Below are 57,671 nucleotides of genomic sequence, written 5' to 3' on the forward strand. Positions count from 1 at the left end.
TGCCGACCTGAAGTCGGGCCGTCTCGACGCGACGTTCCAGGATTCGGAAGCCGGTTCGAAGGGCTTCCTGACCAAGCCGCAAGGCCAGGGCTTCGCGTTCGCGGGCGGCACGGTCAGCGACACCGAGATCCTCGGCTCGGGCGTCGGCTTCGGCCTGCGCAAGAACGACGCGGCGCTGAAGACCGCGCTCGATCAGGCGCTGAAGGACCTGAAGGCCGACGGCACGATCGACAACCTCGCGAAGAAGTACTTCAGCGTGCCCGTGACGCTCAAATAAGCGTTTCGTTCGATCGCACGATGCAAGCAAACCGGCCGCTCATGCGGCCGGTTTGCGTTCGGGAGGCTGGAAACGACGCGGGCAGGCCGCCGCTGGCCGCGCTACGCGGGAAAGAACCGGCCCAGTTCGCGCGCGAGCTCGTTGAGCACGCTCATCTCCTGCTGCGCGATCTTGCGCGCGGGCTGCGCACCTGCCCAGTCGCCGTACAGCAGCGCGACGGTCGTCGTGCCGACCCGCACGGGCAGCAGCACGAACGCACGCGTGTCGTCGAACGCGTCCAGATACCACGCGGGCAGGCGCTTGAGCATCTTCGGTTCCTGCGCCTGCTCGATGAAGATGCCGACCGAATTCGTGATCGCGAGATGAAACACGTCCGGCTCGAAGCGTTCGTCGAAGCGCAGCCGGTCGAGCGCCGTATCGACGCCGGGGCCGAAGCCGAGGCGCGCGGCGAACGTGCCGTCGACGTGACGCACGAACATCACGGTGCGCGTGAACGCGAGGCCGGCCAGCAGGCTTTCCGACGCGAGCGCGAGCACCGGCGTCAGCACATGCTCGGACGGCAGCGCGCGCAGGTCCGCGAGGCCGGCTTCGAGGCATGCCTCGGGCTCGGCCTGCGCGCGCGCGATCGCATCGGCGTTCGCGCGCAGCTCGACGATCTCGCGCATCACGGTGTCGCTCGCTTCCTCGCGCGCGAGCAGCTCGGCGATCTCGACTAGCGCGTCGGACTCCATGTCGAGCTCCATGCCGTAGTGCTGCGCGAGCGTCGCAATGCGCGCGTCGCGCTGCGGGCTCACGGGCATCACGAGCGCGCTCGCGACCTCGGTCGAGCAGCGGCTCACCGCGCGCAGCCAGCGTACGCGGTCGGCCGGGCCGTCGTCGGCAGCATGGCCCGCGTTGCGGTCGTCGTCGTATTCGTCGTCGAACGCGTCGGCGTGGGCCGCGTGATCGTCGTTGGCCATCCCCGCGCGAATCACGTCGGGCAGCCGCCAGCGCGCGGCCGCTTCGAGCCCGATCTCGTCGAAGCCGACGCCGAGCACGTCGATGCATGCGGCCGCTTCGTCGCCGTTCAGTTCGGCCGTGCGCCGGCGGATCCGGTCCCATTCGCTGTCGAGATAGCAGACCACCAGCAGCTTGCCGACCTGGCGCATCAGCGTGCAGACGACGGCTTCCTCGCCGCCGCGCAGCTCGGCGTGCTCGGTCAGCTTGCGCGCGACGCAGCCGGACAGCAGCGCGCGGTTCAGTTCGAGCTTCGCGTCGATGCGTCGCGGCGTGCTGTGGTGGAAATGGTCGACGAGCTTCAGCCCGACGACGAGATGGCCGACCGCGTCGAGGCCGAGCACCATCAGCGCGCGGGTGACGGTCGTGATGTTGCCGCCGAACGCCATGTACATCGCGGAGTTCGCGAGCCGCAGCACTTTCTGCGTGAGCGCGAAATCCGACAGCACGACGCGCACGAGCGCTGTGAAGTCGAGGTCGTCGTTCTTCATCGCGGCCATCGTCGCGCGCAGCGATTCCGACAGCAGCGGGAAGTCGCCCCGTTCGTTCATCCGGGCCCACAGCTTGTCGAGCAATGCGGTGCGGGGCAGGTATTCGGTGGTTGACATACGGATCTGTCCGGTTCGCCGCGCGTGTCAGGCGGCGGCGTGCAGGTGCAGTTGCTGCGCCTCGAAGCGCCGTGCGAGTTCCTCGGACGGCAGCGCCTGGCAGACGAGCCAGCCCTGGATGTGATTGCAGCCCATCTCCGTCAGCAGTTCGCGCTGCGCCTCGGTCTCGACGCCTTCGGCGACGAGCTCGAGATCGAGCGTCTGCGCGAGCCCGACCACCGCCGACACGATCGCGCGGTCGTTGCGCGACGTCAGCAGGTTCTCGACGAAGCTGCGGTCGATCTTCAGCTTCGCAAGCGGGAAGCGCTGCAGGTACGCGAGGCTCGAATAGCCGGTGCCGAAATCGTCGATCGCGAAACGGATGCCGAGATCGGTCAGCTCCTCGAGCAGCCCCTTCGCGTGCGCGGGGTCGTGCATCAGCAGGCTTTCGGTGATTTCGAGCACGATGCGGCGCGGGTCGATGCCCGTCAGCGCGATCGCCTCGCGCACGCTCTGCGTGAAGCGCGGGTCGCGGAACTGCTGCGGCGACACGTTGACCGCCACGTACTGCAGCGCGAGCCCCTGACGGTCCCACGCAACGAGCTGCATGCACGCGGCCTTGAGCACCCAGTTGCCGAGATAGTTGATCAGGCCGATCGATTCGGCGAGCGGAATGAAGGTCGCCGGCGGCACGAGGCCGTGCACCGGATGGCGCCAGCGGATCAGCGCCTCGACGCCGACCACCGCGCACGACTGGCTGTGCGTGATCGGCTGGAAATGGAGCGAAAACTCGCCGTTGCGCACGCCGTCGTACAGATCGGCTTCGAGCTTCAGCCGTTCGGCGTCGGCCGGATCGTCGACAGGCGCATGGAACGCGAGCGCGTTGCCGCCCGATGCCTTCGCCTGCGCGAGCGCGTGATCGGCGCGGCGCAGCAGCGGGCTGTGGTGCTGCGCGCGATGCGGCGCGGCACGCTCGTCCGGATAGAGCGCGATGCCGATGCTGGCGGACAAATGCACCGTCTGCCCCTGGTACACGTAGGGTTCGCGCACCGCGGCCTGCAGCCGGCGCGCGAGCGCGTCGGCGGCATGGCTCGCCTGCGCGCGGTCCGGCGCGCCGAGCACGATCGCGAACTTGTCGCTTGCGACGCGCGCGAGCCGTTCGTTCGGCGTGACGAGTGCCTTCAGCCGCTGCGCGGTTTCGCGCAGCAGCGTGTCGCCCGCGTCGTAGCCGAGCGCGCGGTTGATCCGCTGGTAGTCGTCGAGGTCGAGCAGCAGCAGCGCCGCGCAGGTGCCGTCCTCGTCGGCGGTCTGCTGCGCGCGCATCAGCGCCGGCACGAGCGCGGACAGGTTGTCGAGCCCCGTCATCGGATCGTGGTGCATTTCGTACGTGAGGCGCGCCTCGAGTGCGCGCCACGACGACACGTCGAACGCCGCGATCGCGAAGCCGTCGACCCCGAGGTGACGGCTCTTGAACGCGCGGATCTCGACGTCGAGCGGATAGGTCAGCGACTTGACGATGCACATCGTCGCCTTCTCGACCTGGCCCGAATGCGCGGCGCGCGCAAGCAGGCCTTCGAGCGCCGCGGTATCCTGTTCGGCGATCAGGTCGCGCAGCGTCAGCGTGTGCAGGTAGTCGCGGTGGTAGCCGATGAAGCGCAGGCTCGCGTCGGACACGTACAGAAAGCGCAGCTCGCGGTCGACATGGGCGAGGAAATCCACCGTGCCGACCGTCTGTTCCAGCCAGTTGCGCACGGAGTCGTCGCGCCGCGGCGCGCCGGCGCGCGCGGGCATCAGCGCGCCGCCCGACCAGGCGAAGCGGCGCAGCGTATGCAAGGCGCTGCGCCAGGAGCCCTTGCGTGACGTCTGTTTCCTGTTGGCTTCCATGTTTCTCGCTGACGTGAAGGGCTGGAACCGGTTGTCCGGAAGGAATAACGGCAGACTGTGCGGAATCTTTAACGGGCCGGGCGCGGATGGCGCTGCCGCTGGACCGGATCATGCACGTGCGTTCGACAGGCGAACGCCAACGTGGCCTACATCGAGGCTGACTTTATAAGAAATGAGGACGCAGATGAAGCGAAAACTGTTGCTGGGCGCCGCGGCGGCGCTGGTGGCCGGCCATGCGCTGATGGCACAGGCGGAACTGAAGCCGGGCGCAGCGGCGCCGGACTTCACGACGCAGGCGTCGCTGGGCGGCAAGACTTACACGTACTCGCTCGCCGATGCGCTGAAGCATGGGCCGGTCGTGCTGTATTTCTACCCGGCCGCGTTCACGAAGGGCTGCACGATCGAGGCGCATGCGTTCGCGGATGCGGTCGACCGTTACAAGGCTTATGGCGCGACGGTGATCGGCGTATCGGCAGACAATATCGACACGCTGACGAAATTCTCGGTGAGCGAGTGCCGGAGCAAGTTCCCGGTCGCGGCCGATCCGGACGCGAAGATCATCCGTGAATACGACGCGAAGCTGCCGGCGCTCGACCGCGCGAACCGCGTGTCCTACGTGATTTCGCCGGAAGGGAAGATTCTGTACGAATACACGAGCCTGTCGCCCGACAAGCACGTCGAGAACACGCTGGCCGCCGTGAAGGCGTGGGCCGACGCGCATCCGAAGCAGTAGGCGGCAGGCCCACGCGTAAGCGGCCCGTCGTGCGGGCCGCGGGCGCGGGAAAACGCGCCGCCTCGCGAGGCGGCGCGCGTGGAGCCGCGTTATGCGCGCAATGCCTGCTCGATCGGCACGCCGCCGCCGACGAAGCCGACGATCTTGCGCGAGATGCCGAGCTTGATCGCCTCGATCGCGGCCCAGGCGACATCCTGGCGCGATACCGGCGGCGCGGGCTCGACGCGCTCCTCGGTCAGCGCGATCTTGCCGACGCCCGGCGTGTCCGTGAGCGGGCCGGGGCGCAGGATCACGTAGTCGACGCCGGATGCGATCACGCGCTCGTCGCCTTCGCGCTTCATCTGCGAATAGTGGCGCAGCGCGTCGGGGCTCTGCTCGGGCCAGTACGCGGACAGCGAGCTGATCACGACGAGCTTCTGCACGTTGTACGCCAGCGCATACTCGGCCGCGCGGGCGACCGCGTCGCGGTCGATCTGCTCCTCTTCGGCCGCGCCTTCCGATTCGGCCGAGCCGGCCGTATAGATCACGTGCGTGATGCCCTGGAATGCGTGCGAGAAATCGTCCGTCAGATCGGCCTCGACGACCTTCGCGCCCGGCAGCGCATAGCCTTGCCGGCGCACCAGCGCCGTCACCTCGAATTCCGGCTGCTTGAGCAGCAGATCCGCGCAGGCCTGGCCGGTGCGGCCGGTCGCGCCAATCAGCAGTACCTTCGTCGTCATGAAACCGCTCCTTGCTCGATGCGTCATCCTCCCAGATAGGGACGGACGACCGATAACTCAAGTGTAATGTCGAATCGCGGCGGCGGCGCACAGGTAATAAGGGGCGTACCGGCGCGGACTGCCGGCGTGGATACGCGGCCCCCGGCGACATGGCGCACGTTCGGGCGGTCATTCATTCACACGGATTCGGGAATGACGCGCCGACCGGCTATCATGTGCGCGATGCATTTTTCGACGCTACGTCCCATAACGCGTCGGCCAACCGGTTGGAGTACACATGGCATTACCCCTGGACAACGTCAGCATGGCCGTGTTCTGCGACTTCGAGAACGTCGCGCTCGGCGTGCGCGACGCGAAGTACGAGAAATTCGACATCCAGCCCGTGCTGGAGCGCTTGCTGCTGAAGGGCAGCATCGTCGTGAAGAAGGCCTATTGCGACTGGGATCGCTACAAGGGCTTCAAGGCGTCGATGCACGAGGCGAGCTTCGAGCTGATCGAGATTCCGCACGTGCGCCAGTCGGGCAAGAATTCGGCCGACATCCGGCTCGTCGTGGACGCGCTCGATCTCTGCTACACGAAGTCGCACGTCGATACGTTCGTGATCATCAGCGGCGACTCGGACTTTTCGCCGCTCGTGTCGAAGCTGCGCGAGAACGCGAAGAAGGTGATCGGCGTCGGCGTGAAGAAATCGACGTCGGACCTGCTGGTCGCGAACTGCGACGAATTCATCTTCTACGACGATCTGGTGCGCGAGCAGCAGCGCACGCTCGCGAAGCGCGAACAACAGCAGCGCGCCGGTAACGGCGGCGCGAAGCGGCCCGACGAGCCGTCGCGCAAGCACGACATGGACGCGCGCAAGGCCGAGGCGATCGCGCTGGCGGTCGAGACGTTCGACGCGCTCGCGTCTGAGCGCGACGACGTCGGCAAGATCTGGGCGTCGGTGCTCAAGAGCGCGATCAAGCGCCGCAAGCCGGATTTCAACGAGTCGTACTACGGGTTCCGCGCGTTCGGCAACCTGCTCGATGAGGCGCAGGCGCGCGGCCTGCTCGAAGTGGGGCGCGACGACAAGTCGGGCGCGTTCGTGTCGCGGGCACGCCAGCCGGCGGCCGCGGAGCACGTCGCGGCGGGCGGTGAAGGCGCCGCCGCGCACCACGGCACGCGCGCGGCGGAGCCGGCGCGGGCCGGGCGCGAATCGCGACGTCGCGGGCAGCGGGCGGAAGCGGTCGTGCACGAAAGCGTGCAGGTCGAAGCGCAGGAGGCGGTCGTTGCCGAAGTCGCCGACGCAGCGGCGGTCGCGCCTGCCGTCACGGCCGACGCGGCCGATGCGCACGGCGACGCGAAGGACGGCCGCAAGCGCGCACGCAAGAGTGCGGCGAAGAAGACCGGCGCGAAGAAAACCGCCGCCGCGAAGAGCGCCGGCCGTCACGAGGCCGGGAAGCCGGACGATGCCGCGCATGGCGCGGCGCAGCACGGTGGCGACAAGCACGCGCACGGCAGGCATGCCGACGACGCACATCGCGATGCGGGGCAGGGCGACGACCGGCACGCCGCGGTGACGCACGCCGAGCCGGCGGCCGGCGATTTCGGCGGCGAGGTTGCCGCGGCGCAGCCGTCGCATGACGCCGCGCCGGTCGAATCGGCTGCCGAAGCACCGGCCGCTGCCAAGCCGAAGAAGCCGGCCCGCAAGGCGGCGCCGCGCGCGCGTCGTCCGCGCAAGACGGCGGCTACCGAGTAAATAAACCGCAGCCGGGCCGGGATCGTCCGAAACAGGACGGCACCCGGCCCGCGCAATACCGGCCGGCGCAACGCCGGCCGGCCTGCCGAGCTAACCGTTCAGCACATACGGCCGCGTCATCACTTCGAGGAAATGGCCGTCCGGATCGTCGAAATACACGCCGCGGCCGCCGTTGTGGCGGTAGATGTCGCCGGGCTGCCGCTTTGCCGGATCGGCCCAGTGCGGCAGCCCGCGCTCGCGAATGCGCGCGAACACGCGGTCGAAGCCGGCTTCGTCGGTCAGGAACGCGTAATGCTGCGCCGCGATCTCCCCCGTCTTTTCGTAAAAATCGAGCGACACGCCGTTGTCGAGCGCGACGACCAGCATCGCGCCGAACGGCGTCGGCGGCGGCAGTTCCAGAAGCTCGGTGAGGAAGCGGCTCGACGCGTGTTTGTCGCGGCACCAGACGATCGTGTGGTTCAACTGGACGTTCATGGCGTGTTCCGGGGAAGGGTGCCGGCGGTGGGCATGGAAACACGATAGCCGATCGCCGCCGGTGTTCAAGCGCGGAAAGCGGCCGCCTGACGGGCAGCCGCTGCCGTCACTCCCCGGCAACCGCCGGCCCGCCCGGATTCCGGCGGTTGCGCCGCTTCTCGGCCCACACGCGCAGCCGGTCCATGTACAGATAGACGACCGGGGTCGTATAGAGCGTCAGCACCTGCGACACGACCAGGCCGCCGGCGATCGCGATCCCGAGCGGCGCGCGCAGCTCGGCGCCGTCGCCGCTGCCGAACGCGAGCGGCAGCGCGCCGAGCAGTGCCGCCATCGTCGTCATCATGATCGGGCGGAAGCGCAGCAGGCACGCCTCGTGGATCGCGTCGAACGACGACTTCCGGTTGTTGCGCGTCTGGTCGATCGCGAAATCGACCATCATGATCGCGTTCTTCTTCACGATGCCGATCAGCAGGATCACGCCGATCAGCGCGATGATGCTGAACTCGGTCTTGAACAGCAGCAGCGCGAGCAGCGCGCCGACGCCGGCCGACGGCAGCGTCGACAGGATCGTGATCGGGTGGATGTAGCTCTCGTACAGGATCCCGAGCACGATATAGACGGCCAGCAGCGCGGCGAGGATCAGGATCGGCTGGTCGTTCAACGACTGCTGGAACGCCTGCGCGGTGCCCTGGAAGCTGCCGACGATCGTCGGCGGGACGCCGACCTGCGCCATCGTCTGGTAGATCACCTGCGTCGCTTGCGACAGCGACACGCCCGGCGGCAGGTTGAACGAGATCGTCGTCGCGACGAACAGCCCCTGGTGGTTGACCGACAGCGGCGTCGTGCTCGGCCCGAACGTCGCGATCGCCGACAGCGGGATCATCGTCGACTTCGACGTCGATACCGATGCGCCCGACGACGCGCTCGACTTGCCGCTGGCCGCGATCGAGTTGAGCGCCTGGTTGCGCGCGGAATCGGATGCGATCGCCGCGGCGCTCTGCGCGGCCGTGCCGGCGCTCGACGTGCCGGCCGACGTCGCGACGTAGGTGCCGGCCGCCGCGTTGGTGGTCTGCGAGCCGTTCGCGCTGCCGCCCGACGTGCTGATCCATACCTGGTTCAGCATCTCGGGGCTCTGCCAGTATTTCGGCGCGACTTCCATCACGACGTGGTACTGGTTCAGCGGGTTGTAGATCGTCGAGACCTGGCGCTGGCCGAACGCGTCGTACAGCGTGTTGTCGATCTGCGCGGGCTTGATGCCGAACCGCGCGGCCGTCGCGCGATCGATCGTCACCATCGCCTCGAGGCCGCCTTGCTGCTGGTCGGAGTTCACGTCGGTCAGCTCGGGGCGCTTTTGCAGCGCCTCGGTCAGGATCGGCCCCCACTTGTACAGGTCGGCGCTCGAATCGCCGAGCAGCGTGAACTGGTACTGCGCGTTGCTTTGCCGGCCGCCGACGCGGATGTCCTGCGCGGCCTGCAGGAACGTGCGCGCGCCCGCGACGTCCGCCAGCGGCGGGCGCAGTTGCTGGATCACCTGGTCGGCCGACAGCTTGCGCTCGGTGCGGTCCTTCAGCGTGACGAACATGAAGCCCGAGTTGGTCTGCGTGCCGCCGGTGAAGCCCGCGACGCTCTTCACGTTCGGGTTGCTCTGCACGATCCGCATCATTTCGGAGAACTTCAGCTTCATCGCCTGGAACGAGGTCGACTGGTCGGCCTGGATGCCGCCGATCATCAGCCCGGTGTCCTGCTGCGGGAAGAAGCCCTTCGGCACGACGATGTACAGGTAGACGTTCAGCCCGATCGTTGCAAACAGGGTCATCAGGATCAGCAGCGGCCGGCGCAGCGCCCACGACAGCGAGCGCTCGTAGCCGCGCTGCATGCGCGTGAAGCCGCGCTCGAGGAAGCGCCCGAAGCGGCCTTCGCTTCGCGGGTCGTGCGACTCGGGCAAGAGGCGCGCGCACATCATCGGCGTGACGGTCAGCGACACCGCGAGCGACACGGCGATCGCGAGCGACAGCGTCAGCGCGAACTCGCGGAACAGGCGCCCGACGATGCCGCCCATCAGCAGGATCGGCAGGAACACGGCGACGAGCGAGATGCTCATCGACAGCACCGTGAAACCGACCTCGCGCGCGCCGTCGAACGCGGCCTGCATCCGCGATTTGCCGTTCTCGATGTGCCGCGAGATGTTCTCGAGCACGACGATCGCATCGTCGACGACGAAGCCGGTCGCGACGATCAGCGCCATCAGCGACAGGTTGTCGATCGAGAAGCCGAGCAGGTACATCGCGCCGAACGTGCCGATGATCGAGATCGGCACCGCGACGCTCGGGATCAGCGTCGCGCGCCAGTTGCGCAGGAACAGGAACACGACCATCACGACGAGGCTGACCGCGATCAGCAGCGTGTGCTCGGTGTCCTTCAGCGACGCGCGGATCGTCGTCGACCGGTCGAGCACGGGCGTGACCGTGATGTCGGCCGGCAGCGACGCGGTGAGCTGCGGCAGCGCCGCGTGCACGCGGTCGATCGTCTCGATGATGTTCGCGCCGGGCGAGCGGTACAGGATCACGAGCACCGCTCGCTTGCCGTTCGCGAGACCCAGGTTGCGCAGGTCCTCGACCGAATCGACGACGTCGGACAGGTCGGACAGCCGCACGGCCGAGCCGTTGCGGTACGCCACGACGAGGTCGCGGTATTGCGACGCGTCGGAGGCCTGGTCGTTGGTATAGAGCTGGTAGCGCTGCGGGCCGAATTCGATCGCGCCCTTCGGTGCGTTCGCGTTCGCGGACGCGAGCGCCGCGCGCACGTCCTCGAGGCCGATCCCGTAGTGGAACAGCGCCTGCGGTTCGAGTTCGACGCGCACGGCCGGGTTGGCGGAACCGCTCACCGACACCTGGCCGATCCCGTCGATCTGCGACAGCGACTGCTGCAGCACCGTCGACGCCGCGTCGTACAGCTTCGCCGGCGACGAGGTTTCGGACGTGAGCGACACGACCATGATCGGCGAATCGGCCGGGTTGACCTTGCGGTAGGTCGGGTTGCTCTTCAGCGAGGCGGGCAGGTCGGCGCGCGCCGCGTTGATCGCGGCCTGCACGTCGCGCGCGGCGCCGTCGATGTCGCGGTTCAGGCCGAACTGCAGGATGATCCGCGCGTTGCCGACCGTGCTCGTCGACGTCATTTCGGACACGTCGGCGATCGAGCCGAGGTGCCGCTCGAGCGGGCTCGTCACGCTGGTCGCGACGGTCTCGGGGCTCGCGCCGGGCAGCGACGCCTGCACCGAGATGGTCGGGAAGTCGACCTGCGGCAGCGGCGACACCGGCAGCTTGATGAACGCGAACAGGCCCGCGAGCGCGACGCCGAGCGCGAGCAGCGTCGTCGCGACGGGGCGGGTGATGAAGGGGCGCGACAGGTTCATGGCTTACGCATCCGTGCGCGTGCCGGCAGCGGGGCCATGGCGTTCGAACCAGCCGCGCACGCGGCGCGCGAGCGAGTCGAAGCCGAGGTAGATCACGGGCGTCGTGAACAGCGTCAGCACCTGCGACACGATCAGGCCGCCGGCGATCGCGATCCCGAGCGGCTGGCGCAGTTCGGAGCCCGCGCCGGAGCCGACGATCAGCGGCACCGCGCCGAGCAGCGCGGCGAGCGTGGTCATCAGGATCGGCCGGAAGCGCAGCAGGCACGCCTGGAAGATCGCCTCGCGAGGCGGCTTGCCTTCGTTGCGTTCGGCGTCGAGCGCGAAGTCGATCATCATGATCGCGTTCTTCTTCACGATGCCGATCAGCAGCACGATGCCGATGATCCCGATGATGTCGAGGTCGTGCCCGGTGATCATCAGCGCGAGCAGCGCGCCGACGCCGGCCGACGGCAGCGTCGACAGGATCGTGATCGGGTGGATGTAGCTTTCGTACAGCACGCCGAGCACGATGTACATCGTGATGATCGCCGCGAGGATCAGGAAAACCTGGTTCGACAGCGATGCCTGGAACGCGAGTGCCGCGCCCTGGAAGCGCGTCTGGAACGACGCGGGCAGCGCGATGTCCTTCTCGGCGGCCTCGATCGCCTTGACGGCCTCGCCGAGCGACGCGCCGGGCGCGAGGTTGAACGAGATCGTCGTCGACGGGAACTGCGACAGATGCGCGACCAGCAGCGGCGACGGCCGCTCGTGGAACGACGCGATCGACGACAGCGGCACCTGGCCGCCGCTGGCCGACGGCAGGTAGATGTCGTTCAGCGATTTCGCGTAGTGCTGCTCCTTCGGTTCGGACTCGAGAATCACGCGGTACTGGTTCGACTGCGTGAAGATGGTCGACACGATGCGCTGGCCGAACGCGTCGTACAGCGCGTTGTCGACGGTCGCCGGCGTGATGCCGAAGCGCGCGGCGCTCGCGCGGTCGATCTCGATGTAGACGGACTGGCCGTTGCTCTGCAGGTCGGTCGCGACGTCGGCGAGCGACGGCTCCTGCTGCAGCCGCGCGACGAGCTTCGGCACCCAGGTCGCGAATTCGTCCGAATTCGGGCTCGTCAGCATGAACTGGTACTGCGTCGGGCTGACGGTCGAGTCGATCGTCAGGTCCTGCACCGACTGCATGAAGAGCGAAATGCCCGTGATGTTCGCGACGCGGTGCTGCAGGTCGCGGATGATCTGCGCCGCCGTCTCGGAGCGCTCGTCGCGCGCCTTCAGGTTGATCAGCATCCGGCCGCTGTTCAGTGTGATGTTGCTGCCGTCGACGCCGATGAACGACGTGAGGCTTTCGACGTTCGGATCCTTCAGGATCTCGGCCGCGAGCGCCTGCTGGCGTTCGGCCATCGCGCCGTACGAAATCGACTGCGGCGCCTGCGTGATCGCCTGGATCACGCCGGTGTCCTGCGCGGGGAAGAAGCCCTTCGGTATGTATACGTAAAGCAGGCCGGTCAGCACGAGCGTCAGCAGCGCGACGACGAGCGTCGAGCGCTGGCGGTTCAGCACCCATTCGAGCGCGACCGCGTAGCGCGCGATCACCCAGTCGATCGTCTGGTGCACGCGCGCCTCGAAGCGGTGGCTCTCCGGCGGCGGCGAATGGCGCAGCAGCTTCGCGCACATCATCGGCACGAGCGTGAGCGACACGATCGCCGAGATCACGATCGTCACCGCGAGCGTGATCGCGAATTCGTGGAACAGGCGCCCGACCACGTCGCCCATGAACAGCAGCGGGATCAGCACCGCGATCAGCGACACCGTCAGCGAGATGATCGTGAAACCGATCTGCCGCGAGCCCTTCAGCGCGGCCTCGAGCCCCGATTCGCCTTCCTCGACGTAGCGCGCGATGTTCTCGATCATCACGATCGCGTCGTCGACGACGAAGCCGGTCGCGATGGTGAGCGCCATCAGCGACAGGTTGTTCAGCGAGAAGCCGGCCAGGTACATCACCGCGAGCGTGCCGATCAGCGACAGCGGCACCGACAGGCTCGGGATGATCGTCGCGTAGACGTTCGCGAGGAACAGGTACATCACCAGCACGACCAGCCCGACCGCGAGCAGCAGCTCGAACTGCACGTCGCGCACGGCCGCGCGGATCATCGTCGTGCGGTCGGTGACGATCTGCACGTCGAGCGCGGCCGGCAGCGTTTCCTGCAGCTTCGGCAACTGCGCCTTGATCGCGTCCACCGTCTGGATCACGTTCGCGCCGGGCTGGCGCTGCACGTTCAGGATGATCGCGGGCTCCGAATTCACCCACGCGCCAAGCTTGGTGTTCTCCGAGCCGGCGACGACCGTCGCGACGTCGGTGAGCATCACCGGGCGGCCGTTCTTGTACGCGACGACGGCGCTGTTGTACTGGTCGGCGCTCGTGAGCTGGTCGTTCGCGTTGATCGTGTAGGCGCGCGTCGGGCCGTCGAAGTTGCCCTTCGGCGTGTTCACGTTCAGGTTCGAGATCGTCGTGCGCAGGTCGTCGAGGTTCATCCCGTACTGCGCGAGCGCGGTCGGGTTCGCCTGGATCCGCACGGCCGGGCGGTTGCCGCCGGACAGGCTGACGAGGCCGACGCCCGCGATCTGCGAGATCTTCATCGCGAGGCGCGTATCGGCCAGATCCTGCACCTGCGTGAGCGGCAGCGTCTTCGACTTGACGGCGAGCGTGATCACCGGCGCGTCGGCCGGGTTGACCTTCGCGTAGATCGGCGGGGCAGGGAGGTCGGACGGCAGCAGGTTGCCGGCCGCGTTGATCGCGGCCTGCACTTCCTGCTCGGCGATGTCGAGCGGCAGGTCGAGCGAGAACTGCAGCGTGATCACCGACGCGCCGGCCGAGCTTTGCGACGACATCTGGTTCAGCGACGGCATCTGCCCGAACTGCCGTTCGAGCGGCGCGGTGACCGACGAGGTCATCACCTCCGGGCTCGCGCCCGGATAGAAGGTCTGGACCTGGATCGTCGGGTAGTCGACCTCGGGCAGCGCGGCGAGCGGCAGGAAGCGCAGCGCGACGAGGCCGGCCAGCATGATCGCCGCCATCAGGAGGGCGGTGCCGACCGGCCGGAGAATGAAGAGACGGGATGGATTCATCGAGCGGCCCGCGCGTTATCGGGCCGCTGCTTGCGACGCGCCGTGCCGGTGTCCGCCGCGATGGCCGCCGGCGTCCGATGCACCCGACGCCGCGCCGGCGCCGCGCGCGCCCGACGCGCCTTTCGGCTTGTCGGCCGGGATCGAGATCTTCGCGCCTTCGCGCAGGCGGTCGGAGCCGTCGGTCACCACGCGCTCGCCGAGCGCGATGCCGCTGACGATGCTCGTGCGTTCGCCGTCGACCGGGCCGGGCTTGACCTTGCGCACCGTCACCGTGTTGTCGGGTTTCACGACGTAGACGAACTGGCCGATCGAACCCGTCAGCACCGCGGACGTCGGCACGATCGTCGCATCGCGCATCACGTCGACGAGCAGCCGCGTGTTCACGAACTGATTCGGGAACAGCATGCCTTCCTTGTTATCGAAGTTCGCGCGCAGCTTGACCGTGCCCGTGCTGGTGTCGATCTGGTTGTCGAGCGTCGCGAGCGAGCCCGTCTCGAGCGGCACCGTGTTGTTGCGGTTGTACGCGGTGACCGACAGCTTCTGGCCCGCGTTCACCTGCTTGAGGATCTGCGGCAGGTTGTCTTCCGACGTCGTGAAGATCACGCTCATCGGCTGCAGCTGCGTGATCACGACGATGCCGGTGCTGTCGCCCGGCGTCACGTAGTTGCCGGGGTCGACCTGGCGCAGGCCGACGCGGCCCGACACGGGCGCGGTGATGCGCGCATACGTAAGGTTCAGCTTCGCGGAATCGATCGCGGCCTGGTCGGTCTTCACCGCGCCTTCGTATTGCTTGACGAGCGATTTCTGCGTGTCGACGGTTTGCGACGCGATCGAGTCCTGCGACAGCAGCGTCTGGTAGCGCTTCAGGTCGAGGCGCGCCGTCGCGAGCAGTGCCGAGTCGCGCGCGAACGTGCCTTCGGCGTTCTCGAGCGACACCTGGTACGGGCGCGGGTCGATCTGCGCGAGCACGTCGCCTTTCTTGACGATCTGGCCTTCCTGGAACGACACCGACTGCAGATAGCCCGACAACTGCGTCTTCACCGTCACGTTCGCGAGCGGCGTCACGGTGCCGAGCGCGGACAGCACGATCGGCATCTCGCCCTGCGTCGCGGTCGCCACCTGCACGGGCTGCGGAACGTTCGCCATCGCGGCGGGACCGCCGCGGCCGCGATGGCCGCCGGCGCCGCTCGCGCCCTGGGCCGCGCTACCGGCACCCGGCTTGGCCGCCGACGTGCGATTCCACGGGTGCCACCACAGCAGGCCGCCGATGACGACGACCGCGAGCGTCCCGATCATCAGCGTGCGGCGCGGGCGCCGTGCGGCGGGAGATGCGGGATCTTTCGAAGGGGGCGTGGGATTTTGTTCGTTATCCATCGTGTTCTGTCGGGAAGACGGCGCGGCGTGCCGGGAATCGGACTGCTCTTGGCTGCGCGTGGGCGAGCGGTGCCGGGAGGGGCAACCCGGCTCGGTCCGGTGCCCACCCGACCCGCGCGGGAAAAGAGCTGTGCGCACCGCGAATGCGGCGCGACGATGGGCATGATCCTACGTGCCGTCCCCGTTACAGTCCAGCGGTCTATCTTTCAACGGGTTACGGTCGTTACAGAACGCGACGGAACGCGGCAGGACGATGACGGAACGATTACACGCCGATGCGCCGGGCCGGCGCGCCGCCGATCTCGCGGGTGATTTTCGCGATGCATTCGTGCAGGGCGGGTACGACATGTTCCTGTAGCCATTCGGGCGGACACTGGTGCGACGCACCGCCGCAATTCACCGAATAACGCTGGCCCGACGGGCCGACGAAACCGGCCGCGACCGCATTCAGGCCCTCGCGCCATTCGCCGATCGCGATCGCGTGGCCTTCGCGCATCGCTTCGTCGAGCGCGGGATTGAGCCTCGCGGACACATGCGGCCAGTCGTCGCCCGCCGTCGTGCGCAGCGAATCGAGCAGTTGGCGCCGCTCGTCGTCCTCGAGTGCCGCGAGATACGCGCGGCCGACGGCCGTGCGGGCGATGTCCATCCGCGAGCCGATTTCGAGGCGCGTGACGAGCACGGCCGAGCGCGGCCGGATGACGTCGATCGCGACCATGTCGAGCCGGTCGCGCACCGCAAGGTGCACGGACAGCGACGTGCGTTCGGCCAGCTCGATCATGAACGGCCGCGAACGCGCGCGGATGTCGAAGTTGCGCAGGAAGCCGTGGCTCAGTTCGAGCACCGACGCGGTGAGCACGAAGCGCTCGCTGTCGGGCAACTGGAACAGGAAGCCGGCGCTGACCAGCGTCGCGGTGATGCGCGACACGGTCGGCTTCGGGATGCCGGTCAGTTCGGTCAGCTCGCGGTTGCTGACGGGCGCGTCGGCAGCCGCGATGCGGCGCAGCACGGCAAGGCCGCGGGCGAGCGCGGTGATCTCGTCCGGCGACGATTCACGATCTCGGGACGCGGAAGAGGTTACAGTTGTCGACACGAGGGATTCTCTCTATTTCCGAAACTCGATTTCAATTTTGTTGGTATTGTAGGACGATTGTCAAAAGATGCATGTTCCGTGGGTGAACTGGTCATTGGATGAGATTTTGCGGGTTCACCCTTGGTTTATTAGGAAAACGCTCAAAGGAGCCTTGCCGGAAAGTGCATGAGCCGGTGCAAATACCGCTTGACTTGTCGGGCGGAAACGGAAAGAATGTCTCACGTTTTCGAAACATCGTTTCAGGAGTTTAACCGGCAACGGTGTTTCGCGCAGTCTCTCAGGTTCTAGCACGGCCCTCGGAATGGCTAGAACTTTTTTAGCGCCACGGTCTCCGTGGCGCTTTTTTTTGCCCGTCCGCCCGGACGCGTCAGGCCCGTATTATCCCCCGATCGCAGAAAACGTCCGTCCGAACGTCCGGCGGAGCATGCTTGTGCGCGATGCATTCGCGGCAGGTTCGATTCGCGCGCGCAAAAAAAAGCGCGATGCCCGCAGTGGGCATCGCGCACAAACCGGCGTGGAGCGCCGACGAATGAACGGTGATGAAGAAAGGAGCGCCCGACTAGGGGCGGCCGGCCAGGGGCGCAAGGCCCCCCTCGCACGAAGCGGTCAGGCCTTCGCGAGCTTGATGCTGGTCTGCTCGGCCGTCAGGTAGCCGACGCTGGCGCCGAAGCGGTCCTTGAAGTTCGCGCGCACGAGCGGGTCGAGCGTCGGCTTGACCTTGTCGTGCAGCGGCGATTCCCAGTCGCCCGCGTGCTGGAAGTTGCTCATGACGTACGTCCAGCCGTTGATCTCGTCGACCGCGTGCAGGCCCGTCGATTCGGCGCCGGCCGGGCACGACAGCACGCGCACGAGCGATTTCGTGTCGACGTTGTAGGCCCACAGGAAGTTGTTCACGTGCATGCCCGAATCTTCGCCGATGAAGAGCGTGCGCAGCTTCTCGGAGAACTTCAGGTTGTCCGGGTTCGCGATCTTGTCCGGGTTCGCGAGGTTGCCGAGCCCGTCGGCCGCGGCGAGATCCTCGCCGACGAGCGCGGCCGGCGCGCCCATGTCGACCGGCACCCATTCGCTGTCGATCGCGCTGCCCGTCGTGTCGCGCTGGCTGCCCTTCAGGTTCAGTGCGTAGACGGCGCCCGCGGCGATCTTCTTGTCGACCGCGACGTCGCGCGACACCGCGTTGCCCTTGACCATCGACGTCTCGATCCGCGACATCGCCGTGTAGACGATCTTGTCCTTCGCGTTCACGGTCGTGCCTTCGAGCTTCGTGAACGCCATGCTGCCGCCGAGCAGCGCCGCGTAGCGGTGCGTCTCGAGGAACGCGGCCGCCTTTTCCATCCCCGGCTTCACGCGCATCCAGTTGAACTTGCCGCCGAAGTGGATCTTCGTGTAGCTCGCATCGTTCGGGTCGGTGGTCGTCAGGTCCATGATGTCCGACGCCTTCAGCGTGTTCGCGAGCGCTTCGATCTCGCCGCTCGTCGCGTGGCCGATCCTGATCCACGTAAGCGTCGCCGTGCCCGCGCCGGCGGACGACGTCTGCGCCCACTTCGCGACGTACAGCGTACCGGCCGACAGGTCGGCCGCCTTGTCGGCGACGAACATGAACAGGCCGCCGTTGGTGGCGTCGTCACCCATCATCACGGTGCGCTGGTCCGGCATCACCTGGATCAACTCGTGCGAGATGCGGCCGAGGCAGTAGTGCTTCTTCACGGTGCCCGTGCCGTCCGGGTTCACGGTGATTTCGGGCAGGTGGCCGTAGTGGTAGGGGTTCGCCTTCGTCTCGTCGCCGAACGTATTCCTGCTGAACGCCTTGAACTGCGCGTCGGTCGCGGCCTTCGTCGCGTCCGGCTCGTACTCCTCGCTCGACAGGTGCGTGCCCCACGGCGACAGGCTCGCGCCGCAGGTGATCCACAGGCCGTGCGCGTTCGACGTGTCGACGTTGTGGTACTTGACGACCTTCAGCGCGCCGGTGGCCGGATCCTGGTCGAGCGTGAGCACCGCGATCGGCGACGGCAGCTGGCCGTACTGCGATGCGCTGGCCTGGTCGCGCGTCGTGTATTCGAACTGCACGACCGCGAACACCGTGTTGCCCTTCACGCCCGGCACATTCGCGTTCTTCAGCGTGAGCAGCGAGCTGCCGTCCGGGCAGTCGGAATAGAACTGGCGCTCCTTGCCGGCTACCGAACGATCGATGATCGGCTGGTTGTTGATGTCGTAGTAGCCGCCCGCGAGCGTCGTGCCGCCCTTGCCGTCCGGCACCATGTCGCCCGTCACGAAGAACGGCCGGTACGCGAGCTTGAAGTTGCGCGACGAGCCGTCCGAGAACGACACCGATAGCGTCGAGCCGACCGTCGTCGTGGCCATCGCGGCCGCGTTGTCGAGCGTGGGTGCGGCCATCGCCGAGAACGTCGCCGACGTATACGCGGCGGCGGCCGGCGTCGACGTCGACGTCGGATTGTCGTCGCCGCCGCAACCCGTCAGCAGGGCCGGCAGCGCGAGGCCGGAAAGGGGAAGCATCGGCGCGCCGGCGAGGATCTTCAGGGCCTGACGACGGGCGGCATTGGGCAACGCGGGCATGTGGAGTCCAGTTTCAGTTGTTGGAAGAATGGCCTTCGCGAAGCGGAAGCAGGCGTTCGGCAAGCTTCGCGAAGGCAAAATGAAAACTAGACGGAAGTGTAAGGACGCTTGATGAAAGTTTTTTGAATTGAAAACGTAATGCTGCGTCGGGCGTTCGTCAGGCGCTCAATCGCGTTCGGGCGTCGCCGAGATCCGGTGGATCGACAGGTCCGCGCCGTCGAATTCGGCTTCGCGGTCGAGGCGCAGCCCGACGGTCGCCTTCAGCGCGCCGTAGACGAGCGTGCCGCCGGCGGTGGCGATCGCGATGCCGCCGAGCGTGCCGACGAGCTGCGACAGGAACGACACGCCGCCGAGACCGCCGAGCGCCGGCAGGCCGAACACGCCGGCCGCGAGGCCGCCGAGCGCGCCGCACATCCCGTGCAGCGGCCACACGCCGAGCACGTCGTCGATGCGCCACTTGTTCTGCACGCAGGTGAACATCGCGACGAACAGCGCGCCGGCCGCCGCGCCCGTGACGAGCGCGCCGATCGGGTGCATCACGTCGGAGCCCGCGCACACCGCGACGAGGCCCGCGAGCGGCCCGTTGTACGTGAAGCCCGGGTCGTTGCGGCCCGCCATCCATGCGGCGAGCGTGCCGCCGACCATCGCCATCAGCGAGTTCACGGCGACGAGGCCGCTGATCTTGTCGAGCGTCTGCGCGCTCATCACGTTGAAGCCGAACCAGCCGACCGCGAGCACCCATGCGCCGAGCGCGAGGAACGGGATGTTCGACGGCGGGTGCGCGGCGATCCGGCCGTCCTTCGCATAACGACCGTGGCGCGCGCCGAGCAGCAGCACGGCCGGCAGCGCGACCCAGCCGCCGAACGCATGCACGACGACCGAGCCCGCGAAATCGTGGAACGGCGCACCGAACGCGTGCGTGAGCCAGGCCTGCACGCCGTAGCGTTCGTTCCATGCGATCCCTTCGAAGAACGGATAGATGAAGCCGACGATGATCAGCGTCGCGACGAGCTGCGGATTGAACTTCGCGCGCTCGGCGATGCCGCCGGACACGATCGCGGGAATGGCCGCAGCGAAGGTCAGCAGGAAGAAGAAGCGCACGAGCGCGTAGCCGTTGTGCTGCGACAGCGTGCCGATGTCGTCGAAGAACTCGACGCCGTACGCGATCGTGTAGCCGATGAGGAAGTACGCGAGTGTCGACACCGAGAAGTCGACCAGGATCTTCACGAGCGCGTTGACCTGGTTTTTCTTGCGGACCGTGCCGAGTTCGAGAAATGCGAAGCCCGCGTGCATCGCGAGCACCATGACGGCACCGATCAACAGGAACAGTGTGTCGACGCCGGATTTCAGACCATCCATGCCGTGGCTTCCTTGCGCAAAAAACGGGCGAGGAATGCAAGTATCGAGCCAACTTGGTGAACGATTGCGTGGAATTGGTGCTCAGGCACCACGTGGCGGGGCATTCCGGTGAATCGCGCCCGGTGTTGGCGCACTCATGGTGCGGGCTGGGGCCGCGCCGAACGCACGAATGTGGTGCGGATAGCGCGGGGCTGGTGCGAATGGGTGCGGCGTGGTGCGTCGGCGTATGCCGTTGCGCACCGATCTGGCGCGTCAGTGGCGCACGAACAGTTCGCGTGGCCGGCGCAGCCGCAGTGCGCACGCCGACCAGTATGCGGCGACGGTCGTCAGCCCGAGCGCGGCGAACGAGAGCGCCGCGAAGCCCGCGAGCGACTGGCCGTCGCCGTCGGGGCCGAGGATGCCTTGCGCGACGATCAGCGCGGCCGTCCAGAAGCCGATCACGGCCTGCGTGAGCAGGCGCGCGGACGCGATGCGGCGCGAGCGTCCGGCTTCGGCCAGGCGGCGGGCCGACGGCGGGCGCAGGCACAGGAACAGGGTGGCGGCGAGCAGCGCGGCCAGAGCGATGAACCAGTCGACGAGGAAAGCCATGAGTAAAAAGGGGACACGCATGAAGCGGATTGAAGCGTGCCCACTTTAGTGGCGTAGCGCCCGCGATTGAATCAGACGAATCCGAAATTGAAAGGCATTTTTAATCACGGGTCGTCATTGGGCCTGTTCAACAGGCGGTATCATCGACGTCGGTCCAACCACGAGGCCGTGCGACGCGCGGCCGGAGATTGCTGATGAACATGAACACATCGCGGGCGCGTCGCGCGCCCGGGTTCGCGCTGGCGGCCGTGGCTGCCGGTGCGCTGCTGTTGCTCGCGGGCTGCGAGAAGTCCGGCACGCCGGTCGCCCAACCCGATACGGCCGCGAGCGCGGCCGCCGATGCCGCGAACAACGCGGCCAAGGCGCTCGACCAGGTGGCGAGCACCGTCAACCAGCAGCTCAACGCCGCGAAGGCCGGCATCGCGTCCGCGGCATCGGCCGTGCCGCCGCTGTCCGCGAGCGGCCTCGCGTCCGCCGCGCAGGCGCAGATCGACGCGGCGGCTTCCGCGGTCGTCGCGCATGCGGCTTCCGAAGCTGGAGCGAAGATCGCGGAAGCCGGCAAGAAGCTCCAGCAGTGGAGCCAGCAGAGCGCGTCGGGCGCGAAGCCCGCAAGCGGAGAATGATGCGGGCTTGCATGATCCGCAAAATGTAATTATCATGGTTACATATTGTCGCCGGCTGCGGTCCGGGCCGGCGTCGCCGAGTGAGTGAGGAATGAATACCAGCAGCCGGTTCGCGTTTGCCGTCCACGTGCTCGCCTTGCTGTCGATGCAGGAAGGCGCGCCGCTGTCGTCCGACATCGTCGCGGGCAGCGTGAACACGAATCCGGCGCTGATCCGCCGGTTGCTGTCGATGCTGGCGGCCGCGGGGCTGACCACGTCGCAGCTCGGTGCGGGCGGCGGCGCGCTGCTGGCGCGCGAGCCCGGGGAGATCACGCTGCTCGACGTGTATCGCGCGGTTGACGATGCCCAATTGTTCGCGCTGCACCGCGAGGCGCCGAATCCCGCGTGTCTCGTCGGGCGGCACATCCAGGGCGTGCTGATCGACTACATCGGCGACGCGCAGCGCGCGATGGAGGCATCGCTCGCCACGCGCACGCTTGCCGACGTAACGGCCGACGTGCTGGATTCGGAGCAGCGCAAGCAACACGCGGGGCGCGCCGGCGGGTGAGCGGCGGCAGGCAGGGCAGGAGGCCGGGCGGCGCGTGGGCGCGGCGATCGGCGCAACGGGGGATTCGCCCCGTTTTTTTCGGTCTTATATGTAATTAATGTGGTTACATATTTTTCTTTGTGGAGAATCGATATGACGCAACGTTCCTTGAATATCGCGCTGTTCGGCGCCACCGGCACGATCGGCTCGCGCATCGCCGCGGAAGCCGCACGGCGCGGCCATCGCGTGACCGCGCTGTCGCGCAATCCCGGCGCGGCCGGCGACGGCATCACCGCGAAAGCGGCCGATCTGTTCGACGCGGCCAGCATCGCGGCTGCGCTGCCGGGCCATGACGTCGTCGCGAGTGCGTACGGCCCGAAGCAGGACGATGCGGCGAAGGTCGTCGCGGCCGCGAAGGCGCTGGTCGCCGGCACGCGTCAGGCGGGCCTGAAGCGGCTCGTGGTGGTGGGCGGCGCCGGTTCGCTCGAAGTCGCGCCCGGCAAGCAACTCGTCGACAGCGAAGGCTTCCCGGAAGCGTACAAGGCGGTCGCGCTCGCGCACCGCGACGCATTCGACTACCTGAAGACGGTCGGCGATCTCGACTGGACGTTCTTCGCGCCGGCCGCGCTGATCGCACCGGGCGAGCGGACGGGCACGTTCCGCACCGGCGTCGGCCAGCTGACCGCGGACGCGCAGGGCAACAGCAAGATCTCGGCGGAAGACTACGCGGTCGCGTTCGTCGACGCGCTCGAACAAGGCAGCTTCGTGCGTGAGATCGCGACGGTCGCGTATTGAGCGGCGTAGCGGCCGGTGCCGCATGAGCGCCGGCCTGGGCCCGGGCGCGGCACGCGAGCCGCAACGGGCGGTGCATGAGGCGATTCCAGCTTGACGGTTGGAATCGCCTTTTTCGTTTGGAGGAGGGTATGTCCGCGCGATCGCGCGCGCGGCGGATTCACGCGTACCGGATTGGTATTTATACCGGTCGACGCGGCGAGGTTGTTTTCATATTGTTCCCCGTTATGCAGAATGCATAGAATAAATTTCTATCTACGAGGGACTGGAGAAATGGACGCCATCGATCGCAAGCTGCTGGAGCTGTTGCAGGCGGATGCCACGCTGCCGATCGCGGAACTGGCGCAGCGCGTGAACCTGTCGCAGACGCCGTGCTGGAAGCGCGTGCAGCGGCTGAAGGAAACCGGCGCGATTCGCGCGCAGGTTGCGCTGTGCGATCCGCGCAAGCTTGGGGTCGGCACGACCGTGTTCGTCGCGATCCGCACGAACCAGCACACCGAGGAATGGGCGCAGCGTTTCACGCAGGTCGTGCGCGACATGCCGGAAGTCGTCGAGGTTTACCGGATGAGCGGCGAGACCGATTACCTGCTGCGCGTCGTTGTTGCCGGCATCGACGATTACGACCGCGTCTACAAGCAGCTGATTCGCGCGGTGCCGCTGTTCGACGTCAGTTCGTCGTTTGCGATGGAGCAGATCAAGTATTCGACCGCGCTGCCCGTGCGCGATCATGCCGAGCCGGCTTGACGCGCTGCAGACGCGGCACCGTTGCGGATCGCGCGGCCGGCGCGGGTTCAGCGGCCGCGCGCCAGTGCGCGCGCACGTTCGTCGGCCAGCGCGTCGCGGCGCACGAAATCCGCGACGAACGGGCTGGCCGGATGGTGATGCAGCGCGTACGGCGTGTCCCATTGCGCGAGCTGGCCGTCCTTCATCACGCCGATCCGGTCGGCGATCGCGAACGCTTCGGCCTGGTTGTGCGTGACGAGGATCGCGGTGTGGCCGGTGCGTTTCAGGATGTCGCGCAGTTCGAACGCGAGCCGCTCGCGCGTATCGACGTCGAGATTCGAGAACGGCTCGTCGAGCAGCAGTAGCTCCGGCGACGGCGCGAGCGCGCGCGCGAGTGCGATGCGCTGCTGCTGGCCGCCCGACAGTTCGTGCGGATAGGCGTCGCCGGATTCGGCGAGGCCGACGAGTTCGAGCATCTCCGCGACGCGCGCCCGGCGTTCGGCCTTCGGCATGCGCCGCAGGCCGAACGCGACGTTGTCGGCCGCGCTCAGGTGCGGGAACAGCGCATAGTCCTGAAACATCATGCCGATGCGCCGCCGCTCGGGCGGCACGTCGAGCGACGGCGTCGCGACGGGCGTACCGTCCAGCACGATGCGCCCCATGCGCACGGGCTCGAAGCCGGCGATCGCGCGCAGCACGGTGGTTTTTCCGCAGCCCGACGCGCCGAGCAGGCAGCCGATGTCGCCGCGCGGCAGCGCGAGGCTCAGCCCGTCGACCACCGTGCGGCGGCCTTGCGGCGTGTCGTAGGCGAGGTGGAGGTCATCGAGTTCGAGCAGGTTCACGGGTTCAGGCTCCGATCTTGTGGCGGGTGCGGGCGAGCAGGATCACGGGCGCGAGCCCGGCCAGCACGATCGCGAGCGCGGCGACCGCGCCTTCCTCATAGGTGCCGCGCGCGGCTTCCGCATACAGCCAGGTCGCGAGCGTGTCGAAATTCAGCGGACGCAGCAGCAGCGTCGCAGGCAGTTCCTTCATCGCGTCGACGAACACGAGCAGCGCGCTCGTCGTCAGCGCGGGCCGCAGCAGCGGCAGGTGCACGCGGCGCAGCGTGCCGCCGGTCGTCTCGCCGAGCGAGCGCGATGCCTGTTCGAGCGACGGCGGGATGCGCGCGAGGCCGGCCTCGATGCTGCCGGCCGGAATCGCGAGAAAGCGCACGGTGTACGCGATGACGAGCGCGGTCGCCGAGCCCATCAGCAGCAGTCCGTCGCGGCCGAGCACCGTGCCGAACAGCCGGTCGGCCGCGGCGAACGGGATCAGCAGGCCGATCGCGAGTACGGTGCCCGGCACCGCGTAGCCGAGGCTCGCGATCCGCGCACACACGCGGGCAGGGCCCGCGCGGGCGCTGTCGCGTTGCGCGCGCGCGGCCCATGCGACGACGAGCCCGCATGCGAGCGTCGCGGCGGTCGCGGCGGTGGCGATCGTCAGCGTGTTCGCGAGCCCCGTCATCAACTGCGCGGACACGCCGCCGACGAGATGCAGCCGCTTGCCGGTCTCGACCGCGAGATACGCGGCCGGCGCGCCGAAGCCGAGCAGCACGGGCAGCCAGCCGAGCGCGGCGGCGCCCCACGCGGCCGCGCCCGTCAGGCGGCGCGGCGCGATCGGCCGCATGCGCCGGCCATGCGCGTAGCGCTGGCGGCGGCGTCCGTAGCGTTCGAGCACGATCATGCCGACGACGATCGCGAGCATCGCGAGCGCGATCTGTGCGGCGCCGGCGAGATCGGAGCGCGTGATCCACGTCGTGTAGACGGACACGGTCAGCGTCTGCACGCCGAGGAATTCCGATGCGCCGATGTCGTTCAGCGTTTCGAGCAGCGCGAGGCTCACGCCGACCGCGATCGCCGGCCGCGCGAGCGGCACGACGACGCGCCAGAACGTCGCGACGCGCCCCGCGCCGAGCGTGCGTGCGGCTTCGAGCAGGCTCGCGGACTGCGTGACGAACATCGCGCGCGTGCTCAGGTACACATACGGATACAGCACGAAGCCGAGCACGAAGATCGCACCGGGCAGCGAGCGCAGGTCGGGCAGGCGGAACTGGCGCGGGCTGTCGAAGCCGAGCAGCCAGCGGATCGCGCCCTGGACCGGGCCGATCGGGTGCAGCAGGTCGAGATACGCGAACGCGACGATATAGGTGGGGACCGCAAGCGGCAGCAGCAGCGCCCACGTCAGCATCCGGCGGCCGGGAAAGTCGTATGCGGTGACGAGCCATGCGCAGCCCGTGCCGACGATCGACACGATCGCGCCGACGCCCGCGAGCAGCAGCAGCGTATTGACGAGCGCCTGCGGCAGCACGAATTCGGCGAGATGCCGCCAGTGCGCGAGATCGGCGTCGAACGCTGCAGCCACGAGCACCGCGAGCGGCGCCGCGACCGCCGCGGCGATCGCCAGCGCCGCGAGCAGCCACAAGCTGCCCGCGCGCAGCCGCAGGCGCGGCCGGTACGGCTGGCGGCGCGCGCCGGCGGGCGATGCGTCAGTTGTCAAAGCCGACCTTGTCGACAAGCTGGCTCGCCTGCTTGCGATGCTTCGCGATGTCCGCCAGCGGCAGCGGATCGACCTTCAGCGTGCCGAAGCTCGCGATCACCGGATCGAGCTTCACGTTCGCGCGCACCGGGTATTCGTAGTTCGCCTGCGCATACAGCGCCTGCGCTTCCGGCGACACGAGGTATTCGAGCAGCTTCACCGCGTTGGCCTTGTGCGGCGCGTGCTTCGCGACCGTCGCGCCGCTGATGTTCACGTGCGTGCCGCCGCTCTTCGCGTTCGCGAACGTCGGTCGAACGACCTTGATCGCGTCGCCCCACTTGCGCGCATCGGTGCCCGGCTCGGCGTTCTTCATGTGACCGACGTAGTACGCGTTGGCAAGACCGACGTCGCAGATGCCGCCGAGGATGTCGCGCGCGACGTCGCGGTCGCCGCCCGTCGCCTTGCGCGCGAGGTTCGCCTTCACGCCGCGCAGCCACTTCTCGGTCGCGGCTTCGCCGTCGTGCGCGATCATCGCGGCGACGAGCGCCGTGTTGTACGGATGCTGGCCCGAGCGGATGCAGACCTTGCCCTTCCATTTCGGATCGGCGAGATCTTCGTAGCGGAACGCATCGACCTTCAGGTCCTTTTCGACGTACAGCACGCGGTCGCGCAGCGACAGTGCATACCAGTCGCCGTTCGCGCCGCGCAGGTTCGTGGGAATCGCGTCGTCGAGCGCCTTCGAGCGCACCGGCTGCGTGAGCCCGCCGTCGACGAGATCGAGCAGGTTGCCGACGTCGACCGTCATCAGCACGTCGGCCGGCGACTGCGCGCCTTCGGCCTTCACGCGCTCGAGCAGGCCGTCCTTCACGAACACCGTGTTGACCTTGACGCCGCTCTGTTTCGTGAACGCGTCGATGAGCGGCTGGATCAGCTTCGGCTCGCGGGTGGTGTACAGGCTCACTTCCTCGGCCGCATGGGCCGGCGGCGCGAATGCGGCCGCGGCAAGGGCGAGGGCGCCGGCGAGCGGCAGCAGGCGGGTGCGCAGATTCGACATGAAGACTCCGGTGGGGCAGGTGGACGAGGGGAGCGTTCCGGGGCGCGCCTGCCGCCCGAGCGATCCGGAACATTACAGAATGAAAGACTCTGGATTCTAGATCGAAATGGGAACGATTATCAAATGAAAGCTTGCGGCAAGCGGTAGGGAAGGCAGGGTCGGGGATCGGAAACGGGAAGTCGCGGTGGTGGCGCAAGCGCGTAGAATGCCCGCTTCGACGAATTTGACGGAATCGCCCCGACCATGAACGATCAGCGCAAGAAGAACCCTGTCCGCAACGTGAGCATCCTGATCGTCGTGGCCGTGCTGCTCGTGATCGGGACGATCCTGTACAACGCGATTTCGCAGAAGCACGCGTACGACGAGGCCCATCCGGCCGAGGCGACGAGCGCGGCATCGCATTGACGTCCCGATGCGCGGCCCGCTCGGGCCGCGTACGGCGGTGCAATGCTGAGAAGGGGGAGGCCCGCAGCTTCCGGCGCGGCAGTCGCCGCGCGGAGCCGGGAAAGAAGCGGGCGCCGAAACTGGCGCGCCGGGCAGGCAGGTCAGCCGTGCGTCAATGTGACGCAGGCGCGAACTTCGGGCGGATCCGTGCGTAGAACACGGCCGCGAGCAGCGCGAGCCACGCTGCGCCGACATACAGCGCGACGCGCGTATCCTCGAACCAGCCGAGCATCACGATCACGAAACCCATGAACGCGATCGTCAGTGCCGGCGCGACCGGCCACAGCGGCACCTTGAACTTCAGCGCCGCGACTTCGGCGCTCGACAGGCGGCGGCGCATCGCAACCTGCGACAGCAGGATCATCAGCCACACCCACACCGTTGCGAACGTCGCGATCGCCGCGACCATCAGGAACACGTCCTTCGGCATCAGGTAGTTGAGCAGCACGCCGACGAGCAGCGCGCCCGCCATCACAAGCACCGTGACCCACGGCACGCCGTGTCGCGACGTCGTCGTCAGCACGCGCGGCGCCTGGCCCTGCCGCGCCATCCCGAACATCATGCGGCCCGCGCCGAAGATGTCGCTGTTGATCGCCGAGATCGCCGCGCTGATCACGACCAGGTTGAGAATCGTCGCGGCCGACTTCACGCCGAGCGCCGAGAAGATCTGCACGAACGGGCTGCCGTCGCCGCCGACGCCCGTCCACGGGCTGATCGACATCAGCACGACCATCGTCAGCACGTAGAACAGCAGGATGCGCGCGGGCACCGCGTTGATCGCGCGCGGAATCACGCGCTCCGGGTCCTTCGCCTCGCCGGCGCTCATCCCGATCACCTCGATCCCGCCGTACGCGAAGATCACGACCGACAGCGACGCGATCAGCCCGCCGATACCGTTCGGCAAGAAGCCGCCATGGTTCCACAGGTTCGCGAACGTCGGCACGTCGGCCGAATGGCCGACGTGCATGCCGGTCAGCAGGATCGCGACGCCGCCGCCGATCATCGCGACGATCGCGCCGACCTTGATGATCGACAGCCAGAACTCAAGCTCGCCGAACACCTTCACGTGGCACAGGTTCAGCCCGCAGATGATCGCGACGACCGCGAGCACCCAGATCCATTGCGGGACATCCGGAAACCAGAAGCCCATGTAGATGCCGAACGCGGTGATGTCGGCGATCGCGACGATCACCATTTCGAGCGTGTAGGTCCAGCCCGTGACGAATCCCGCGAACGGGCCGAGGTTCTCGGTCGCGTAATGGCCGAACGAGCCGGCGACGGGTTCGCGCACGGCCATCTCGCCGAGCGCGCGCATCACCATGTAGACGGCCGCGCCGCCGAGGATGTACGCCAGGATCACGGCCGGGCCCGCGAGCTGGATCGCGGACGCCGAGCCGTAGAACAGGCCCGTGCCGATCGCCGAGCCCAGCGCGAGAAAGCGGATGTGCCGCGCGCTCAGGTGGCGCTGCAAGTTTTTCATCGAGTCTCCGATATCGTTATGCGACGGACCGGGCGAGCGGGACCGGTCCGACTGCGTCAAGTTGTATATACAACTTGAATGTGAACGAATGATAACAAGCCGGGCCCGGTAACCGGAATCGGGTATTCCCTGACTGGCGCGACGCGCGGAATAGGGCGTGGGGCGGTCGCGCGGCGGATGCGCGGGCCGAGTGGAACGGGCGGGTCATGCTTCGGGGTTCGTTGAATCGGGGAACGCCGGTGGCCGGGCCGCGGCGTGCGCGGGCCGGCCATCGGCGGGAACGGTCGGGGAGGGTCAGGCGGGCAGGCGGATCACGCTCGCGTCCTTGCGGATCAGCAGCGACGACGCGAGCATCTGCTTGCACTGGTGCGCGAGCACCTTCAGGTCGTGCGTGAGTTCGGCGCCGACCGCAGCGGATTTTTCCGCGGACACGACCATCGCGTCGAGATCGCGCGTGATCTGCTTCGACGCTTCGAGCTGATCGGCGGGCGGCGGCTCGCCGGCCTCGGCCTTCTCGAGATTGTCGAGCACGGCCGCGAGGCCGCGCTGCAGCGCGTCGTCGTGGACGAGGCCGCCGTCGGCCGAGCACGCGTTGCGGATCAGCGGCGCGGCGGCCGTGATCTGCGCGCCGAGCACGTGCGTCTGCACGAGCAGGTCGTTCAGCTCGGGCACGAAACGCTGGTGCGCCTTCGGCTCGATCATCATCCGCTGGAACGCCTGCCCGAGGTTCGCGAACGCGATATGCACGTCCTTGCGCGCGAGGCGGTAGCGGTAGTCGTCGTCGAGGCTCGCGGCCGGCGTCTCGACCGCCGCGGCGATGACCGGCACCACGGCCGCGCCGTCGGCGGTGGGTACGGGCGGCGGCGACACACCGCGCCCGACGCGCCACACGGCCTCGAAATACTTGCGGGTCGCCGTGAGCATGTCGGCGACCTGCTTGCCCATCAGCCGGTATTCCCAGTACGGGAACAGCCGGCTCGCGGCGATCGCGATCATGCAACCGATCACGGTGTCGATCGCGCGCTCGCCGATGATCCGCATGCTGCCCGGCGCGAGCAGGTGGAACATCAGCAGCACGTACGACGACGTGAATACGACGCTCGCTGCGTAATTGAACAGCAGCAGGCTGTAGCTCATCACCATCGACCCGAACATGATCGCGATCAGCAGGTGCGGCTCCTTCACCGTGTAGATCAGCGCGATGCTCGCCGCGCAGCCGATCAGCGTGCCGACGATACGCTGCGCATTGCGCTGCTTGGTCAGCGAATAGCCAGGCTTCAGGATGATGATGGTCGTCATCACGATCCAGTACGCGTTCGTGAGCGGCAGCAGCCTGCCGAGCCAGAAGCCGACCGCCACCGCGATCGTCACGCGCAGCGCGTGGCGCAAGCTCGGCGAGCTCATGTTCAGGTTCGAGAAGATCAGCAGCGGCGACATCCGGCGGCGCTGCAGGAAGCGCGTGAGCGCCTTGTCGATCTTCAGTTCGGTTTGCTGCGGATCGGCGTGGCCCGACAGGTTGCGGCGCATCCGTTCGATCAGGCGCGTCGCGCTCCAGATGCGCCGGAACGTCGCGAGCACGGCCGCATACGCTTCCGCGTTGGTGGCAGCGAAGTTCTTCTTGCGCATCAGTTCGATCTCGTACTCGATCGCGCGCAGTTCGGCCTTCACGCTGATCCGCGAATGCGGCGCGCGGTTTTCGAGCACCGCGAGGCCGATCTCCTCGAGATCGGCGGCCGCCTTGCGGATCAGGTCGCGGTAGAAAATGATCAGATCGGAGCCGCCGAACGTGTTGCGCACGAGCGGGTAGTCGGTGTGCGCGCCGACGAACAGCTCGTGCAGGTCGACGCTGTTGATGAACAGGTTGTACATCGTCGTGCGGCCGGGATCGAGCTTGCCGCGCCGCAGCTTCGGCAGGTTGCGCAGCACGATGTCGCGCGCGGTTTCCTGCGTTTCGACCGCGGTGATCTGCCGCGCGACGAGATTGCGGTAGCACTCGTCGAGATCGGCATCGAGGTCGTAGAACTGCGCGCGCGCGAGCAGGTAGTCGGCGCACGCGAACAGGCTTTCGGCCAGCGCCTGCTGCTCGATCCGGCGCGCCTGCCAGCGCGACACGAGCGTGGCCCAGTACGTATACCAGAGGCCGCCCGCGAGAATCCAGCCGGCGTTGACGAACGCCTGCAGCGGCGTGAATTGCTCCTCGAGCGTCATCACCATCATGAACAGCGTCGCGAAGCTGATCTGCGGCCAGCGGTTGCCGTAGACGACGATCAGCGACAGCACGAACGTGAGCGGCACGATCGTGAGCCACAGCGCGAAGATGTTCGGTGTCGCGAGGCCGGTGGCGAGCGCGGCCAGGAAGCCGATCACGCTGCACGCGAGCATTTCGTTGTGCTTGTACTTGAGCGGGCCCGGCATGTCGACGACGCACGCGCCGAGCGCACCCGTCGAGATCGTGAAGCCGAGCTCCCGGTTGTGAAACACGATCAGGCACAGCACGGCCGGCAGCGAAACGCCGACCGCGATCCGCAGGCCGCCGAAAAAGTACTGGCTGTAGAGAAACTTTCTGATTTCGACCGAATAGCGCATCGATGGGCTGAATGGCAGACGAAGACGCCCGGGGGCGGCAAATTGACTGGCGACGAGTCTATCGTATTTCGCGGTCCGCAAAACCTGGCCATCCGGCCGATGCTCGCCGCGGCAGGCCATTTGCTATCCTTCGGGAACCTGTTCGCCCGGTCCGGCCGGCGCGAGAATCCGACGCCCGCCTCATGCTCCATCTCTTCTATTCGAATCGTCACGAAACGCTGGCCGACGCGCTGCTCGAGGATCTGGCCGCGTTTCCGGCCCGCAACGGCCCGTGGGCGCCGCAACAGGTCATCGTGCCGAGCGCGGCGCTGCGCCGCCGCCTCGAGCTCGACATCGCCGCGCGCAACGGCGTGTGCGCGAACGTCGAGTTCACGTATCTCGCACAATGGCTGTGGGCGCAGATCGGCCGCGTGCTGACGGTGCCCGCGCGTTCGCCGTTCGCGCCCGACCGTCTCGTGTGGCGCTGCTACCGGCTGTTCGCGCAGGCGGCCGACGGCGCGCCGTGGCTCGCTTCGCCGCGGCTCGCCGCGTACCTGTCCGCCTCCGACGATGCGATGCGCTACGAGCTCGCGCATCGCGTCGCGGCCGTGCTCGATCATTACCTGACCTATCGCCCCGAATGGCTGGCGGCGTGGCAGGCCGGCGAGTCGGTGCTCGCGGGCGATGGCGCGCCGCGCGGGATCAGCGACGCCGCACGCGACGACGAGCGCTGGCAGGCAGCGCTGTGGCGCGCGCTGCTCGCGGAACTGAGCGACAGCGGCACGCCGCCCGCGCACCGCTTCATGGTCGAAGCGCGCCATCTCGATGCCGACGCGGTCGCGCGTGCCGACTGGCCGGAATCGGTCAGCGTGTTCGCACTGCCGACGATGCCGCCGCTGCACGTCGCGCTGCTGCGCGAGCTGTCGCGCTGGATCGACGTGCGCGTCTACGCGCTGAACCCGTGCCGCGAATTCTGGTTCGACATCGTGACCGCCGCGCATGCCGAGGCGCTCGATGCGGCCGGCCGGCTCGACTACCAGGAAGTCGGCCATCCGCTGCTCGCCGAGTGGGGCCGGCAGACGCAGGCGCAACTGCACATGCTGCATGAGCTGACTGAAAGCGCCGCGGTGGGCGATGCGTCGCGTTTCGTCGAGAATCCCGCGCCGACGTGGCTCGCGCGCGTGCAGAACGCGATCCTCGAACTGCAGCCGGAGGCCGAAGCCGGCGATGCGCCGGCCGAACGCGGGATCGAGGTGCACGTGTGCCACAGCCTCGCGCGCCAGCTCGAGGTGCTGCACGACCGGCTGCTCGCGTGGTTCGATGCCGACGCGAGCCTGCAGCCGTCCGACGTGCTCGTCGCGGTGGCCGATCTCGCGGCAGCCGGACCGCTGATCGATGCGGTATTCGGCACGGCCGGCGCCGGCGGCGCGCGCGTGCCTTACCGGATCACCGGCCTGCCGCCGTCGCAGGCAAACCCGGTCGCGCGCGTGCTGCTCGACTGGCTCGCGCTGCCGGAGCGGCAGGTCGGCGCGCCGGAGCTGGTCGAATGGCTGCGCGTCGATGCGGTGGCTGCGCGCTACGGCATCGATGCGGCCGCGCTCGAGACGGTGCAGACCTGGCTCGCGGCCGCCGGCGCGCGGCGCGGGCTGTCGCCGCGTGCGAGCGACGACGCGGCCGTGCCTGCGCCGCGCCATACGTTCTCCGACGCACTCGCGCGGCTCTTTCTCGGCTATGCGATGCCCGAAGGCGCGGCGCCGGTCGGCGCGTGGCTGCCGATCGAGGCGGCCACGGGCAGCGAGGCCGAACTGCTCGGCCGGCTCGCGCGTTTCACCGACGATCTCGACGGCTTCGCGCGGCGGCTCGCTGAATCGCACACGCCGCGCGGCTGGAGCGAGCTGTTCGCCGACACGCTGGCGCGCTTCTTCGATTCGGGCGCCGCGTATGCGGATGCGCTCGCGGGCGTGCGCGACGCGCTCGACGCGATGCTGGCCGCGATGACGGAGGGTGCGCCCGACGAAGCGCTGCCGGCGGCCGTCGTCCGCGCGGGGCTTGCAGCGGCGCTCGACGATCCGGCGCGCGGCGGGGTGCCGTGGGGCGGCGTCACGTTCTCGTCGCTGACGAGCCTGCGCGGCCTGCCGTACCGCGTCGTCTGCCTGCTCGGGATGGACGACGGCGTGCTGCCGAGCCTCTCGCGCGCGGACGAGTTCGACCTGATGGCCGTGATGCCGAAGCTCGGCGACCGACAGCGCCGCGACGACGAGCGCAACCTGTTTCTCGACCTGCTGCTCGCCGCACGCGATCGGCTGCTGATCGCGTACACGGGCCGCAGCATTCGCGACAACGCGCCGTTGCCGCCCGCGGCACTCGTCGACGAACTGCTCGACCATCTCGCGCTCGTCACGGCCGGGCCCGACGCGGCGCCGGACGCCGTCGATGCCGCGCGGCGCGCGTTCATCGTCGAGCATCCGCTGCAACCGTTCGCGGCCGCGTATTTCCAGCCCGGCAGCGGGCTCGTTTCCTATGACGCCGAGCGCGCGACGCTTGCGTCGCTGCTGGCCGCCGACGCGTCGCGCGACGGCTCGCGCGAACTGCCGTTCTTCGCGCAGCCGCTGCCGGCGGAACCGGTCGAGCCCGTCGCGTTCAGCGAATTCGAACGCTTCTGGCGGCATCCCGCGCGGGCGCTGTTGCGCGCACGTCTCGGCATCGTGCTCGCCGATGCGCAGGCCGAATTGCTCGACACGGAGCCGTTCGCGCTCGACTTCGCCGGCAGCGATGCGCTCGCCGAGCGTGTACTGCCGCTCCTGATCGAATCGGATGATGGGGCCGCGCACGATCATGCGTTGCGCATTGCGGACGCGAGCCCCGAGTTGCCGGGCGGCGCGACGGGCGCCGTGTGGCGCGACCAGGCGCTCGGCTCGATGACTCAGCTTGCGTCGAACGTGCGCCGTGCGCTGGCCGACGGCATCGAGAGGCGGCCGTTTTCGCTCGTCATCGTGCCCGCGTGGCCCGATACGGAACAGGCGCTGTTCGGCGCCGACGACGCGATGCTGTCGGGCGACGCGGTCAGCGCACCGCTCGAACTGCACGGCACGCTGAACCGGCTGACGCCGGCCGGGCAGATCATCTACCGCTATGCACGGTCGAGCGCGCGCGACTACCTGTCCGCGTGGCTCGCGCATCTCGTCTACTGCGCGGTCGAACCGGGCGGCCCGCGCCGCACGCTGTGGTTCGGCAGCGGCGGTGCGTTCGAGCTGACGCCCGTCGCGGCGCCGCTCGAACGGCTCGCGCCGCTTGCCGCGCTGTTTCGCGCAGGGCGGCGCATGCCGCTGCGGTTTTTCCCGCGCAGTGCGTGGGCCAGGGTGTCCGACGGCGAAGCCAAGGCCGCGAGCGTCTGGATCAACGAGCGTGTCGTGAGCGAGGCCGACGATCCGGCCATCGCGATCGCGTGGCGCGGCGCGCGCGCGTCGCTCGACGAGCCGTTCGGCACGCTCGCGCGGCTCGTGTTCGAGCCGCTCGTCGAACATCTGAAGGAGGTCGCATGAGCGCCGTGTCGCAGCCGCAGCCGGCGCTCGAACTCGACGTGTTCGCGTGCCCGCTCGACGGCGTCAACCAGATCGAGGCGTCGGCCGGCACCGGCAAGACCTGGAACATCTGCGCGCTGTACGTGCGCCTGCTGCTCGAAAAGGATCTCGGCGCGGACGAAATCCTCGTCGTGACCTTCACGAAGGCGGCGACGGCCGAGCTGCACGAGCGGATTCGCGGCCGGCTCGCGCAGCTCGCGCACGCGCTAGACACGGGCGACGACGGCGGCGATCCGTTCATCGTGCGCCTGCTCGAGACCACGCTCGGCGAAGACGGCGCGCTCGATTCCGACACGGCCGCGAAGCGGATCCGGCGCGCACTGCGCGCGTTCGATCAGGCCGCGATCCACACGATCCATGCGTTCTGCCAGCGCGCGCTGCAGGAAGCGCCGTTCGCGGCCGCGATGCCGTTCGCGTTCGACATGGAGACCGACGACGCGTCGCTGCGCTTCGAACTCGCGGCGGACTTCTGGCGCACGCGCGTCGAACCGGCGGCCGCGCGCTGGCCGGGCTTCGCGACCTGGCTCGTCGAATCGGGCGCCGGCCCGGCCGCGCTCGATGCGCAGCTCGCGCGCCGGCTGAAAAAGCCGCTCGCCGCGCTGCGCTGGGACGGCGTGACCGAGCCGGACGAATCGGCCGAGGCCGCCGCGGCCGAATGCTTCGCCGAGGCGGCGCGGATGTGGGCGGCCGAACGCGACGCGATCGATGCGTTGCTGCGCACCGCGCAGCCCGCGCTCAACCAGCGCTCGCACAAGCCCGACGCGGTTGCCGATGCGCTCGACGCATGGGCCGCGCATTTCGCGCAGGGCGACGCGACGGCCGCGCTGCCGAAGGCTGCACTGAAGCTCACGCGCACCGCGCTCGTGAAAGCGACGAAAAAAGGCGGCGCGACGCCCGAACATGCGTTCTTCGACGTGGCCGACGCGGTCGAAGCGGCCGTGGCGGCAGCCGAGGCAACGCAGCGCGCGCGCTGGCTCGCGCTGATCGCCGAATGGCTCGACATGGCGCCCGGCGAGTTGGCCGAGCGCAAGCGTACGCGGCGCGTCGTGTCGTTCGACGATCTGCTCGCGAACCTGTATCACGCGCTGCATGCGCATCCGTGGCTCGCCGACACGCTGCGTGCGCGCTATCCGGCCGCGCTGATCGACGAGTTCCAGGATACCGACCCGCTGCAGTTCGCGATCTTCAACCGGATCTTCGCGCCGGGCGGGCCGCTCTTCCTCGTCGGCGATCCGAAGCAGGCGATCTACAGCTTCCGCGCGGCCGATCTGCATACCTATCTTGCGGCGCGCGCGAGCGCGAGCGCGTGCTACACGCTCGCGGTCAACCAGCGCTCGACACCCGCGATCGTCGACGCGTGCAACCGCTTCTTCATGTCGAATCCGCGCGCGTTCGTGCTCGACGGGCTCGACTATTACGCGGTGCGTGCCGGCACGCGCGTGCGTGCGCCGTTCGTCGACGAAACCGATCCGGGCCCGGCCGGCGATTTCCGGGTCTGGGCGCTGCCGGGCGGCGAAGGCACGCTGCTCAAGCGCGATGCGCAGGCGCAGGCCGCCCAGGCTTGCGCGGCCGAGATCGCGCGGCTGATGCGCGGCGCGCGCGAAGGGCACGTGCGGCTGGGCGACACGTCGCTGTCGCCGGGCAACATCGCGGTGCTCGTGCAGACGCACCGGCAGGGCAGCCTCGTGAAGCGCGTGCTCGCCACGTGGGGCATCGGCAGCGTCGAGCTGGCGCAGGCCTCGGTGTTCTCGACCGGCGACGCCGAGCAGCTCGAACGCGTGCTGGCGGCGATCGATGCGCCGGGCGACCTGCGGCGTCTGCGTTCGGCGCTCGCGGCCGACTGGTTCGGCCTCGATGCCGGCGCGCTGTGGCGGATGGAACAAGGCGACGGCGATGCGTCGCACGAAGCGTCCGCGACCGACAGTGCCGACGCGATGAGCTGGGTCGAACGTTTCTCGCGGTATCGGCTGCTGTGGCGCGAGCGCGGTTTCGCGGTGATGTGGCGCACGTTCGCGCGCGAGCTGCGGATCGCCGAGCGGCTGATGGCCGGCGCGGACGGCGAACGCCGCGTGACCGACATCAACCACCTGGCCGAACTGACGCAGGCACGTGCATCCGCGCAGCCGGGCATCGCGCCGACGCTGCGCTGGCTCGCCGCGCAACGGCTCGACGGCGGCGGCGAGGAAGCGCAGTTGCGTCTCGAATCCGATCGCAACCTTGTACAGATCGTAACCGTGCACAAGTCGAAGGGCCTTGAATACGCGATCGTGTTCTGTCCGTTCCTGAACGACGGCGGGCTGCGCGAGCCGCCTTCGTCCGCGCTGCCCGATGCGCGCGAATATCACGACGACGCGGGCGACGCGGTGCTGCATTACGGCTGTGACGACGAGGCGGCCGCGCACGCGGCGCGGCAGGCGATGCGCGAGCAGGCCGCGGAACGCGCGCGGCTCGTCTACGTGGCGCTCACGCGCGCGGTCTATCGCTGCTATGTCGTCGCCGGGCCGTACCAGTCGTCGCGCTCGACGCGCGAAGCGCGGCGCAGCGTGCTCAACTGGCTCGTCGCCGGTGCCGGCCAGTCGTTCGACGCGTGGCTCGACGAGCCGCCCGACGAAGCGGCGCTCGATGCCGCGTGGCTTGCGCTCGCGGGCGGCCCCGTGAGCGTCGCGCCGCTGCCGGTGCCCGCACGCCGCGAGCGTCTCGCGGCCGGGCACGACGCATCGCAGACGCTCGCGGCGCGCCATGCGACGCGCGTGCTGCGCGATGCGTGGCGGATGGCGAGCTTCAGTTCGCTGACCGCGTCGATGGCGCGCGAGGAGGCCGGCGTCGCGGTCGTGCCCGACGACGAGCTGCGGCCCGATCACGATGCGCTTGCCGCGGCGATGCCGGACGGCGAGCTCATATTGGCCGATCCGGCTGCGCCCGAACCGCCGGACGACGACATCCTCTTGTTCCCGCGCGGCGCGGCGGCGGGCGAGTGCCTGCACCGTCTGTTCGAACTCAGCCGGTTCACGGAGCCCGAGTCGTGGCACCAGGCCGCGCTCGGCGCGCTGCACGACCGGCCGGTCGAGGCCGAGCCCGGACTCGCGACGCGCCTGCCGGCGATGATGGTGCGGCTCGTCGACGATGTGGTGCGCACCGAGCTCGTGCCGGGCATGCGGCTCGCCGATCTCGATCCCGCGAAGCGGCTCGACGAAATGGGCTTCCTGTTTCCGGCACCGTCGCTCGACCTGACGGCGCTGCGCCGGCTGCTGGTCGCGCACGGCTACCCGGACGTTGCACTGGAGGCGGGCATGCTCGCCGGATTCATCAAGGGTTTCATCGACATGATCGTCGAACACGACGGCCGCTTCTGGATCGTCGACTGGAAGTCGAACCATCTCGGCACGACGCCGGACGCGTACGGCCCGCGCGCGCTCGACGTCGCGATGGCCGATCACGCATATCACCTGCAGGCGCTGCTCTATACGGTCGCGCTGCATCGCTACCTGCGCGGGCGGCTGCCCGATTACGACTACGACACGCATATCGCGGGCTACCTGTACCTGTTCGTGCGCGGCGTGCGGCCCGACTGGCGCAGCGGCGGCGAGCCGGCCGGCGTGCATGCGCGGCGGCCCGAACGCGCACTCGTCGACGCACTCGACCGGATGATGGAAGGGGGCCGCGCATGAATGCGTCCGACGACACGCTCGAATTTACCGGCGGCCTCGTCGCGCGGCTGCCCGAGCCCGCCGATTTCGGCATCGCGCTCGCGGAAGGCTTCGCGCGCCGCATCGGCGACCTCGCGCGGCGCGCCGGCGCGCCGGCTGCGGCCGCGCGCTGGGCGGCGCGCGCCGCATTCGCGACGAGCCGCGCGACCGCGGGCGGCCACGTATGCGTCGCGCTCGGCGCGCTCGCGCAGCGCTACGAAGAGCCGCTCGACGACATCCGCGCGGCGCTCGCCGCGAGCGGCGTGGTCGCGTTCGGCACGCTCGCGCGCGGCGACGAACGGCCGCTGATCGTCGATCGGCACGACCACCTGTACCTGTCGCGCTATTTCGATTACGAACGGCGGCTGGCCGATGCGCTGGTTGCGCAGGCCGGCGTCGCGGTGCCGGACGACGGGCTGTCGCCCGAACGGCTGCGCGACAACCTCGCGCGTTACTTCGGGCCCGCGACCGGCGAAGTCGACTGGCAGCGCGTCGCGGCGATCGTCGCGCTGACGGGCCGCGTGACGATCGTCAGCGGCGGCCCCGGCACCGGCAAGACGACGACCGTCGTCGGCGTGCTGGCCTGTCTGCTCGATGCGCACCCGGGGCTGCGCATCGCGCTGGCCGCACCGACCGGCAAGGCCGCGCAGCGGATGCAGGAAGCGCTGCATGCGCGGGCCGGGGACCTGCCGCCCGAGCTCGCGGCACGCCTGCCCGACACGTCGTACACGCTGCATCGCCTGCTGGGCGGCGGCGGGGCGGCCGGCTTCCGGCACCATCGCGACAATCCGCTGCCGTACGACCTGATCGTCGTCGACGAGGCGTCGATGATCGACGTCGCGCTTGCCGCGCACCTGCTCGACGCGCTCGCGCCGGGCGCGCGGCTCGTACTGCTCGGCGACAAGGATCAACTGGCCGCGGTCGAGGCGGGCGCCGTGTTCGCGGAGCTGAGCGCGCGGCCGGCGTTTACCGCCGCGGCGCGCACGCGCATCGCGCAGGCGCTCGGTATCGACGAGGCGGCGTTCGTCGCGGCGTTGCCGGTGCCGGACGAAGCGGCGGCGACTGTGCCTGCCGCGAATCCGGTTTCCGCTGCGGCCCAGGCCCAGGCTTCCGCTTCGGTACCCGCCGCTGCTTCACGAAAACGCGCGTCGCGTCCGCGCGCCGATGCGCGACAGGCGTCGCTGTTCGACGACGAACCGCAGGACGACGCGGTTGCCGCGGCCGATGTCGCGCCATCTCCGTCCGCCGGTCCGGCATTGACCGATGCCGGCGATATCGGCGATGCGGGCAACGCCCCCGCATGGATCGAGGCCGACGAACTCGCGTGGCTCGACGCCGTCGAGCTGCCGCCGTTCGATGCAGGCGATGCGGCGCTTGCGCCGGTCATGTCGACATTGCCCGGCGTAACCGCTGCGTCGCCCGCCACGCCAGCACCGGCGCCGCTCGCCGACTGCGTCGTGTGGCTCGAACGCAATTACCGCTTCGGCCTCGATTCGCCGATCGGGCGGCTGTCGCTCGCGATCCGCCGCGGCGACGTGCAGGCCGCGCTCGATGCGCTGCCCGCGGACGACGCGGCTGCCGCGTCGTTCCACGACGATGCGGGCGAGTCGCTCGCGGCGTCGACGGTCGAACGGCTCGCGCGGCGGTTTGGCGCGTACCTCGATGCATTGCGCGACGCGCTGGCCGCGCCGGTGCCCGATCCGCTGCCGCTGTTCGACGCGCTCAACCGGTTCCGGATCCTGTGCGCGACCCGCAGCGGCTTGCGCGGCGCGGAGCACGTCAACGCGCTCGTGGCCGCGCACGTGCGGCATGCGGCGCGCGTGCCGCTCGCGGTCGGTGCGCACTGGTTCACCGGGCGGCCGATCATGGTGACGCGCAACGACTATGCGCTCGGGCTGTTCAACGGCGACATCGGCATCGCGCTGCCCGATGCGCACGGTGTGCTGCGCGTGTGGTTCAGGCGCGCGGACGGCACCGCGCGCGCGGTGTCGCCGGCCGCGCTGCCGCCGCACGAAACCGCGTTCGCGCTGACGGTCCACAAATCGCAGGGCTCGGAATTCGACGAAGCCGCGCTCGTGCTGCCGGCATCGTTCGGCCGCGTGCTCACGCGCGAGCTCGTTTATACGGCCGTCACGCGGGCACGCACGCGCGTGCAGGTGATCGGGCCGCGGCGCGTGCTGGCGCAGGCGGTCGCGACGCGCACGCAGCGCGATTCGGGGCTCGCGGCCCGCGTCGACGAGGCACTCGCACGACACCGCATGGAGGCTTCGCGATGATGATCCGCTATACGCTCGATCCGGCCGAGGTCGAGTGGACGGCCGTGCGCGCGCAGGGCGCGGGCGGGCAGAACGTGAACAAGGTATCGAGCGCGATCCACCTGCGTTTCGACATCCGCGCATCGTCGCTGCCGCCCGTCATCAAGGAGCGGCTCCTCGCGCTGTCCGACCAGCGCATCACGCGCGACGGCATCGTCGTGATCAAGTCGCAGGAATACCGCACGCAGGAGAAGAACCGCGAAGCCGCGCTCGCGCGGCTCGATACGCTGATCGCCGGCGTCGCGTTCACGCCGCGTGCGCGGGTCGCGACGCGACCGACGCGCGCGTCGAAGGAGCGGCGGCTCGAGCACAAGTCGCGCCGCAGCGCGGTGAAGTCGGGAAGAGGGAAGATAGTCGACTGACGAATGGAGGGCGGCAGGGCCGCACGCTCGACGGGCATCGCGGGCGAACGCCCGCCGCCGCGCCGGCTGGCTAGCGCATCACGGTTCCCGCGCTGTCGAGCACGAAGTCGACGCAGAACACGACGAGCCGGCTCTGCGCGCGGATCGCGACGGCGGCCGTATAGCAGTCGCGGCCTTCCGTCAGCGAGAAGTGCGGGCCCATCAGTGCGACGCGCCCGGGTGCGGCGATCGCGCGCTGGAAGTACGGGCGGCGCGACCAGTTGCTGTGGGTTTCCGGGAACAGCGGCGAGAGGCGGGTGGCGCTCGCGTGGCCGTCGTCGGGGGGCGCGCCGATCGACGGCAGGAACTGCTCGCCGATCTCGTCGGTGACGAACACGCGGCGCGCGGCCGGCACCGCGAACACGCGTTGCGCGGCATCCTGCAGGTTGCCGCTCGCGGAAAACGCGGCCGCGCCGGTGAGCACAAGCCGCTCGATCGCGTCGAAGCCCGGCTGCTCGGCGACGGCCGGCGTGTGCCGGCGCGCGATGAAGCGCTGCCACGCGGCGTCGAGCATCGCGGGCGCGGCCGCGCTCGCGTGCGCGATCGACGTGTCGGGCTGGCCGAACTGGAAACCCTGCACGAAATCGATGTCGGCCTCCATCAGTGCCTGCAGTGCGTCGTCGCTTTCGACGCCCTCGGCAAGCACCATCGCGCCGGCCTGGTGCAGCATCGACACGAGGTGATGCATGATGCGGCGGTCGTCGGCCGACCCGGTCGAGCGCTCGACGAGCGAGCGATCGAGCTTGACGATGTCGGGCCGTGCGCGCCACACGCGGTCGAAATTCGAGAATCCCGTGCCGAAATCGTCGATCGCGATCAGGAAGTCGCGATGCTGGATCATGTCGATCGTGCGGGCGAGCGCGGCTTCGTCGCGCGACGGCTGTTCGACGACTTCCAGCACGACGCGGTTCGGCGGCAACACGAAATGCCGGCACAGCGCCTCGACGAACTCGCGCTGCACGAGGCCCGAATCGAGCACGCGCGGCGTCACGTTCAGGAACAGCCAGCCATCGCCGATGCCCTGCGCGACGAAATTGGCCGTGTGCAGGCAGCGTGCGAGCCGGTCGAGCAGCAGCGCATCGGCATCTGTGCGCGTCTTGTCGAGGAGGGCGGTGGGCGAGACCAGCGCACCGTTCGCGTCGACGACGCGCAGCAGCGCCTCGTAGCCGACGACGCGCTTGTGCGTGATCGACAGCACGGGCTGGAATACGCTGCGCAGCGTCGTGGTGCGATAGGTGGCGAGCCAGCCGCCGGGCGTCAGCGTGAGGCGTTCGAGCAGGGAGTCGAGCGATAGGTCGTGGGCGGACTTCATGTCAACGGTGCCCGGGGGCAGGCGGCGGGGCGGCAGCGTGCTGCCACACTGAAGCAGTCGCACGCGCAGGCGGACGCGAAAGAACGTGGGGCATCGTGACCGCCTTCTGCGGATGAGTGTTCCGAGTGTAACGGGAATGCGGCGCCGCGCGTATCAGGGAAACTCCACACGCACGCGGTACGCGGCCGCGGCCATGGCGGCGCGCAGCGATGACCGGCGCCGCCCGAGTGCGCGCAGTGCATCACCGCCACGAAGCGAAGGGCGCCGCGCAAGCACATGACAATCCGGTGGCATGGGGCGCTGGCATGACCGTGCGTCGTGGTCGCATGGCGTGCGTGGCGGCGCGGGAAAACCCGCGGCGGACAGCCCCGCGCGCGGGCGGGCGTCGCCGCCGGATGAATGCCGGCGCGCCGGGGGAACCGGTTGCGCTCGGCCGTCGGCGGTCACCGCACGACGGTCGGCAGCGCGTGCGCGTCGCTCAGGTCGCTTCGCCGCTACGCGGCCCCAGACCGGGAATCCGCTTGATCACGCCGGTTGCGAGCGCGGTGCCGACGAGCACGATCGCGCAGCCTTCGATCATCACGGCCGACACGTGTTCGTCGAGGAACAGCGCACCCCACAGCAGGCCGAATACCGGGATCACGAACGTCACGGTAATCGCGCGGGCGGGGCCGACATGCGCGATCAGGTAGAAGAAGATGAAATACGCGATGCCCGTGCATGCGATGCCGAGGCCGAGCACGGCGCCCCATGCGTGCGCGCCGACCGACGCGGCCGGCCAGGTGGCGATCGCGAACGGCAGCAGCAGGACGGTCGAGCCGATCATGCTGCCGGTCGCGTTGACGAGCGGGTCGACGCCGCTGAGCTTGCGCTTCGTGTAATTGGCCGCGATGCCGTACAGCAGCGTCGCGCCGAGCGCCGCGGCGGCGGCAAGCGCCGTTGTGCCGGCGCCCGTGTCGCCGTGCGCATTCGCGATCTGGTTCCACACGAGCGTGATCACGCCGGCAAAACCGATCACGAGGCCGAGCGCGCGCGGCAGCGACAGTTTGTCCTTCAGCCACAGGTAGGCCACGAGCGCGCCCCACAGCGGCGTCGTCGCGTTGATCACCGACGTCAGGCCGGCCGACAGCGTCAGTTCGGCGAACGCGAACAGGCAGAACGGTATGCCCGAGTTCAGCGCGCCGACGACGAACAATGGCCATGCGTGACGGCGCAGCCGCGCGCCGAGATCGGCGGGTTTGAAGCGCGTCAGCGCAAAGCCGGTGAGAAACAGCGCACCGATGCCCACGCGCAGCGCCATCAGCGGCGCGACGCCGAAATCGATCACGCCGATCCGGATGAACAGGAACGACGCGCCCCACAGGGCAGCGAGCACGGTCAGCAGAATGGCGTTCTTGGGCGACATCGATCGGGAGGGAGAGGGACGGGATGCGGAGGATCTTACACCGCGTTACCACGCCGTCGTTTCACGATTCGATGAAACGGCAAGAAACGGCAAGAAGCGAGAATACCGCCGGTTGCGGGCGGAGGGTCGGCTGCCGGCGGTATTGCCGATCAGTGATGGCGCCAGCCGCGGCCGCGTCCGCCGAAACCGAAATTGAGCGACAGCGCCGGTCCCCAATAGCCGCCCCACGCGGGGCCGTAAGCGGGCGCGTACGCAGGCGCCGGATAGTAGTAGGTGGGGGCTGGCTCGACGTACACGGGCGCCGGCTGCACCGGCGCCGCCGTGTAATAGCCGCCAGGATAATAGCCGTACGGGTAGTAGCAGCCGGCGAGCGTCGTGCAGGCGAGCGCCGCGGCGACGAGGGTCCTGTTCATGATGTCTCTCCGGCGGAGCCGGCAATCGGCAGATGCTTAAGCTTAGGCCGCGCGCCGATGACACGGTGTGCAAAACGGTAACGGATCATTTCCGGCCCGCCGGTACTCGTGTTGCGGCGCCGCATGCGAAAACGGCGCTTCCGCACCGCGGAAACGCCGTCTGATTGAAATGTTGCGTCGCGTCTGGCAGACCGCGCCTAGCCGTTTTACTTGCCGATCTGGTTGCCGATGATGCCGCCAGCCGCCGCGCCGCCCAGCGTCGACAGCGCGTTGCCGCCGATCGCCGCGCCGGCGACGCCGCCGACACCCGCACCGATTGCCGTGTCGCGCTGGCGTCTCGTCATCGAATCGCAGGCCGACAGGCTTGTCACCGTTGCGACGAGGAGCGCGCATACCCCAATACGCCGAATCGATTTCATGATCGTTGTCCTGTGGTTGTGAACGGAGGACGCGCGACCGGCGGGCGGCCACGCATGTTTCCAATCTACGCGCCGTCCCGCGCCGCTGCTGTAAGGACTTGTTAAGCCTCAAGCGGTTTCGTAATCATTTGTTTCTCCGTGCGCCGGCAGGCACGCGACATGCGCAGAGCACGCGACATGCGTAAAAAAGCCCGCTCGAAAGCGGGCTTCGTGCATCGCGATGCGTTTCCGGTACGAATGCCGCGTTCGCTCGTTCGCTTATTGACGGTGATAGATCTCGGCGCCGGTCTTGACGAACTCGACCGCCTTCACTTCCATCCCCTTCTTCAGCGCTTCGGTTTCCGACACGCCCTGCTGCGCCGCGAATTCGCGCACGTCCTGCGTGATCTTCATCGAGCAGAAGTGCGGGCCGCACATCGAGCAGAAGTGCGCGACCTTCGCCGAATCCTTTGGCAGCGTTTCGTCGTGGAATTCGCGTGCCTTGTCCGGATCGAGACCGATGTTGAACTGGTCTTCCCAGCGGAACTCGAAGCGCGCCTTCGACAGCGCGTTGTCGCGCACCTGCGCGCCCGGGTGACCCTTGGCGAGGTCGGCGGCGTGCGCGGCGAGCTTGTACGTGATGATCCCTTCCTTCACGTCGTCCTTGTTCGGCAGGCCGAGGTGCTCCTTCGGCGTCACGTAGCACAGCATCGCGGTGCCGAACCAGCCGATCATCGCGGCGCCGATGCCCGACGTGATGTGGTCGTAGCCCGGCGCGATGTCGGTGGTGAGCGGCCCGAGCGTGTAGAACGGCGCTTCCTTGCACCAGTCGAGCTGGAGATCCATGTTCTCCTTGATCAGCTGCATCGGCACGTGGCCGGGGCCTTCGATCATCACCTGCACGTCGTGCTTCCACGCGATCTGCGTGAGTTCGCCGAGCGTCTTCAGCTCGCCGAGCTGCGCTTCGTCGTTCGCGTCGTAGATCGAGCCGGGACGCAGGCCGTCGCCGAGCGAGAAGCTCACGTCGTACGCCTTCATGATCTCGCAGATATCTTCGAAGTGTTCGTACAGGAAGCTTTCCTTGTGATGCGCGAGGCACCACTTCGCCATGATCGAGCCGCCGCGCGACACGATGCCCGTCATCCGGTTCGCGGTGAGCGGCACGTACTGCAGGCGCACGCCCGCGTGGATCGTGAAGTAGTCGACGCCTTGCTCGGCCTGTTCGATCAGCGTGTCGCGGAAGATTTCCCAGGTCAGGTCCTCGGCCTTGCCGTTGACCTTTTCGAGTGCCTGGTAGATCGGCACCGTACCGATCGGCACCGGGCTGTTGCGGATGATCCACTCGCGCGTTTCATGGATGTGCTTGCCGGTCGACAGGTCCATCACCGTGTCGCCGCCCCAGCGGATCGCCCACGTCATCTTGTCGACTTCCTCGCCGATCGACGACGTGACGGCCGAGTTGCCGATGTTCGCGTTGATCTTCACGAGGAAGTTGCGGCCGATGATCATCGGCTCCGATTCCGGGTGGTTGATGTTCGCGGGGATGATCGCGCGGCCGCGCGCGATTTCGTCGCGCACGAATTCGGGCGTGATCTCGGCCAGCGCATTCGCGCCGAATGCGGCAGCGCCGAACGCCTGGCCCGGATGCTGGCGCCCCATCATCGCGGCGAGCTTCGCGCCGTTCGGGCCGCTCGACTTCAGGCTCTCGATGTATTCGGCGCGACGCTGGTTCTCGCGGATCGCGATGTATTCCATTTCCGGCGTGATGATGCCCTGACGCGCGTAGTGCATCTGCGTGACGTTCTTGCCGGCCTGCGCGCGGCGCGGGTTGCGGTGCAGGCCCGGGAAACGCAGGTCGGCGGTGGCCGGATCGGCCGCGCGCTCGAGGCCGTACCGGCTCGACAGGCCGGGGAGCACTTCGGTGTCGCCGCGCGCTTCGATCCAGCGCTGGCGCAGCGCGGGCAGGCCCGCGCGGATGTCGATCTTGGCTTCCGGATCGGTGTAGGGGCCCGACGTGTCGTACACGTAGATCGGCGGATTCTTTTCGCCGCCGAAGCCGGTCGGCGTGTCGGCCTGCGTGATTTCGCGCATCGGCACGCGGATGTCGGGCTGCGAGCCGGTCACATAGACTTTCCGCGAATTCGGCAGCGGCGCGACGGCAGCGGCATCGACGTGGGCGTCGGCGGACAGAAACTTCGGATTGGCGTTCATGCAATCTCCTGTGTGAGCGCCGGACAGGCGCTTCGGCGCTTGCCCGGAGCCCTTGACGAATGTGGGGCTCGAGCTAAGCAGGAGACGAGGCTTGGTGAGGCGGCGGATTTCGTCAGAAGGATGGCGGCGGAATCCGTACGCTTCCCTGCGCTGGCATTATCCAGATCAGGTTCAAAGGGTATTTCTCACCCGCAATGCCGGTTGTTTGACCGAACGCATTGCAGGACCCCCGCGTTAGCAGCGCACACGATACACTGGCTTTGCGGCGGTTTCAACCGGCGGCAGATCGGTTGCCGCGGTGCAGTTGCAGCATTGCGGGCGGCGCGCCTGCCGCGCAAGCCGCGATGCATGACACCGCCGCACGGCCCTGCAGCCCGGCTGACAACGACGGCGCGGTGCAGCATTGCGGCACTTTTGGCAGCCCCTGAAAAATATTTTCGAAACGACTGTCATTTCCCGCGACGTCCTCCGTCTATTCGGCTCCTCAAACCCATGTTTCGGAGAGATGTCATGAAAAAAGTACTGATCGCAGCCTGTGTCGCCGGTTTCGCCATGGTCGCAACGGGCGCGTATGCGCAGAACGACGCGATGTCGAAGGAAGGTTCGTCGATGTCGAAGGACGCGATGGGCCACGACGCGATGGCGAAGGACGACGCGATGGCCAAGGACGGCGCGATGAAGAAGGGCGCCATGAAGAAGCACGCGATGAAGAAGGACGCGATGTCGCACGATTCGATGGGCAAGCCGAAGTCGGACGACAAGATGGCCCCGTCGAACTGACGGAAACGGACGGAGCGCGGCCGACGCGCGTGTCGCCGCTGCGTGCCGGGGGACGGCACGCGGGGCACGCGCCACGCCGCGCGTCAGCGCATGCGTTGCGTGGCCGGTCTCCGGCCCCGTCTCGCGCTCCGTCGCCTCATTCCGGGAGTTTTCATCATGCAAACCGTTCCCGCCACCGGGCGCGCGGCCGCCACGCCGCCCGCACGTCCGATCCATCCGCTGTGGGTGCGCGCGAGCCACTGGCTCAACGCGCTCGCGGCCGTGCTGATGGCGCTGTCCGGCTGGCGCATCTATGACGCGTCGCCGATCTATCCGCCGTTCACGTTTCCTCACAGCATCACGATCGGCGGCTGGCTCGGCGGTGCGCTGCAATGGCATTTCGCGGCGATGTGGCTGCTCGTCGGCAACGGGCTGTTCTACCTCGCGATGTCGCTTGCGACCGGGCGTCTGGTACGCAAGATGCTGCCGGTCACGCCGGCATCCGTGTGGCGCGACGTACGCGCCGCGCTCGGCGGGCGGTTGTCGCACGCCGACCTGAGCGTCTACAACGCGGTGCAGCGCGCGGCGTACCTGACCGCGATCGTCGATCTCGTCGTGCTGGTGCTGTCGGGGCTCGCGATCTGGAAATCCGTGCAGTTCCCGCTGTTGCGCGAGCTGTTCGGCGGTTACGACAACGCGCGCGTCGTGCATTTCTGGGCGATGTCGCTGCTCGTCGCATTTTTTGTCGTACACGTCGCGATGGCGCTGCTGGTGCCGCGCTCGCTGCTCGCGATGCTGCGCGGCCGCTGACCCGCGAGCTGCGGGCGAAGGAAATCATCATGTCGGAATCCGAAAACAGGCGCGGCCAGCCGCGCTGGACCCTCGACCGGAAGTCGCTCGAACTCGACGTGCGCCGCGAGCTCGAGATGCCGTCGCGGCGGCTTTTCAACCGGCGCGTGCTGACGCTCGGCGGGCTGACGATGCTGACCGGCTGCACGCTGCAGGACGACGCATCGGTCAACACGTTCCTCGAGAAAGTGTCGCGCATGAACGATCGCGTGCAGGCCTGGCTGTTCAGCCCCGACCGGCTCGCGCCGACCTACACCGAAGCCGACATCACGCGGCCGTTCCCGTTCAACGCGTACTACGGGATCGACGACGTGCCGCACGTCGACGCGTCGACGTATCGGCTCGTGCTGTCCGGCCGCGTGACGGGCAAGCGCGTGTGGACGCTCGACGAGCTGTATGCGCTGCCGCATGCGGAGCAGATCACGCGGCATATCTGCGTGGAAGGGTGGAGCGCGATCGGCCGCTGGGGCGGCACGCCGTTCGGTGCATTCCTCGCGCGCGCGGGCGCCGATACGCATGCGAAATACGTCGGCTTCAAGTGCGCGGACGACTACTACGAGAGCATCGACATGCCGACCGCGCTGCATCCGCAGACGCTGCTCACGTTCGACTACGACGGCCGCCGGCTGCCGCCGGAATTCGGTTTTCCGATGAAGCTGCGGATGCCGACCAAGCTCGGCTACAAGAACCCGAAGCACATCATGGAAATCTTCGTGACCGATACGTTTCCGGGCGGCTACTGGGTCGATCAGGGATACAACTGGTTCGGCGGATCGTGAGCGGCGCATGGCCCGGCATTGCGGCACATGCGCGTGCCGCGCTGCATCGCGCATCATGCGCCATGCGTCGCGTCATGCGGATTCGCGCACCTGGAGATCGACGCGCAGGCCGACTGCCGCGGCCATGTTTACGAGCGCATCGAGCCCGAACAGGTTGATCTTGCCGCGCAGCAGGTCGGAGACGCGCGGCTGCGTGACGCCCAGCCGTTGCGCAGCCTGGGCCTGACTGAGTTCGAGCTGCGCGATGCGCTGCTTGAGCGCGATCATCAGTTCGGAGCGCAGCTTCATGTTCTCGGCCTCGGCCGGCTGACCCTCGATTGCGTCCCAGACGTTCGTGTAACGTTCATTGGTCATCGTTTCAACTCCATCATCAACGTGCGATAACGCCGGGCGGCCAGGTCGATATCGGTTTTGTTCGTGCGTGCCGATTGCTTCCGGAAACAGTGCAGCACGTAGACGGCATCGGCGAAGGTCGCGACGTAGACGATCCGGAACGCGCCGCTCGCATCGCGCAGGCGAATTTCCCGCACGCCGACGCCGACGGTGCGCATCGGCTTCCAGTCGTCGGGCGCGAGGCCGCGCTGCACCTGGTCGATCTGGTGGCCGGCATCACGCCGCGCGGGCAGCGGAAAGCCGCGAAGATCGTCGAGCGCGCTGCCGACGAACACGACCGGCTTCGGCGGAAGAATGGTTGGATTATACAAAATTTTGTATGGATGGTGCGGGTTTCGAACGGAGGCTGCAGACGGCACGAGGAGGGTATGCCGACCGTCACGATAAGCGTGAATCGAAGGCCGGCACGCATGATTGGCTGTTCGGCCGATGTCTGGTTCGACCGTTACGGATAGCGATGAATTGCGTGTGCGCGCATCGCGAATCCGGCCCCGGATTTCACCCGCCCGCCGGCCTGGAAATGTCGCGCCGAAACGTCAGTCCTTATCCTTTCAGACAGGTCTGACGATGCTTTCGAATCCTTGATGCCATAATCCCGAGCGTGCGCAGCCGAAACGGTTGCGCGCGTTTTTTTTCCCCTTTGCCGCCGCTTGCCGGTTCTCTTTCGTCGCCGTTCGCACTGCCATGTCGTTCCGCATGTTTGCTCTGCCTTCCCGGTCCCGCCAGGACCGTTTGCCGGCATTGCCGGCGTCTTTCAGCGGAGCACGCGGTGCGATGTGCGGGCGGGCTGCACGATGACCCCGCTCGACCGTCTCCTCGATTTCTTCTCCCGCCTTTCGTTCCGGGTCCGCCTGCCGCAAAGCCGCGGCGGCCGCGTCGCGCTGGCGCTCGTGTTCATCTATTTCGTCTGGGGTTCGACCTACAGCGGCCTGCATTTCGCGCTGCAGTCGCTTCCGCCGCTGCTGCTGTCGGGATTGCGCAACCTGCTCGGCGGGATCGGCCTGTTCATCTTCGCGCTGCGGCGCAAGCCCGAATGGCCGACGCTGCTGGAGATCCGCAACTCGGCGATCGTCGGCACGATGCTCGTCGCGCTGTCGTCGGGCACGATCGCGCTCGGGATGCGCACGGTCAGCAGCGGCTCGGCCGCGGTGATGGTGGCCACGGTGCCGCTGTTCGCGACCGTGATCGCGGCGGTGGCCGGGCGGCCGGTGACGAAGGGCGAGTGGGCGGCCGTCGCGCTCGGGATGGTCGGCATCGTCGTGCTGAATTCGGGCGGTGCAGCGGCCGCGAACTCGGCGCTCGGTACGATCTGCGTGCTGGCCGGCGCGCTGTTCTGGGCGGGCGGCGCGCATCTCGCGACGCGGCTCAAGCTGCCGTCCGACCTGTTTTTGTCCACGTCGCTGCAGATCGGCCTCGGCGGGCTGATGTCGACGCTCGTCGCCTGGCTGCTCGGCGAACGCGTCGAGCAGCTGGCCGTCGGGCCCGTGTTCGCGTTTCTGTACCTGATGGTGTTCTGCACGATGGCCGCGTATGTCGCGTACGGCTACCTGATCCGCCACACGAGCCCGATCATCGCGAGCAGCTGCATGTACGTGAACCCGATCGTTGCGGTCGCGCTCGGTGCGCTGCTGCTTGGCGAACCGGTGACGATGGCGACCGTGGTCGCGACGGTCGCGATCCTCGGCAGCGTCGGGCTGTCGTTCGTGTTCGATCCGGCGCGCCGGCCCGCGGCACGCGCGGCGGCTGTCGGTTCGCCGGTCGTGGCGGCCGCGTCGACGGCGGACGTTGCGTCCGCACCCGATCAGATCGCGCTGCCGGAAGCGGCGCCCATCCTGGCGCCTTCCGCCGTCCCGCTGGCGGTACCGACGCCGGCAGCCGTGATGGATCCGGCGGTGGTCATGGATCCGGCGCAGGCGTTCGCACCGCCGCCCGCGGGCGAACCGGCCGCGCCGCGCGCCGACGCGTGATGCCGGCGCCGCCGGTCGCGCTCAGGCGCGCCGGCCGCCGCGATGGTGGGACCAGCCCGCGAGCGCGGTGAACAGCAGTCCGGCTGCACACATGCCGAGCCAGCCGAACGCGCGCCATGCGGCGACGCCGGCCGACGAGCCGATCGCGCCGCCGATGAAATAGCACACCATGAACACCGTGTTGACGCGGCTGCGCGCCTCGGGCTTCAGCGCATAGATGCGCGACTGGTTCGAGATCTGCGCGGCCTGCACGCCGACATCCAGCACGATCACGCCGATCACGAGCCCGACGAGGCTCGAGCCCGACAGCGCGAAGATCACGAACGACAGCGCGAGCAGCGCGATCGCGAGCGAGATGATCGTGCGCGGGCCGCGCGTGTCCGCGAAGCGGCCCGCGTAGGGCGCCGCAAGCGCGCCTGCCGCGCCGACGATCCCGAACAGGCCGGCTGCCTGCGGGCCGAGATGGAACGGCGCGCCGGCGAGCAATAGCGTGAGCACGGGCCAGAACGCGCTGAACGCCGCGAACAGCGCGGCGCCCGTCAGCGACGCCTCGCGCAGCCCGCGCAGTTCGACCGCCAGATGCCACATCGAGCCGAGCAGCTTGCCGTACGGCAGCGTCGACGTCGGCGAGCTGCGCGGCAGCCGCAGCACGATCACGGCGGCCAGCGCGACGAGCGCCGCGACCGACACTGCGAACACCGCGCGCCAGCCGAAATATTCGGCGACGAAGCCGGCGGCCGTGCGCGCGAGCAGGATGCCCAGCAGCAGGCCGCTCATCACGGTGCCGACCGCGTGCCCGCGTTCGGCGGGCGGCGCGATCTCGGCCGCGAACGGCACGGCCTGTTGCGCGATGGTCGCGAGCACGCCGATCGCGAGGCTCGCGATGGCGAGCACAGCCAGCGACGGCGCGGCGGCCGCCACGATCAGCGCGACCGACAGGCCGGCGATCTGCATCAGGATCAGCCCGCGGCGATCGAAACGGTCGCCGAGCGGCGCGAGCAGGAACATGCCGGCCGCATAGCCGAGCTGGGTCGCGGTCGGCACCGCGCCGATCCACGACGCGCCGTCGGGAAAGGCCGAACGGAAGCTGTCGAGCAGCGGCTGGTTGTAGTAGATGTTCGCGACGGACACGCCCGCGATCGTCGCGAGCAGCAACAGCAGGCTGCGCGAGTAGTGGGGCGAGGCGGCGTCGGTCGGACGGTCAGTGGAGGCGGTGGACATGGCTGCGCGGGCGAAGTTGGGCGGCGCGGCGCGCGGCGCACGTGTCGGGTGCGCAGGCGGGCCGGGCGCTGGCCGAGGCTGCCGATCATACCGGAGCACCGTGAATCCTGCCGGGCGCGGCGAACCGGCACAACCGGCACAACCGGCACAACCGGCAGAACCGGCCGCCCGTCATTGCATGTGCTTCACGCGGTCAGTCGACCAGTTCCCCCGTCGGCTCATAGAACGGATACGGCCCGGCGCCTTCGTCCACATACACGTGGTGCGACGTCATCCCCGTATCCGGCGCATGACGATGCACCGCGAACGCCGGTGGTTCGAGCCGGAACGCGGACGGCGCATCGGCCCGCAGGTCGAACGCGACCTGGTGCGCGGGCGCCGGCACGGCCGACGCGAGCGTGCCTCCGAAACGCGTGAACATCGTACGGTGCACGTGGCCGCACAGCACGCGCTCGACGTTCGGATAACCGCGCAGCAGCGCGTCGAGTTTCGCGGCGGCGGCGGGCGCGAGGCGCAGCGCGTCCATATGGCCGATCCCCGACACGAACGGCGGGTGATGCAGCGCGACGATCACCGGGCGATCGCGCGCGGCGTCGAGCTGCGCGGCGAGCCATGCGAGCCGTGCGTCGCACAGGTCGCCGTGGCTCGCGCCGGGCACCTGCGAATCGAGCGCGAGCACGCGCACCGCGCCGACGTCGAGCGCGTACTGCACGAATTCGCCGTCCTGCAGTTCGGCGCGATCGGCGAACGCGCGACGCAGCCCGGCGCGGTCGTCGTGATTGCCGATCATCAGGTAGTACGGAATCTCGAGCGGCGCGAGCAGGTCGCGCAGGTTGGCGTATTCGTCGTCGTGGCCGAAATCGGTCAGGTCGCCGGTGACGAGCACGGCGTCGGGGCGCGGCACGAGCGCGTTCAGCCTCGCGATGCAGCGCGCGAGCGCGGCCGCCGTGTCGACGCGCCGGTACGCGAGCTGGCCTGGCCGCTTGATGTGGAGATCGCTGATTTGAGCTAGCAGCATCGTCGGTTCTCGGAATCGTCTGGTTATTGTGGGTGCGGCGTCATGCGCCGCGGTGGGGCGTGCATGCGTGGTGCATTCGAAGCGCATTACGCGCCGAGCGCGATCAGTCCTTCCGGTGCAATCGTAATGCCGACCGCCGTGCCGTGCGCGAGCGCGATGCGGCCCGGCACGTCGATCACGAGCGCGTCGGGCGCCGCGTGCTCGATCGTGAGCCGTGTGCGCTCGCCGAGAAACGCGCACGCACCGACCGTGCCGCGCAACGGCGCATGCGCGGGATCGGCGAGCTGCGCATCCTCGGGGCGGAAGAACCACTCGTCGGACGCATGCGGCGTGACGATCGCGCCGCCCGTCGTCACGAGCGCGCCATCGCGCCATTGTCCGCCAAGCCGGTTCAGCGTGCCGATGAACTGCGCGACCGTGCGGTTGGCCGGCCGGTAGTAGATGTCGCGCGGCGTGCCGATCTGTTCGATGCGACCCGCGCCCATCACGACGATCCGGTCGCCGAGCTCCATCGCTTCGGCCTGGTCGTGCGTCACGTAGACCGTCGTCACGCCGAGCTCGCGCAGCAGCGCATTCATCTCGCGACGCAGCACGTCGCGCAGTTTCGCGTCGAGTGCCGTCAGCGGTTCGTCGAGCAGCAGCACGCGCGGCCGCACCGCGAGCGCGCGCGCCAGCGCGACGCGCTGGCGCTGGCCGCCCGACAGTTGATCGATCGGCTTGTCCGCATGCGCGTCGAGCCGCATCATCGCGAGCAGTTCGTCGACGCGCTCGCGCAGCGCGCGCGGTTCGGTCTTGCGAATCTTGAGCCCGTAGCCGACGTTGCCGCGTACCGTCAGGTTCGGAAACAGCGCGTAGTTCTGGAACACCATGCCGACCTGCCGGCGCTCGATCGGCAGTGCGGTCACGTCGTCGTTGCCGAACGCGATCGTGCCGCCGGCGTCCGGCGTGTCGAGGCCCGCGATCAGGCGCAGCGTCGTCGTCTTGCCGCAGCCGGACGGCCCGAGCAGCACGAGCGTTTCGCCCGCGCCGATCGACAGGTCGAGCGGTTCGAGCACGCGCGTGCCGCGGAACGTCTTCGCGCAGCCGGTCAGGGTGATGGGAGTGGAATCGAGTTTCATGTCAGCGAAAAGGTCGGCGGGTCAGCGGGTCAGCGCGGGCGGCGCTTGAGTGCACGCGTGCCGGACGGATCGACGCCGAGCCATTGCATCGCGACGAGGAGCGGCAGCGTCATCAGCAGGAACAGGATCGTGTATGCGCTGCCGACTTCGAGGCGCAGCGACGCATAGGTATCGGCGAGCCCGACGGGCAGTGTCTTGGTGTCGGGCGTATGCAGCATCCATGTGAGGTTGAATTCGCCGATCGACAGCGTGAGCACCGCGAGCGCGCCCGCGACGATGCCGGGGCGCAGGTTCGGCAGCACGATCGTGACGAAGCGCGTGACGAACGACGCACCGAGGCTGGCCGCGCCTTCCTCGAGCGTGCGCAGGTCGGCGCCTGCCGCGACGGCCGCGATCGCGCGCACCATAAACGGCAGCGTGAACACGACGTGGCCGACGACGATGAACCACAGGCTCATCCGGAACGCGGTGAAGCCGCCGTACACGACCAGCAGCGCGAGCGCCGACGCGAGGCCCGGCAACGCGACCGGCAGCACGAGCGCCTCCTCGATCGCGCGCGCGACGCGGCTCTTGCTGCGCGCGAGCGCATAGCCGGCCGGCACGCCGACCGCGAGCACGATCGCGAGCGTCGCGAACGCGACGTATAGAGACAGCGCGACCGAGCCGTGATACTGCTGCCACACCTGTTCGAGCCAGCGCAGCGTGAGGCCGCTCGACAGTCCGCGGAAATAGTTGACGGTCAGCCCCGCGAGCACCGACATCACGACGGGCACGATCAGGAACGCGCACAGCAGCAGCGTGACACCCCATTGCAGCGCGGCGATCGCACGCGCGCCCGTGACGCGCGGCGCGCGGCGCGCGACGCCGTTCGCCTGCGCGGATGCGGAAGCGGGCGACGGCGCGGAAGAGCCGGAAAGCGATTGCATGCAGGAATCCTCAGGCCGCGGCGGCGGCGGTATGGCCGGTGAAGCGGCGCGCGAGCGCGAGCACGGCCCAGGTGACGATGCCGAGCACGATCGACAGGCCGGCCGCCGTCGCGATGTTCGCGTTCAGCGTGAACTCGGTATAGATCGTCATCGGCAGCACGTTCAGGTCGGTGGCCAGCGTGAACGCGGTACCGAATGCGCCCATCGCGGTCGCGAAGCAGATCGCGCCGGCCGCGATCAGGCCCGGCGCGAGCGCGGGCAGCACGATGTCGACGAAGATGCGCCACGGCGATGCGCCGAGCGAGCGCGCGGCTTCCTCGAGCGACGCATCGAGCTTCGACGCGGCCGCGATCACGGTGACGATCACGCGCGGAATCGAGAAGTACAGGTAGCCGACGAACAGGCCCGCGACCGAATACGCGAACACCCACTTGTCGCCCGTGAGCTTCGCGGACAGCATGCCGATCAGCCCCTGGCGCCCGGCGAGCATGATCACCATGAAGCCGACGACGACGCCCGGGAACGCGAGCGGGAACGTGAGCAGCGCGAGCAGCACGCGCTTGCCGGCGAATTCGCGGCGCGCGAGCAGCAGGCCGGAGATCGTCGATAGAGCGAGCGTCGCGAGCGTAACGCCCGCGGACAGCGCGACGGTCTCGCCGAGGCTCTTCATGTAGCGCGCATTGCCGAGCAGCGCCGCATACTGCGAGAAAAACGCGCCGTCGGCGGACACCTGCACGAGCGCCGCCATCGGCAGCAGCCAGAACGCGGCGAACATCGCGAGTGCCGGCGCGACGAGCGCGACGCGCCAGCGCAGCGGGAAAGTCAGATCGAGCATCGGTTGCGTCCTGCTGCTTACTGCATCACCTGCAGGTACTGCTGGCCGAACGCCTGCTGGCCGGCCGCCATCTTGCCGAAGTCGACCGGCTTTGCGCGCGCATACTCGCTCGCCGGCAGGAACTTCGCGGCGACATCGGCGCCGAGCGCTTGCGCGCGCACCGGGCGCAGGTAGGCGTTGGCCCACAGCTTCTGGCCTTCGTCCGACAGCACGAAGTCGAGCACCTTCCTGCCGTTCGCATCGTGCGGCGCGCCCTTCACGAGGCTCATCACATACGGCACCGCGATCGTGCCTTCCTTAGGAATCACGAACTCGACGTTTGCGTTGTCCTTGTATTTCGCGCGATACGCGTCGAAGTCATAGTCGAGCAGGATCGGAATCTCGCCGGACAGCACGCGCGCATACGCGGTCTGCTTCGGCACGATCGGCGCGTTCGCCTTCAGCTTG

45 protein-coding genes and 1 riboswitch (2 of these 46 cut by a window edge) are annotated in these 57,671 nt (G+C 68.5%); of the genes, 16 read left to right on the top strand and 29 right to left on the bottom strand.

Annotated features, from left to right (window positions below; genetic code table 11):
* Positions 1-277, top strand: the 3' portion of a protein-coding gene (locus tag FPJ27_RS24740; RefSeq protein WP_072435952.1) for an ABC transporter substrate-binding protein. It extends 518 nt beyond the left edge of the window; 277 of the gene's 795 nt are visible here — the last part of the coding sequence; its start codon lies off the left edge, out of view; the stop codon is at positions 275-277.
* Positions 278-378: 101 nt separating this feature from the next.
* Here FPJ27_RS24740 and FPJ27_RS24745 read toward each other — a convergent pair whose 3' ends face one another.
* Positions 379-1,881, bottom strand: coding sequence for an HDOD domain-containing protein (locus FPJ27_RS24745; protein WP_204426053.1), 1,503 nt, complete (start codon positions 1,879-1,881; stop codon positions 379-381).
* A 27-nt stretch (positions 1,882-1,908) separates the two neighbouring features.
* Entirely contained in the window at positions 1,909-3,651 is a 1,743-nt protein-coding gene (gene cdpA / locus FPJ27_RS24750; protein ID WP_204426344.1) for a sensor domain-containing phosphodiesterase, read from the bottom strand.
* Between the two features lie 277 nt (positions 3,652-3,928).
* Between cdpA and FPJ27_RS24755 the strand changes: the two genes are divergently transcribed.
* Positions 3,929-4,477, top strand: a complete 549-nt coding sequence (locus tag FPJ27_RS24755) for a peroxiredoxin (RefSeq protein ID WP_175962343.1) — start codon at positions 3,929-3,931, stop codon at positions 4,475-4,477.
* An 89-nt stretch (positions 4,478-4,566) separates the two neighbouring features.
* Here the strand turns inward: FPJ27_RS24755 and FPJ27_RS24760 are convergent, their stop codons facing one another.
* Positions 4,567-5,196 (bottom strand): SDR family oxidoreductase, encoded by a 630-nt coding sequence (locus FPJ27_RS24760; RefSeq protein ID WP_072435949.1) that lies wholly within the window; start codon positions 5,194-5,196, stop codon positions 4,567-4,569.
* Between the two features lie 277 nt (positions 5,197-5,473).
* On the opposite strand from FPJ27_RS24760, the gene FPJ27_RS24765 reads away from it, so the two are divergent.
* Positions 5,474-6,931: an NYN domain-containing protein gene (locus FPJ27_RS24765; RefSeq protein WP_204426054.1), complete on the top strand. Its 1,458-nt coding sequence runs from the start codon at positions 5,474-5,476 to the stop codon at positions 6,929-6,931.
* Between the two features lie 90 nt (positions 6,932-7,021).
* Here FPJ27_RS24765 and FPJ27_RS24770 read toward each other — a convergent pair whose 3' ends face one another.
* From FPJ27_RS24770 to FPJ27_RS24805, 8 genes are all read right to left on the bottom strand, one after another.
* Positions 7,022-7,405: a VOC family protein gene (locus FPJ27_RS24770; protein ID WP_175962346.1), complete on the bottom strand. Its 384-nt coding sequence runs from the start codon at positions 7,403-7,405 to the stop codon at positions 7,022-7,024.
* Positions 7,406-7,511: 106 nt separating this feature from the next.
* Positions 7,512-10,817, bottom strand: a complete 3,306-nt coding sequence (locus FPJ27_RS24775) for an efflux RND transporter permease subunit (RefSeq protein ID WP_204426055.1) — start codon at positions 10,815-10,817, stop codon at positions 7,512-7,514.
* Between the two features lie 3 nt (positions 10,818-10,820).
* Entirely contained in the window at positions 10,821-13,934 is a 3,114-nt protein-coding gene (locus FPJ27_RS24780) for an MdtB/MuxB family multidrug efflux RND transporter permease subunit (protein WP_204426056.1), read from the bottom strand.
* Positions 13,935-13,949: 15 nt separating this feature from the next.
* Positions 13,950-15,308, bottom strand: a complete 1,359-nt coding sequence (locus tag FPJ27_RS24785) for an MdtA/MuxA family multidrug efflux RND transporter periplasmic adaptor subunit (RefSeq protein ID WP_204426057.1) — start codon at positions 15,306-15,308, stop codon at positions 13,950-13,952.
* A 265-nt stretch (positions 15,309-15,573) separates the two neighbouring features.
* Positions 15,574-16,398: an IclR family transcriptional regulator gene (locus tag FPJ27_RS24790; protein WP_072435943.1), complete on the bottom strand. Its 825-nt coding sequence runs from the start codon at positions 16,396-16,398 to the stop codon at positions 15,574-15,576.
* 606 nt (positions 16,399-17,004) lie between these two features.
* Complete coding sequence (locus tag FPJ27_RS24795) at positions 17,005-18,969, bottom strand: alkaline phosphatase PhoX (RefSeq protein ID WP_204426058.1); 1,965 nt, start codon at positions 18,967-18,969, stop codon at positions 17,005-17,007.
* A gap of 165 nt (positions 18,970-19,134) precedes the next feature.
* The gene (locus FPJ27_RS24800) at positions 19,135-20,328 is read right to left on the bottom strand and encodes an ammonium transporter (RefSeq protein ID WP_072435941.1); all 1,194 of its coding nucleotides are present in this window, start codon (positions 20,326-20,328) and stop codon (positions 19,135-19,137) included.
* 252 nt (positions 20,329-20,580) lie between these two features.
* The gene (locus tag FPJ27_RS24805; RefSeq protein ID WP_072435940.1) at positions 20,581-20,916 is read right to left on the bottom strand and encodes a hypothetical protein; all 336 of its coding nucleotides are present in this window, start codon (positions 20,914-20,916) and stop codon (positions 20,581-20,583) included.
* A 194-nt stretch (positions 20,917-21,110) separates the two neighbouring features.
* Here FPJ27_RS24805 and FPJ27_RS24810 point away from each other — a divergent pair, with 194 nt between their 5' ends.
* The 4 genes from FPJ27_RS24810 (at position 21,111) to FPJ27_RS24825 (ending at position 23,601) form a co-directional block, all read left to right on the top strand.
* On the top strand, positions 21,111-21,539 hold the full coding sequence (locus tag FPJ27_RS24810; protein ID WP_072435939.1) for a hypothetical protein: 429 nt from the start codon (positions 21,111-21,113) through the stop codon (positions 21,537-21,539).
* A 91-nt stretch (positions 21,540-21,630) separates the two neighbouring features.
* Entirely contained in the window at positions 21,631-22,086 is a 456-nt protein-coding gene (locus tag FPJ27_RS24815; protein ID WP_204426059.1) for an Rrf2 family transcriptional regulator, read from the top strand.
* A gap of 132 nt (positions 22,087-22,218) precedes the next feature.
* The gene (locus FPJ27_RS24820; RefSeq protein WP_204426060.1) at positions 22,219-22,860 is read left to right on the top strand and encodes an NAD(P)H-binding protein; all 642 of its coding nucleotides are present in this window, start codon (positions 22,219-22,221) and stop codon (positions 22,858-22,860) included.
* A 270-nt stretch (positions 22,861-23,130) separates the two neighbouring features.
* The gene (locus tag FPJ27_RS24825; RefSeq protein WP_072435936.1) at positions 23,131-23,601 is read left to right on the top strand and encodes an Lrp/AsnC family transcriptional regulator; all 471 of its coding nucleotides are present in this window, start codon (positions 23,131-23,133) and stop codon (positions 23,599-23,601) included.
* A gap of 47 nt (positions 23,602-23,648) precedes the next feature.
* Here the strand turns inward: FPJ27_RS24825 and FPJ27_RS24830 are convergent, their stop codons facing one another.
* From FPJ27_RS24830 to FPJ27_RS24840, 3 genes are read right to left on the bottom strand one after another with little or no spacing between them, the layout of a single operon-like run.
* On the bottom strand, positions 23,649-24,422 hold the full coding sequence (locus FPJ27_RS24830) for an ABC transporter ATP-binding protein (RefSeq protein WP_204426061.1): 774 nt from the start codon (positions 24,420-24,422) through the stop codon (positions 23,649-23,651).
* A gap of 4 nt (positions 24,423-24,426) precedes the next feature.
* Complete coding sequence (locus tag FPJ27_RS24835) at positions 24,427-26,115, bottom strand: iron ABC transporter permease (protein ID WP_204426062.1); 1,689 nt, start codon at positions 26,113-26,115, stop codon at positions 24,427-24,429.
* The gene (locus FPJ27_RS24840) at positions 26,105-27,148 is read right to left on the bottom strand and encodes a Fe(3+) ABC transporter substrate-binding protein (protein WP_204426063.1); all 1,044 of its coding nucleotides are present in this window, start codon (positions 27,146-27,148) and stop codon (positions 26,105-26,107) included. The genes FPJ27_RS24835 and FPJ27_RS24840 overlap by 11 nt, the downstream gene beginning before the upstream one ends.
* A gap of 243 nt (positions 27,149-27,391) precedes the next feature.
* On the opposite strand from FPJ27_RS24840, the gene FPJ27_RS24845 reads away from it, so the two are divergent.
* On the top strand, positions 27,392-27,553 hold the full coding sequence (locus FPJ27_RS24845; protein WP_105390764.1) for a hypothetical protein: 162 nt from the start codon (positions 27,392-27,394) through the stop codon (positions 27,551-27,553).
* 151 nt (positions 27,554-27,704) lie between these two features.
* Here the strand turns inward: FPJ27_RS24845 and FPJ27_RS24850 are convergent, their stop codons facing one another.
* On the bottom strand, positions 27,705-29,072 hold the full coding sequence (locus FPJ27_RS24850) for an amino acid permease (RefSeq protein ID WP_204426064.1): 1,368 nt from the start codon (positions 29,070-29,072) through the stop codon (positions 27,705-27,707).
* 294 nt (positions 29,073-29,366) lie between these two features.
* A complete protein-coding gene (locus FPJ27_RS24855) occupies positions 29,367-31,658 on the bottom strand; it encodes an FUSC family membrane protein (RefSeq protein ID WP_204426065.1) in 2,292 nt (763 codons plus the stop codon).
* 182 nt (positions 31,659-31,840) lie between these two features.
* On the opposite strand from FPJ27_RS24855, the gene recC reads away from it, so the two are divergent.
* Genes recC through arfB form a run of 4 tightly spaced genes read left to right on the top strand, consistent with a single transcriptional unit; the run spans position 31,841 to position 41,581 of the window.
* The gene (gene recC, locus FPJ27_RS24860; RefSeq protein WP_204426066.1) at positions 31,841-35,179 is read left to right on the top strand and encodes an exodeoxyribonuclease V subunit gamma; all 3,339 of its coding nucleotides are present in this window, start codon (positions 31,841-31,843) and stop codon (positions 35,177-35,179) included.
* Positions 35,176-38,886 (top strand): exodeoxyribonuclease V subunit beta, encoded by a 3,711-nt coding sequence (recB, locus tag FPJ27_RS24865; RefSeq protein WP_204426067.1) that lies wholly within the window; start codon positions 35,176-35,178, stop codon positions 38,884-38,886. The genes recC and recB overlap by 4 nt, the downstream gene beginning before the upstream one ends.
* Positions 38,883-41,180: an AAA family ATPase gene (locus FPJ27_RS24870; protein WP_204426068.1), complete on the top strand. Its 2,298-nt coding sequence runs from the start codon at positions 38,883-38,885 to the stop codon at positions 41,178-41,180. Before recB ends, FPJ27_RS24870 begins: the two co-directional genes overlap by 4 nt.
* Positions 41,177-41,581: an alternative ribosome rescue aminoacyl-tRNA hydrolase ArfB gene (gene arfB, locus FPJ27_RS24875; RefSeq protein ID WP_204426069.1), complete on the top strand. Its 405-nt coding sequence runs from the start codon at positions 41,177-41,179 to the stop codon at positions 41,579-41,581. The genes FPJ27_RS24870 and arfB overlap by 4 nt, the downstream gene beginning before the upstream one ends.
* 70 nt (positions 41,582-41,651) lie before the next feature.
* On the opposite strand, the gene FPJ27_RS24880 is transcribed toward arfB, so the two are convergent.
* From FPJ27_RS24880 to thiC, 5 genes are all read right to left on the bottom strand, one after another.
* A complete protein-coding gene (locus FPJ27_RS24880; protein ID WP_204426070.1) occupies positions 41,652-42,932 on the bottom strand; it encodes an EAL domain-containing protein in 1,281 nt (426 codons plus the stop codon).
* Between the two features lie 478 nt (positions 42,933-43,410).
* Complete coding sequence (locus tag FPJ27_RS24885; RefSeq protein ID WP_034183177.1) at positions 43,411-44,337, bottom strand: DMT family transporter; 927 nt, start codon at positions 44,335-44,337, stop codon at positions 43,411-43,413.
* Positions 44,338-44,486: 149 nt separating this feature from the next.
* Positions 44,487-44,750 carry a hypothetical protein gene (locus FPJ27_RS24890; RefSeq protein WP_204426071.1) on the bottom strand — a complete coding sequence of 88 codons (264 nt, stop codon included), beginning with the start codon at positions 44,748-44,750 and terminating at the stop codon, positions 44,487-44,489.
* Positions 44,751-44,956: 206 nt separating this feature from the next.
* Positions 44,957-45,169 (bottom strand): glycine zipper 2TM domain-containing protein, encoded by a 213-nt coding sequence (locus FPJ27_RS24895; RefSeq protein WP_034183179.1) that lies wholly within the window; start codon positions 45,167-45,169, stop codon positions 44,957-44,959.
* Positions 45,170-45,427: 258 nt separating this feature from the next.
* Positions 45,428-47,359: a phosphomethylpyrimidine synthase ThiC gene (gene thiC, locus FPJ27_RS24900; protein ID WP_204426072.1), complete on the bottom strand. Its 1,932-nt coding sequence runs from the start codon at positions 47,357-47,359 to the stop codon at positions 45,428-45,430.
* 124 nt (positions 47,360-47,483) lie between these two features.
* A riboswitch (TPP riboswitch) is annotated at positions 47,484-47,600 on the bottom strand.
* A 269-nt stretch (positions 47,601-47,869) separates the two neighbouring features.
* On the opposite strand from thiC, the gene FPJ27_RS24905 reads away from it, so the two are divergent.
* The 3 genes from FPJ27_RS24905 to FPJ27_RS24915 all read left to right on the top strand — a co-directional run bounded on the left by FPJ27_RS24905 (position 47,870) and on the right by FPJ27_RS24915 (position 49,746).
* Positions 47,870-48,139, top strand: a complete 270-nt coding sequence (locus tag FPJ27_RS24905) for a pentapeptide MXKDX repeat protein (protein WP_072435923.1) — start codon at positions 47,870-47,872, stop codon at positions 48,137-48,139.
* A 156-nt stretch (positions 48,140-48,295) separates the two neighbouring features.
* Entirely contained in the window at positions 48,296-48,928 is a 633-nt protein-coding gene (locus tag FPJ27_RS24910; protein WP_204426073.1) for a cytochrome b/b6 domain-containing protein, read from the top strand.
* A 29-nt stretch (positions 48,929-48,957) separates the two neighbouring features.
* Positions 48,958-49,746, top strand: a complete 789-nt coding sequence (locus tag FPJ27_RS24915; protein WP_204426074.1) for a molybdopterin-dependent oxidoreductase — start codon at positions 48,958-48,960, stop codon at positions 49,744-49,746.
* A 72-nt stretch (positions 49,747-49,818) separates the two neighbouring features.
* On the opposite strand, the gene FPJ27_RS24920 is transcribed toward FPJ27_RS24915, so the two are convergent.
* Complete coding sequence (locus FPJ27_RS24920) at positions 49,819-50,100, bottom strand: XRE family transcriptional regulator (RefSeq protein ID WP_048251311.1); 282 nt, start codon at positions 50,098-50,100, stop codon at positions 49,819-49,821.
* Entirely contained in the window at positions 50,097-50,450 is a 354-nt protein-coding gene (locus FPJ27_RS24925; RefSeq protein ID WP_204426075.1) for a type II toxin-antitoxin system RelE/ParE family toxin, read from the bottom strand. The genes FPJ27_RS24920 and FPJ27_RS24925 overlap by 4 nt, the downstream gene beginning before the upstream one ends.
* A 483-nt stretch (positions 50,451-50,933) precedes the next feature.
* Between FPJ27_RS24925 and FPJ27_RS24930 the strand changes: the two genes are divergently transcribed.
* Positions 50,934-52,106 (top strand): EamA family transporter, encoded by a 1,173-nt coding sequence (locus FPJ27_RS24930; RefSeq protein ID WP_204426076.1) that lies wholly within the window; start codon positions 50,934-50,936, stop codon positions 52,104-52,106.
* Between the two features lie 21 nt (positions 52,107-52,127).
* On the opposite strand, the gene FPJ27_RS24935 is transcribed toward FPJ27_RS24930, so the two are convergent.
* The 6 genes from FPJ27_RS24935 to FPJ27_RS24960 form a co-directional block, all read right to left on the bottom strand.
* The gene (locus FPJ27_RS24935; protein WP_204426077.1) at positions 52,128-53,327 is read right to left on the bottom strand and encodes an MFS transporter; all 1,200 of its coding nucleotides are present in this window, start codon (positions 53,325-53,327) and stop codon (positions 52,128-52,130) included.
* 193 nt (positions 53,328-53,520) lie between these two features.
* Positions 53,521-54,345, bottom strand: a complete 825-nt coding sequence (locus FPJ27_RS24940; RefSeq protein WP_204426078.1) for a phosphodiesterase — start codon at positions 54,343-54,345, stop codon at positions 53,521-53,523.
* Positions 54,346-54,431: 86 nt separating this feature from the next.
* Positions 54,432-55,463, bottom strand: coding sequence for an ABC transporter ATP-binding protein (locus tag FPJ27_RS24945; protein ID WP_204426079.1), 1,032 nt, complete (start codon positions 55,461-55,463; stop codon positions 54,432-54,434).
* 29 nt (positions 55,464-55,492) lie between these two features.
* A complete protein-coding gene (locus tag FPJ27_RS24950) occupies positions 55,493-56,389 on the bottom strand; it encodes an ABC transporter permease subunit (protein WP_204426080.1) in 897 nt (298 codons plus the stop codon).
* Positions 56,390-56,399: 10 nt separating this feature from the next.
* Positions 56,400-57,224 (bottom strand): ABC transporter permease, encoded by an 825-nt coding sequence (locus tag FPJ27_RS24955; protein WP_072435915.1) that lies wholly within the window; start codon positions 57,222-57,224, stop codon positions 56,400-56,402.
* Between the two features lie 17 nt (positions 57,225-57,241).
* A protein-coding gene (locus FPJ27_RS24960; RefSeq protein WP_072435914.1) for an ABC transporter substrate-binding protein crosses the window boundary here: on the bottom strand, positions 57,242-57,671 show its final stretch. It continues 599 nt past the right edge of the window; only the last 430 of its 1,029 coding nucleotides appear in the window; the start codon falls outside the window, past its right edge — the gene reads right to left on this strand; its stop codon occupies positions 57,242-57,244.

Origin of the sequence: Burkholderia sp. MS455, assembly GCF_016899445.1 — a bacterium.
Taxonomy (GTDB): Bacteria; Pseudomonadota; Gammaproteobacteria; order Burkholderiales; family Burkholderiaceae; genus Burkholderia; species Burkholderia pyrrocinia_C.

Excerpts from the sequence above, each read along its gene's own strand:
- FPJ27_RS24745 (WP_204426053.1), bottom strand. The coding sequence starts at position 1,881 with ATGTCAACCACCGAATACCTGCCCCGCACCGCATTGCTCGACAAGCTG.
- cdpA (WP_204426344.1), bottom strand. The coding sequence starts at position 3,651 with ATGCCCGCGCGCGCCGGCGCGCCGCGGCGCGACGACTCCGTGCGCAAC.
- FPJ27_RS24755 (WP_175962343.1), top strand. The coding sequence starts at position 3,929 with ATGAAGCGAAAACTGTTGCTGGGCGCCGCGGCGGCGCTGGTGGCCGGC.
- FPJ27_RS24760 (WP_072435949.1), bottom strand. The coding sequence starts at position 5,196 with ATGACGACGAAGGTACTGCTGATTGGCGCGACCGGCCGCACCGGCCAG.
- FPJ27_RS24765 (WP_204426054.1), top strand. The coding sequence starts at position 5,474 with ATGGCATTACCCCTGGACAACGTCAGCATGGCCGTGTTCTGCGACTTC.
- FPJ27_RS24770 (WP_175962346.1), bottom strand. The coding sequence starts at position 7,405 with ATGAACGTCCAGTTGAACCACACGATCGTCTGGTGCCGCGACAAACAC.
- FPJ27_RS24775 (WP_204426055.1), bottom strand. The coding sequence starts at position 10,817 with ATGAACCTGTCGCGCCCCTTCATCACCCGCCCCGTCGCGACGACGCTG.
- FPJ27_RS24780 (WP_204426056.1), bottom strand. The coding sequence starts at position 13,934 with ATGAATCCATCCCGTCTCTTCATTCTCCGGCCGGTCGGCACCGCCCTC.
- FPJ27_RS24785 (WP_204426057.1), bottom strand. The coding sequence starts at position 15,308 with ATGGATAACGAACAAAATCCCACGCCCCCTTCGAAAGATCCCGCATCT.
- FPJ27_RS24795 (WP_204426058.1), bottom strand. The coding sequence starts at position 18,969 with ATGCCCGCGTTGCCCAATGCCGCCCGTCGTCAGGCCCTGAAGATCCTC.
- FPJ27_RS24800 (WP_072435941.1), bottom strand. The coding sequence starts at position 20,328 with ATGGATGGTCTGAAATCCGGCGTCGACACACTGTTCCTGTTGATCGGT.
- FPJ27_RS24805 (WP_072435940.1), bottom strand. The coding sequence starts at position 20,916 with ATGGCTTTCCTCGTCGACTGGTTCATCGCTCTGGCCGCGCTGCTCGCC.
- FPJ27_RS24810 (WP_072435939.1), top strand. The coding sequence starts at position 21,111 with ATGAACATGAACACATCGCGGGCGCGTCGCGCGCCCGGGTTCGCGCTG.
- FPJ27_RS24815 (WP_204426059.1), top strand. The coding sequence starts at position 21,631 with ATGAATACCAGCAGCCGGTTCGCGTTTGCCGTCCACGTGCTCGCCTTG.
- FPJ27_RS24820 (WP_204426060.1), top strand. The coding sequence starts at position 22,219 with ATGACGCAACGTTCCTTGAATATCGCGCTGTTCGGCGCCACCGGCACG.
- FPJ27_RS24825 (WP_072435936.1), top strand. The coding sequence starts at position 23,131 with ATGGACGCCATCGATCGCAAGCTGCTGGAGCTGTTGCAGGCGGATGCC.
- FPJ27_RS24840 (WP_204426063.1), bottom strand. The coding sequence starts at position 27,148 with ATGTCGAATCTGCGCACCCGCCTGCTGCCGCTCGCCGGCGCCCTCGCC.
- FPJ27_RS24845 (WP_105390764.1), top strand. The coding sequence starts at position 27,392 with ATGAACGATCAGCGCAAGAAGAACCCTGTCCGCAACGTGAGCATCCTG.
- FPJ27_RS24850 (WP_204426064.1), bottom strand. The coding sequence starts at position 29,072 with ATGAAAAACTTGCAGCGCCACCTGAGCGCGCGGCACATCCGCTTTCTC.
- FPJ27_RS24855 (WP_204426065.1), bottom strand. The coding sequence starts at position 31,658 with ATGCGCTATTCGGTCGAAATCAGAAAGTTTCTCTACAGCCAGTACTTT.
- recC (WP_204426066.1), top strand. The coding sequence starts at position 31,841 with ATGCTCCATCTCTTCTATTCGAATCGTCACGAAACGCTGGCCGACGCG.
- recB (WP_204426067.1), top strand. The coding sequence starts at position 35,176 with ATGAGCGCCGTGTCGCAGCCGCAGCCGGCGCTCGAACTCGACGTGTTC.
- FPJ27_RS24870 (WP_204426068.1), top strand. The coding sequence starts at position 38,883 with ATGAATGCGTCCGACGACACGCTCGAATTTACCGGCGGCCTCGTCGCG.
- arfB (WP_204426069.1), top strand. The coding sequence starts at position 41,177 with ATGATGATCCGCTATACGCTCGATCCGGCCGAGGTCGAGTGGACGGCC.
- FPJ27_RS24880 (WP_204426070.1), bottom strand. The coding sequence starts at position 42,932 with ATGAAGTCCGCCCACGACCTATCGCTCGACTCCCTGCTCGAACGCCTC.
- FPJ27_RS24885 (WP_034183177.1), bottom strand. The coding sequence starts at position 44,337 with ATGTCGCCCAAGAACGCCATTCTGCTGACCGTGCTCGCTGCCCTGTGG.
- FPJ27_RS24890 (WP_204426071.1), bottom strand. The coding sequence starts at position 44,750 with ATGAACAGGACCCTCGTCGCCGCGGCGCTCGCCTGCACGACGCTCGCC.
- FPJ27_RS24895 (WP_034183179.1), bottom strand. The coding sequence starts at position 45,169 with ATGAAATCGATTCGGCGTATTGGGGTATGCGCGCTCCTCGTCGCAACG.
- thiC (WP_204426072.1), bottom strand. The coding sequence starts at position 47,359 with ATGAACGCCAATCCGAAGTTTCTGTCCGCCGACGCCCACGTCGATGCC.
- FPJ27_RS24905 (WP_072435923.1), top strand. The coding sequence starts at position 47,870 with ATGAAAAAAGTACTGATCGCAGCCTGTGTCGCCGGTTTCGCCATGGTC.
- FPJ27_RS24910 (WP_204426073.1), top strand. The coding sequence starts at position 48,296 with ATGCAAACCGTTCCCGCCACCGGGCGCGCGGCCGCCACGCCGCCCGCA.
- FPJ27_RS24915 (WP_204426074.1), top strand. The coding sequence starts at position 48,958 with ATGTCGGAATCCGAAAACAGGCGCGGCCAGCCGCGCTGGACCCTCGAC.
- FPJ27_RS24920 (WP_048251311.1), bottom strand. The coding sequence starts at position 50,100 with ATGACCAATGAACGTTACACGAACGTCTGGGACGCAATCGAGGGTCAG.
- FPJ27_RS24930 (WP_204426076.1), top strand. The coding sequence starts at position 50,934 with ATGACCCCGCTCGACCGTCTCCTCGATTTCTTCTCCCGCCTTTCGTTC.
- FPJ27_RS24935 (WP_204426077.1), bottom strand. The coding sequence starts at position 53,327 with ATGTCCACCGCCTCCACTGACCGTCCGACCGACGCCGCCTCGCCCCAC.
- FPJ27_RS24940 (WP_204426078.1), bottom strand. The coding sequence starts at position 54,345 with ATGCTGCTAGCTCAAATCAGCGATCTCCACATCAAGCGGCCAGGCCAG.
- FPJ27_RS24945 (WP_204426079.1), bottom strand. The coding sequence starts at position 55,463 with ATGAAACTCGATTCCACTCCCATCACCCTGACCGGCTGCGCGAAGACG.
- FPJ27_RS24950 (WP_204426080.1), bottom strand. The coding sequence starts at position 56,389 with ATGCAATCGCTTTCCGGCTCTTCCGCGCCGTCGCCCGCTTCCGCATCC.
- FPJ27_RS24955 (WP_072435915.1), bottom strand. The coding sequence starts at position 57,224 with ATGCTCGATCTGACTTTCCCGCTGCGCTGGCGCGTCGCGCTCGTCGCG.